This is a genomic window from Rhizobium sp. BR 250, assembly GCF_047445855.1.
Classification (GTDB): Bacteria; Pseudomonadota; Alphaproteobacteria; order Rhizobiales; family Rhizobiaceae; genus Agrobacterium; species Agrobacterium tumefaciens_I.
This window is the reverse complement of sequence record NZ_JARWKW010000006.1, coordinates 1-57671: the sequence shown is the minus strand read 5'-3', so window position 1 is coordinate 57671 and position 57671 is coordinate 1. Positions and strand designations below refer to the sequence as shown.

Annotated in this window: 49 protein-coding genes (1 of these 49 running past the window's edge); 35 read left to right on the top strand and 14 right to left on the bottom strand. The window is 60.4% G+C overall.

Annotated features, from left to right (window positions below):
- The 15 genes from QD336_RS11320 to QD336_RS11250 form a co-directional block, all read left to right on the top strand.
- Window positions 1-90, top strand: the final stretch of a protein-coding gene (locus tag QD336_RS11320) for an ABC transporter substrate-binding protein (RefSeq protein ID WP_499170712.1). The gene continues 1044 nt to the left of window position 1, outside the view; 90 of the gene's 1134 nt are visible here — the last part of the coding sequence; its start codon lies beyond the left edge, outside the window; the stop codon is at window positions 88-90.
- A 96-nt stretch (window positions 91-186) separates the two neighbouring features.
- Window positions 187-1326, top strand: coding sequence for an ABC transporter substrate-binding protein (locus QD336_RS11315; protein WP_499170711.1), 1140 nt, complete (start codon window positions 187-189; stop codon window positions 1324-1326).
- Window positions 1323-2390, top strand: coding sequence for a FecCD family ABC transporter permease (locus QD336_RS11310; protein WP_269342758.1), 1068 nt, complete (start codon window positions 1323-1325; stop codon window positions 2388-2390). The genes QD336_RS11315 and QD336_RS11310 overlap by 4 nt, the downstream gene beginning before the upstream one ends.
- A complete protein-coding gene (locus QD336_RS11305) occupies window positions 2384-3136 on the top strand; it encodes an ABC transporter ATP-binding protein (RefSeq protein WP_499170709.1) in 753 nt (250 codons plus the stop codon). The genes QD336_RS11310 and QD336_RS11305 overlap by 7 nt, the downstream gene beginning before the upstream one ends.
- Window positions 3137-3353: 217 nt before the next feature.
- Window positions 3354-3854: an RNA polymerase sigma factor gene (locus QD336_RS11300; RefSeq protein ID WP_499170708.1), complete on the top strand. Its 501-nt coding sequence runs from the start codon at window positions 3354-3356 to the stop codon at window positions 3852-3854.
- Between the two features lie 111 nt (window positions 3855-3965).
- Window positions 3966-4961 carry a FecR family protein gene (locus QD336_RS11295; protein ID WP_499170707.1) on the top strand — a complete coding sequence of 332 codons (996 nt, stop codon included), beginning with the start codon at window positions 3966-3968 and terminating at the stop codon, window positions 4959-4961.
- A 145-nt stretch (window positions 4962-5106) separates the two neighbouring features.
- Window positions 5107-7875 carry a TonB-dependent hemoglobin/transferrin/lactoferrin family receptor gene (locus QD336_RS11290; protein WP_499170706.1) on the top strand — a complete coding sequence of 923 codons (2769 nt, stop codon included), beginning with the start codon at window positions 5107-5109 and terminating at the stop codon, window positions 7873-7875.
- Between the two features lie 103 nt (window positions 7876-7978).
- On the top strand, window positions 7979-8734 hold the full coding sequence (locus QD336_RS11285) for a hypothetical protein (protein ID WP_269342767.1): 756 nt from the start codon (window positions 7979-7981) through the stop codon (window positions 8732-8734).
- A gap of 14 nt (window positions 8735-8748) precedes the next feature.
- Window positions 8749-10596 (top strand): type I secretion system permease/ATPase, encoded by a 1848-nt coding sequence (locus QD336_RS11280; protein ID WP_499170704.1) that lies wholly within the window; start codon window positions 8749-8751, stop codon window positions 10594-10596.
- Complete coding sequence (locus QD336_RS11275) at window positions 10583-11896, top strand: HlyD family type I secretion periplasmic adaptor subunit (RefSeq protein WP_499170703.1); 1314 nt, start codon at window positions 10583-10585, stop codon at window positions 11894-11896. The genes QD336_RS11280 and QD336_RS11275 overlap by 14 nt, the downstream gene beginning before the upstream one ends.
- 226 nt (window positions 11897-12122) lie before the next feature.
- On the top strand, window positions 12123-12902 hold the full coding sequence (locus QD336_RS11270; RefSeq protein ID WP_499170702.1) for an ABC transporter ATP-binding protein: 780 nt from the start codon (window positions 12123-12125) through the stop codon (window positions 12900-12902).
- Between the two features lie 29 nt (window positions 12903-12931).
- Complete coding sequence (locus tag QD336_RS11265; protein WP_499170701.1) at window positions 12932-13705, top strand: transporter substrate-binding domain-containing protein; 774 nt, start codon at window positions 12932-12934, stop codon at window positions 13703-13705.
- Window positions 13706-13723: 18 nt separating this feature from the next.
- The gene (locus QD336_RS11260; RefSeq protein WP_499170700.1) at window positions 13724-14446 is read left to right on the top strand and encodes an ABC transporter permease; all 723 of its coding nucleotides are present in this window, start codon (window positions 13724-13726) and stop codon (window positions 14444-14446) included.
- A gap of 10 nt (window positions 14447-14456) precedes the next feature.
- Complete coding sequence (locus QD336_RS11255) at window positions 14457-15146, top strand: ABC transporter permease (protein WP_269342773.1); 690 nt, start codon at window positions 14457-14459, stop codon at window positions 15144-15146.
- Window positions 15147-15164: 18 nt separating this feature from the next.
- On the top strand, window positions 15165-16073 hold the full coding sequence (locus QD336_RS11250) for a homocysteine S-methyltransferase family protein (RefSeq protein WP_499170699.1): 909 nt from the start codon (window positions 15165-15167) through the stop codon (window positions 16071-16073).
- Window positions 16074-16132: 59 nt separating this feature from the next.
- On the opposite strand, the gene QD336_RS11245 is transcribed toward QD336_RS11250, so the two are convergent.
- Both QD336_RS11245 and QD336_RS11240 read right to left on the bottom strand, forming a co-directional pair.
- Complete coding sequence (locus tag QD336_RS11245) at window positions 16133-17053, bottom strand: SMP-30/gluconolactonase/LRE family protein (RefSeq protein WP_499170698.1); 921 nt, start codon at window positions 17051-17053, stop codon at window positions 16133-16135.
- A 32-nt stretch (window positions 17054-17085) separates the two neighbouring features.
- On the bottom strand, window positions 17086-17799 hold the full coding sequence (locus tag QD336_RS11240) for a GntR family transcriptional regulator (RefSeq protein ID WP_499170697.1): 714 nt from the start codon (window positions 17797-17799) through the stop codon (window positions 17086-17088).
- Between the two features lie 103 nt (window positions 17800-17902).
- Between QD336_RS11240 and QD336_RS11235 the strand changes: the two genes are divergently transcribed.
- The 13 genes from QD336_RS11235 (at window position 17903) to QD336_RS11175 (ending at window position 33110) form a co-directional block, all read left to right on the top strand.
- Window positions 17903-18955: a Gfo/Idh/MocA family protein gene (locus QD336_RS11235; RefSeq protein WP_499170696.1), complete on the top strand. Its 1053-nt coding sequence runs from the start codon at window positions 17903-17905 to the stop codon at window positions 18953-18955.
- Window positions 18948-19964: a Gfo/Idh/MocA family protein gene (locus QD336_RS11230; protein WP_499170695.1), complete on the top strand. Its 1017-nt coding sequence runs from the start codon at window positions 18948-18950 to the stop codon at window positions 19962-19964. Before QD336_RS11235 ends, QD336_RS11230 begins: the two co-directional genes overlap by 8 nt.
- Window positions 19961-21034 (top strand): Gfo/Idh/MocA family protein, encoded by a 1074-nt coding sequence (locus tag QD336_RS11225; RefSeq protein ID WP_499170694.1) that lies wholly within the window; start codon window positions 19961-19963, stop codon window positions 21032-21034. The genes QD336_RS11230 and QD336_RS11225 overlap by 4 nt, the downstream gene beginning before the upstream one ends.
- Before the next feature lie 21 nt (window positions 21035-21055).
- Window positions 21056-22327: an ABC transporter substrate-binding protein gene (locus tag QD336_RS11220; protein ID WP_499170691.1), complete on the top strand. Its 1272-nt coding sequence runs from the start codon at window positions 21056-21058 to the stop codon at window positions 22325-22327.
- A 57-nt stretch (window positions 22328-22384) separates the two neighbouring features.
- Window positions 22385-23353, top strand: a complete 969-nt coding sequence (locus QD336_RS11215) for a carbohydrate ABC transporter permease (RefSeq protein WP_006313660.1) — start codon at window positions 22385-22387, stop codon at window positions 23351-23353.
- Window positions 23346-24389, top strand: a complete 1044-nt coding sequence (locus QD336_RS11210) for a carbohydrate ABC transporter permease (protein ID WP_499170690.1) — start codon at window positions 23346-23348, stop codon at window positions 24387-24389. The genes QD336_RS11215 and QD336_RS11210 overlap by 8 nt, the downstream gene beginning before the upstream one ends.
- A 22-nt stretch (window positions 24390-24411) precedes the next feature.
- A complete protein-coding gene (locus QD336_RS11205) occupies window positions 24412-25491 on the top strand; it encodes an ABC transporter ATP-binding protein (RefSeq protein WP_269342785.1) in 1080 nt (359 codons plus the stop codon).
- Between the two features lie 37 nt (window positions 25492-25528).
- Entirely contained in the window at window positions 25529-27253 is a 1725-nt protein-coding gene (gene araD / locus QD336_RS11200) for an L-arabinonate dehydratase (RefSeq protein WP_499170688.1), read from the top strand.
- 9 nt (window positions 27254-27262) lie between these two features.
- A complete protein-coding gene (locus QD336_RS11195) occupies window positions 27263-28060 on the top strand; it encodes an NAD-dependent epimerase/dehydratase family protein (protein WP_499170686.1) in 798 nt (265 codons plus the stop codon).
- Window positions 28061-28093: 33 nt separating this feature from the next.
- The gene (locus QD336_RS11190) at window positions 28094-28804 is read left to right on the top strand and encodes a ribonuclease activity regulator RraA (RefSeq protein ID WP_269342788.1); all 711 of its coding nucleotides are present in this window, start codon (window positions 28094-28096) and stop codon (window positions 28802-28804) included.
- Between the two features lie 532 nt (window positions 28805-29336).
- A complete protein-coding gene (locus tag QD336_RS11185; protein ID WP_269342790.1) occupies window positions 29337-30266 on the top strand; it encodes a sugar ABC transporter substrate-binding protein in 930 nt (309 codons plus the stop codon).
- A 241-nt stretch (window positions 30267-30507) separates the two neighbouring features.
- Window positions 30508-32049: a sugar ABC transporter ATP-binding protein gene (locus QD336_RS11180; protein WP_499170685.1), complete on the top strand. Its 1542-nt coding sequence runs from the start codon at window positions 30508-30510 to the stop codon at window positions 32047-32049.
- A 32-nt stretch (window positions 32050-32081) separates the two neighbouring features.
- Window positions 32082-33110, top strand: coding sequence for an ABC transporter permease (locus QD336_RS11175; RefSeq protein WP_269342792.1), 1029 nt, complete (start codon window positions 32082-32084; stop codon window positions 33108-33110).
- Between the two features lie 74 nt (window positions 33111-33184).
- Here the strand turns inward: QD336_RS11175 and QD336_RS11170 are convergent, their stop codons facing one another.
- Window positions 33185-33940 carry a gamma-glutamyl-gamma-aminobutyrate hydrolase family protein gene (locus QD336_RS11170; RefSeq protein ID WP_269342793.1) on the bottom strand — a complete coding sequence of 252 codons (756 nt, stop codon included), beginning with the start codon at window positions 33938-33940 and terminating at the stop codon, window positions 33185-33187.
- A 294-nt stretch (window positions 33941-34234) separates the two neighbouring features.
- Here QD336_RS11170 and QD336_RS11165 point away from each other — a divergent pair, with 294 nt between their 5' ends.
- The gene (locus QD336_RS11165; RefSeq protein ID WP_269342794.1) at window positions 34235-35329 is read left to right on the top strand and encodes a TRAP transporter substrate-binding protein; all 1095 of its coding nucleotides are present in this window, start codon (window positions 34235-34237) and stop codon (window positions 35327-35329) included.
- A gap of 386 nt (window positions 35330-35715) precedes the next feature.
- Here QD336_RS11165 and QD336_RS11160 read toward each other — a convergent pair whose 3' ends face one another.
- Together QD336_RS11160 and QD336_RS11155 are read right to left on the bottom strand one after the other, a co-directional pair.
- Window positions 35716-37185 (bottom strand): TRAP transporter large permease, encoded by a 1470-nt coding sequence (locus tag QD336_RS11160; RefSeq protein WP_499170684.1) that lies wholly within the window; start codon window positions 37183-37185, stop codon window positions 35716-35718.
- A gap of 32 nt (window positions 37186-37217) precedes the next feature.
- Window positions 37218-37757 carry a TRAP transporter small permease subunit gene (locus QD336_RS11155; protein ID WP_499170683.1) on the bottom strand — a complete coding sequence of 180 codons (540 nt, stop codon included), beginning with the start codon at window positions 37755-37757 and terminating at the stop codon, window positions 37218-37220.
- A 414-nt stretch (window positions 37758-38171) separates the two neighbouring features.
- Between QD336_RS11155 and QD336_RS11150 the strand changes: the two genes are divergently transcribed.
- Together QD336_RS11150 and QD336_RS11145 are read left to right on the top strand one after the other, a co-directional pair.
- Window positions 38172-38396, top strand: coding sequence for an aa3-type cytochrome c oxidase subunit IV (locus QD336_RS11150; protein ID WP_269342798.1), 225 nt, complete (start codon window positions 38172-38174; stop codon window positions 38394-38396).
- A 69-nt stretch (window positions 38397-38465) separates the two neighbouring features.
- Window positions 38466-38999, top strand: coding sequence for a hypothetical protein (locus QD336_RS11145; protein ID WP_499170682.1), 534 nt, complete (start codon window positions 38466-38468; stop codon window positions 38997-38999).
- A 44-nt stretch (window positions 39000-39043) separates the two neighbouring features.
- On the opposite strand, the gene QD336_RS11140 is transcribed toward QD336_RS11145, so the two are convergent.
- A complete protein-coding gene (locus QD336_RS11140) occupies window positions 39044-40297 on the bottom strand; it encodes an NAD(P)/FAD-dependent oxidoreductase (protein ID WP_499170681.1) in 1254 nt (417 codons plus the stop codon).
- Between the two features lie 283 nt (window positions 40298-40580).
- On the opposite strand from QD336_RS11140, the gene QD336_RS11135 reads away from it, so the two are divergent.
- Window positions 40581-42317 (top strand): methyl-accepting chemotaxis protein, encoded by a 1737-nt coding sequence (locus QD336_RS11135; protein WP_499170680.1) that lies wholly within the window; start codon window positions 40581-40583, stop codon window positions 42315-42317.
- Between the two features lie 343 nt (window positions 42318-42660).
- Window positions 42661-43359 carry a protein-L-isoaspartate O-methyltransferase family protein gene (locus QD336_RS11130; RefSeq protein WP_499170679.1) on the top strand — a complete coding sequence of 233 codons (699 nt, stop codon included), beginning with the start codon at window positions 42661-42663 and terminating at the stop codon, window positions 43357-43359.
- Between the two features lie 32 nt (window positions 43360-43391).
- On the opposite strand, the gene QD336_RS11125 is transcribed toward QD336_RS11130, so the two are convergent.
- From QD336_RS11125 to QD336_RS11090, 8 genes are all read right to left on the bottom strand, one after another.
- Window positions 43392-44702, bottom strand: coding sequence for an LLM class flavin-dependent oxidoreductase (locus tag QD336_RS11125; protein ID WP_499170678.1), 1311 nt, complete (start codon window positions 44700-44702; stop codon window positions 43392-43394).
- Between the two features lie 26 nt (window positions 44703-44728).
- The gene (locus tag QD336_RS11120; RefSeq protein WP_499170677.1) at window positions 44729-46075 is read right to left on the bottom strand and encodes an MmgE/PrpD family protein; all 1347 of its coding nucleotides are present in this window, start codon (window positions 46073-46075) and stop codon (window positions 44729-44731) included.
- A gap of 4 nt (window positions 46076-46079) precedes the next feature.
- Window positions 46080-46895 (bottom strand): amino acid ABC transporter ATP-binding protein, encoded by an 816-nt coding sequence (locus tag QD336_RS11115; RefSeq protein WP_499170676.1) that lies wholly within the window; start codon window positions 46893-46895, stop codon window positions 46080-46082.
- Window positions 46896-46907: 12 nt separating this feature from the next.
- Complete coding sequence (locus QD336_RS11110; protein WP_499170675.1) at window positions 46908-47690, bottom strand: amino acid ABC transporter permease; 783 nt, start codon at window positions 47688-47690, stop codon at window positions 46908-46910.
- Window positions 47687-48430 (bottom strand): amino acid ABC transporter permease, encoded by a 744-nt coding sequence (locus tag QD336_RS11105; protein WP_499170674.1) that lies wholly within the window; start codon window positions 48428-48430, stop codon window positions 47687-47689. Before QD336_RS11105 ends, QD336_RS11110 begins: the two co-directional genes overlap by 4 nt.
- Window positions 48431-48704: 274 nt before the next feature.
- Complete coding sequence (locus tag QD336_RS11100) at window positions 48705-49544, bottom strand: transporter substrate-binding domain-containing protein (protein ID WP_269342808.1); 840 nt, start codon at window positions 49542-49544, stop codon at window positions 48705-48707.
- 279 nt (window positions 49545-49823) lie between these two features.
- A complete protein-coding gene (locus QD336_RS11095; protein ID WP_269342809.1) occupies window positions 49824-52112 on the bottom strand; it encodes an NADP-dependent malic enzyme in 2289 nt (762 codons plus the stop codon).
- A 157-nt stretch (window positions 52113-52269) separates the two neighbouring features.
- Window positions 52270-53169 (bottom strand): LysR family transcriptional regulator, encoded by a 900-nt coding sequence (locus QD336_RS11090; RefSeq protein WP_499170673.1) that lies wholly within the window; start codon window positions 53167-53169, stop codon window positions 52270-52272.
- Window positions 53170-53566: 397 nt separating this feature from the next.
- Between QD336_RS11090 and QD336_RS11085 the strand changes: the two genes are divergently transcribed.
- Window positions 53567-55996 carry a glucose/quinate/shikimate family membrane-bound PQQ-dependent dehydrogenase gene (locus QD336_RS11085; protein ID WP_499170672.1) on the top strand — a complete coding sequence of 810 codons (2430 nt, stop codon included), beginning with the start codon at window positions 53567-53569 and terminating at the stop codon, window positions 55994-55996.
- Between the two features lie 282 nt (window positions 55997-56278).
- Window positions 56279-57671 (top strand): mannose-1-phosphate guanylyltransferase/mannose-6-phosphate isomerase (locus tag QD336_RS11080; protein WP_499170671.1); only part of this gene is annotated, 1393 nt, incomplete at its 3' end.

Genomic DNA, 57671 nt, shown 5'->3' with positions numbered 1-57671 from the left:
CCCGAGGCGACCTTCAAGGAGCTGCACGCCCGCTTCCTGCCGCTCGACTACAAGCCCGGCTACTTCGTTTCGCTGAAGGACGCCAAGTAATACAGGGACGGTGAAGGGGAGCGCCGTCCGACCGATGGATGAAGCCGCAGCCCTGCGGCTTCATCGTTTTGTTTAGGAACTCAGTGAGGATTTCTCATGCGGCTCAACGCTCTCAGGCATCTTGCGGTGCTGGCCTTCTCCCTTCTCGCCACCGCGGCGCATGCCGGGGAGATTACCGATGTCACCGGGCGCAAGGTGGAACTGGACCTGCCGGCCAAACGCGTCATCGTGGGTGAAGCCCGCCAGGTGCATGTCATCGCGGCGCTGAAGGGCGACAAGACCTTCGATACCATCGTCGGCTGGCGTGACGATCTCCTCAAGAAGGATCCGGACAGCTACGCCGCCTATGTCGAGCGTTTTCCTGAGATCGAAAAACTGCCGCGTTTCGGTTATGTGCCGCAGGGCGATTTCAGCCTGGAAACGGCCATCACCCTGTCGCCTGATGTGATCACCCTCAATCTTGAAGCGGAAAAGTCCGCGAAGGAAAGCGGTTTCGAAGACAAGGCCGCAGCCGCCGGCATCAAGGTCATCTATCTCGATTTTCGCATCGATCCCGAGAAGAACAGCGAAGCTTCCGTCGAAATCCTCGGCAAACTCTTCGGCGCGGAAGAGCGCGCCAAGGAATTCATCGCCTATCGCCGCGCTGAAATCGCCCGCGTGACCGACCGCCTTGCCGGGGTCAAGGATCTGAAGCGTCCGAATGTCTTCATCGAGCGCGCGCCCGGCATTTCCGGTGAGAATAATTGCTGCCGCACCTTCGGTCCGGTCAATTTCGGTGCGATGGTCGATCTCGCCGGCGGCCACAACATCGCTGACGGCATCATCAAGACGACCTTCGGTGATCTCAATCCCGAGCAGCTGGTGATTGCCGATCCCGACCACGTCATCGTCACCGGCTCCAACTGGGCGGCGGAATCCGATATCAACCAGTTCGTTCCCGTCGGGCGCGGCGCCGATATGGCGCTTTCGCGTGAGAGACTGGCCAATCTGATGAAGCGCACGCCGTTTCCGGAACTGAAGGCCGTCAAGCAGGGCAATGTCCATGCCGTCTGGCACCAGTTCTATGGCGCGCCTTACGAGTTCTTCCCGATCCAGCAATTTGCCAAGTGGTTCCATCCCGATCTCTTCGCCGATCTCGATCCGGAAAAGAATTTTGAGGAATTCCACCGGAAATTCCTCCCCGTCACCTACAAGCCGGGCTATTTCGCCTCGCTCGAAAAAGGTTTGAACCAATGACTTCGCTGAATGAAAGCGCCGATGGCGTCAGCGGGCGCGATCAATATCGCGCCCTTGCCGCGCGCAGGATCCTCATCCTCGTCGGGCTTTTCCTCGCCCTGTGTTTCAGCATGGCCGCAGACATGGCACTCGGCCCGGCGCGATATACGCTCTCCGAAGTCCTTGCGACCATTGCCGATCCGGCGGCCGTCGGAAACCAGCTTCGGGTGGTGATCTGGGATATCCGCATGCCGATCGCGCTGATGGCGGTCACTGTTGGCGCTTCGCTTTCGGTCGCGGGCGCGCAGATGCAGACCATCCTGTCCAACCCGCTTGCCAGCCCCTTCACGCTCGGCATTTCGGCCGCAGCAAGCTTCGGCGCGGCGCTGGCGCTTGTCGGCGGCGTGGCGATCTTTCCGGGCGCCGTGCATTACATGGTGCCGATCAATGCCTTCATCATGGCCATGGTTGCGGCCCTCTTCATCCATTTCGCCTCCACCATGCGCGGTGTGACGGTGGAAACCATCGTGCTGCTCGGCATCGCGCTGGTTTTCACCTTCAATGCGGCGCTGTCGCTGCTCGAATATCTGGCTTCCGAACAGGCGCTCGCCGCCGTCGTTTTCTGGACCATGGGCAGCCTGACCAAGGCGACCTGGGACAAAGTCTATATCACCGCCGCCATCCTCCTCGTCACCGTGCCGATGTTCATGCGCAACGCCTGGGCGTTGACGGCGCTCCGGCTTGGCGATGACAAGGCGGCCAGCATGGGCATCAATGTGCGCCGGCTGCGGTTGACGACCATGCTGACGGTCAGCCTTCTCGCCGCTATTCCGGTTTCTTTCGTCGGCACCATCGGCTTTGTCGGGCTGGTTGGGCCGCATATCGCCCGCATGGTGGTGGGTGAGGATCAGCGGTTCTTCCTGCCGGGCTCGGTCATCTGCGGCGCGCTGCTTCTGTCGGCAACCTCGGTCATCAGCAAGATCCTCATTCCCGGCGCGATCCTGCCGATTGGGGTCATCACAGCGCTTGTTGGCGTACCCTTCTTCTTCGCGCTTATTTTCGGCAACAGGAGACGCGCATGGTAATGCTCGCACTGAAGGATGTCGGCGCAGCCTATGGCCGCACCACGGTCCTTTCCAAGGTCGGCATCGATACGCTGGAAAGCGGCAGCGTCACGGCCGTGATCGGCCCCAACGCCGCCGGCAAGTCCACGCTGTTCAAGCGCATCGCCAGCCTCATTTCCGGCCCCGGCCTTGTCGAACTGTCCGACACGGCCCGCGGCAACCGCGCCATCTGCTACATGCCGCAGGATACCGGCGCCAATGCCGTGCTGACGGTTTACGAATCCGTGCTTCTTTCCGCCAAGCAGGGTGGTGGCTGGCGGGTTCATGACGATGAGCTGTTCGAGATCGACGCCATTCTCAAGGCGCTGAAAATCCACGATCTCGCCTTTCGCGGTCTCGGCGAATTGTCGGGCGGCCAGCGGCAGCTCGTGTCGCTGGCGCAGGCGCTCGCCCGCAAGCCGGAAGTGCTGCTGATGGACGAGCCGACCTCGGCGCTCGATCTTCACCGGCAGATCGAGGTTTTGGGGTTCGTCTCCGATCTCGCGCAGAAAACCGGCATGATCGTGCTGATCGCCTTGCACGACCTCAATCACGCGCTGCGTTACTGCGCGAACACGATGGTGATCGCGCGCGGCGAAATGGTGGTGAGCGGCAACACCGAGGCGGTGATTACGCCTGCCATGCTGCGGGATATCTATCGCATCGATGCACGCATCGAACCCTGCTCGCAGGGTCGGCCGATGGTCATCGTCGACGGGGCTATCTGACTGATTGAGACCCGGCGGCATCCGTTGCCGGGTTCGCTTGCCAAAGCCCTATATCCGTTACGCACGGGCGCTGTTCGCACGGATTCTTGATGATAATAGTCATGAAATATCTGTTCGGTCCCAGGTTTGGATGCTAGAGCTTTGAACGGTAAAACTGCGCGGTCATTCGGCGGTCCGGCAGGTTTCGTCGATCCTTAAAATTTCTCTCGGTTGAGACATGGGCATACGGGAAGATGACAAGCGTTATAACGCTTACGTCACGCATAGGGTCGACCTGATCAAATACGCCACGCTCATTTTAGGGTCGAGGGCGGATGCGGAGGACGTGGTTCAGGAAGCGTTTCTGAAATTTGTGCCCGAAGCCTCCGGCACTCCCACCAATCTCAAATCCTATCTCTTCCGTATCGTTCGCAACCTTGCACTCGATAATCGCCGGCGCAGCCGGCAGGACCTCAGGGAACGGCCGGACGATACCCCCTTCTGGGGCATGCCGCAGGACAATGGCACACCGGAGGAACATGCCCTCTTCTGCGATGAAGTCCGGCAGATGCAGACTATTTTGGCCGGCCTGCCGGTTCAGGCGCGGGTGGCATTGGAAATGCACAGATTCGGTGGTTACAATATGGAGGAAATCGCGCGTCATCTCGGCGTCTCGGTGGCCAGCGCCCACCGCCTCATCAAAGGCAGCATTGTCGCGATTACCAGAGAAATGAAGTAAAATTGCCTTATTGTCCTGCCTTGTGAAAAAAATCCCGTCGTCAAACGTCTTTATAGCAATTGAGCAAGACGACGCTTCCCGTCTGCCCCGCAAAGGAACTGGCCCGGTTCAATGACTGTTGATCCCGATAAGAAAATTGAATTGCCGACCGGGAAGGCGGAGGAGGCGGCCGACTGGCTGCTCAGGCTGCAGAAGGGCGCAACGGAGCCGCGTCTGAAGGCGGAATTCGAACGGTGGCTGGCGGCTTCGCTGGGAAACCGTCTCGCCTGGGAGCGGACGTGCAAGGTCTGGCGGAACCTCGGCCTGGTCGAGCCGGAATTCAAGAACCTCTGGGAAGACGCTCCGCATCTGCCGGGCGAGGCCGCGACAAAGCCATCGCGGCGGCGTTGGTCCGTGCGGCATTATGCCGGCGTGGCTGTGGCGGCGGCTTCCCTCTGTCTTGCGGTGCTGTTCGTTCCCGCATTTTTCGTGCGTTTTGAAGCGGATTATCAGACCAACACCGCCGAAGCCCGCACCATCACCCTCGAAGACGGAAGCAGGGTGGAGCTTGCCGCGGCAAGCGCACTTTCCACGAATTTCAAGGATGGCCGCCGCACCGTGAAGGTGCTGAAGGGCGAAGCCTTTTTCGACGTCGTGCCGGACAAGACGCGTCCCTTTGTCGTGGAGGCCAAGAACGTGACCGTTCAGGTGCTGGGCACGGCTTTCGATGTCGACCTGACGGATGGCGTGACGCAGGTTGCGCTGGCGCACGGTTCCGTGGAGGCTTCCTTCCGCAATGCGCCGCCAACGCGGCTTGTGCCGGGCGAAATGCTGATCGTCGACGCTTCGGGCGCAATTCGCAAAGAGAATGTATCCGTCGAGGATATTGGCGGCTGGCGCAAGGGCGAACTCTATGTGGTCGACGCGACGATAGGTTCGGTCGTTGAGCAGATCCAGCGTTACCATCCGGCATGGCTGACCATGGCCGACAAGCGGCTTGCCGAGCAGCGCGTGACGGGATTTTACAATCTGCGCGATCCGGACCGCGCGCTGGAAGCCCTGGTGGAACCCTACAGGGGCAAGGTGCACGCGATCGGCGGCACCGCCCGCATCATCACCCGTTTCTGAAGCTGAAGCAAAAAATTATATTTATTTTCAGTTATTTATAAAATTTCTTCCGAAAGCCTGAAAAAAATCTCCGAGGCAATCGTCTTTTTGTTGAGTAATCCGGTCAAGATATATCCGGAGCGAAAGACAGGAAGACAAGAACATTATGCGCCTCCAGATATGCAAGACCGGTTCAGGGGAAAAAGCGATAAGGCGGGTCCGCGGGGCGGCGCTGCTGGCAACGACGGCGATCGCCGTTTCTTGCGTGACGCCTGTTTTTGCCCAGACCGGTGCTGTTGCGGCAAATTCCGAGCGCCGGGGTGGTGAACAGGGGGCAGCGCGTCCGTTCAATATTCCGGCACAATTGCTGGCGTCCGTCGTGGGGGCTTTCGGACGGCAATCCGGTCTACAGGTCACGCTCGCAACGCCATCGGCAGGCAATGTGCGTACCAATGCCGTCACCGGCAGTTTTACGGTCCGGGACGCCCTGTCACGCCTCCTGGCCGGCACGAGTGTCAATTTCCGTATTGCCGGAAATGGCAGAAGCGTCATCATCGGTACGGGAGAATCCACCGTCGATCTTTCCGGGGCGGCGGGTACGACGGTTCTTGAAACCATTACCCTGACCGGTAAAACCGGGCGTAATTCCCTTACCGGTTCCGGTTATCAGGGGACACCCGACTGGGTGTATGAAACACCCGCAAGCGTCAGCGTGGTCGGCCGTGAGGCGATCCAGTCGGCCGGCGTGCGCAATACGCGTGATGTTTTCAACCGGGTCTCCGGCGTCTATGCCGGCGAGGGCAATGGCAGCTTTCCCACCGTTTCGCCCAATGTGCGCGGCTTGCAGGAAAGCGGGCGCGTGGTCGTCTCCATCGATGGCGCACGGCAGAATGCACAGCGCGGTGCGGCTTTCGGCGGCGCCACGAGCTACACCGCCAGCGCCGGTCAGGGTTATGTCGACGTCGCCTTCATCCGTGCCGTCGAGATCGAGAAAATAACCAGTGCGCGGTCGGGGAATGCGGGTTCTTTGGGCGGGAAGGTGGAATTCCGCACCGTCAGCGCCGACGATCTGATCGCTGACGGTGAAAACAAGGGTGGCGAGGTCAACGTTTCCCGCGGCACCAATGGGTATGATTTTCAGGGCTCGGTTCTGGGCGCCGTTCGTTCGCCGGAAGGCCCTCTCTCCTTCGTCGCCGGTTACAGCCGCACGATCATGGATGAATACAAGATCGGAACAAAAGGCGAGGCCAGAAGCACCGCGCTGACGATGAAGGATCTGCTCGGCCGGGATGGCTGGTCGACTTTTTTCAAGGGCGAAGGTGACTTCGGCGATGTGCAGGCCTCGCTGTCATGGATGCATCAGGAGAATGATTTCGTTCAGGGTGCTTCCACGGTGATCGACCGCGAAAGCGTGCGAAACGACAGCGTCGTCGCAAAGCTCGATTGGGATCCCGAAAGCGAACTCATCGACTTCAAGTCGTCGCTGTGGCTGAACGACAATATGACGCATGAGTTGCGTGCGGAACGTGCGAGATACGCGGCCGAAACCAATCTCGACATGGGTCTTCGCAGCTTTGGCGGCAGTCTGGAAAATACCAGCCGCTTCGACACTGCGGCGGGCGCGCTCAGCCTGAATTATGGAGCTGAAGCCTTCCGCGATATTGCCACTTCTGTCGCAAAAAGTGCCAAAATCGCGGAGAATCCCACATTTGCCAGCAGTTACACGGCTTTCAGCCCCGCTGGGCGGCGCGATGTCGCCAGCCTGTTTTTAAACGGTGAACTGGAGCCGGCCGACTGGATTACGCTGAGTGGCGGCGTACGCTACGACTGGTCGCGACTGAAGGGATCGACGACCTATTATAATATTCGAAGCTATCAGATCCAAACTTCGATCCCCTGCAATCCGGTCCGAGCCAATTATACGCCTCTCGACTATTACAACCAGATATTCCGCCCCGCCAATCCGCGCTGGTCGTACGCCCTTTTCCTCGCGCGCGCCTGGTCCAATATCTCGGCAGGCTGCATGCCTGGAACCGGCGTTGACAATCCGCCGATACCGGTCACTGAATATCCTTCTTACGATGTCGATATCGATCGCACCTACAGCGCCTGGCTGCCCTCCGCCACCATCGAACTGAAACCCGTCGACTGGTTCCGTCCTTATGTGAGCTATTCCCAGAGCCTGCGTCCGCCGACAATTCTCGAGGCGTTTTTCGCCGGTGCGCGGCCGGGGGATAGCCCCGGCTATGAATATGCTCCGAACCAGGCCCTGCGCGCCGAAAAGGCGACGACCTACGAGATCGGCGCGAATATGAGCTTCGACGGCGTGCTGCTGGATGACGATTCCATCCGCATCAAAATGGCTGCCTTTCGCCGCGAGGTGAAGGATTATATCGCGCTCGGTTACCTCGTCACGGATCAGGTTCTGGATCGCACCTATACCAGCTTCGTCAATCTGGACGGCACGACCTATATGCGCGGGCTCGAATTCGAGGGCAATTATGATGCGCGCAGTTTCTGGATCGGTGGATCGGCAACGGTGATGAAGACCGAATGGCCGGAAAAAACGCAGGTTTTTTCCAATGCAACGACGACGACAACGGGCGAAATCGTCGCCTGGCCGGGGGATGTCGCGCCCAAGGTGAAGCTGACGCTCGATGGCGGCATGCGCTTCTTCGATGAAAAATTCTCTCTCGGTGCACGGCTCAACCACGTCACGCCCACACAGTCGCGTGTGCTGGATACGGAAGGCAATCTGCGTGAGGTGACCGATCCCTATACGACGGTCGATCTCTATGGGTCCTACGCCTTCAACGACAAGGCGACGCTTCGCTTCGCCGTCAACAACCTGACGGACCGCAAATATATCCCGGCAGCCAGCGCCTACACCGCGCCGGGCCGCACCTTTATCGCGACGATGAACGTGAAGTTCTGAGAAGCGGAAGAATTCTCCAGGCTGGGTTGCAGCCCGTCCCGGAGATGAAACGCCTTCGCTACAGGACGAAGGTACCTCTATTGGCCAGCAAAGGAGTACACCTATGGCTACCACAATTCAACTGACGCAGTCTTCCTCCGACCTGATCGGTTACCTCAACGGTTGGACGAGCGGTTTCGGTTCGACCTATGGTGCGTTCTACGACGCTCAGACCAGCTCTCTCGCCACCACCACCATCGATCCGAACACGACCTATGAGGCATGGGGCGATGGCAGCTCCGGCGGCAAGGGCATCGTCATGAGCGGCGCCCTGCAGTACTCCCAGGGCAACCTGACGGGTTCGGTCGACAGCATCGTTCTCGGTACCGGCTACAGCCAGTCCACCAGCGGCATCGCGGTCAGCCAGCAGGAACTGCTGATCGATCCCGATGGCGCCTATTCGCTGGCCGGCGCGCGCGATCTTCTCGATCTCGCCGTTTACCAGCTCGCCCGCTTCGGCTCGCTGGCCGGTTTCTATGACTACTTCGCGGCCACCGGCACGGTCATCGAGGATACGGCTGCCTCCAATACCCTGACCGGCTTTGCCGGCGCGGATACGTTCGTATTCTCCGGCGGCAACGACATTGTGACGGCTGGTCCGACCGGAACATACGGTTATCAGGACGGTACGGATACGCTTGATGTCTCTGCCTGGGGCGCAACATCGGTGGACGATTTGTTGTGGTATAATGATAGCGGAAATGCCGTTATCCTTTCGGCCACAGACACGTCCGTCTCCATCACGCTGAATGGCGTCGATGCAAATGTGCTCGACGCATCGGACTTTATTTTCGCCAGCGCAACGGCGCTTGCCGCGTAAAGGAAAATCAGGCTGTGGGATTTCAAAACCACCAGCAGACGCCGCCGCAGTCCCTCACTGCGGCGGTTGTTTCGCCCCTCAAAAGCACATTTCTCGGCGTCGCGCTCGTCAGCGGCGTGGTCAATATACTGGCGCTGACGTCGCCGCTCTTCATGCTGCAGGTCTATGACCGGGTGCTGGCCAGCGGCAGCCTGCCGACGCTTATAGGGCTCGCCCTTCTGGCGCTTGGCCTTTACGGTTTTCAGTGCCTGCTCGATATAATTCGCGCCCGAGTGCTGATCCGCATCGGCGAAGATTTCGACATGCGTTATTCCGGCAGGGTGCATGATGCCGTGGTGCGCCTGCCGCTCGTCAATCGCATGCCGGGCGATGGTCTGCAGCCGTTGCGCGATCTCGACAATGTGCGCGGGTTTCTCTCCGGCACGGGGCCGACCGCCTTTTTTGATCTGCCGTGGATGCCGCTTTATCTCGGCATATGTTTTCTCTTCCATGTCTGGATCGGCGTGACTGCGCTCGCCGGCGCCGTATTGCTCGTCTCCCTCACGATCCTGACCAACATCTTTTCACAGAAGCCGATCCGCGACACCATTGTGGAAAACATGGCTCGCAATCGGCAGTTGGAAGCCTCGCGCCGCAATGCCGAGGTCGTGCAGGCCATGGGGCTTGGCGGCAGGCTCGGCAAACGCTGGCAGAATTCCAATGAGGCTTATCTTGCCGCCAACCGCAAGGCGGGTGACGTGGCCGGTGGTCTCGGCAATATCGCGAAATCCCTGCGGGTCGTACTGCAATCGGCCATCCTTGCGGTTGGCGCGTGGCTGGTCATCAACCAGGAAGCCTCGGGCGGCGTGATGATCGCCAGTTCCATCATGATGGGCCGGGCTCTGGCGCCCGTTGATCTTGCCATCTCCAACTGGAAGTCCTTCGTGGCTGCCCGGCAGAGCTGGGCGCGGCTGAAGGGGCTTTTCGCGCAGATGCCGGCCAATGCCGCCGCCATGGCGCTGCCGAGGCCTGAAAAGGAGTTGCGGGTCGAAAACGTCACCATCGTCCCGCCGGGAGAAAGAAAACCGACCGTCACCGGGCTTGGCTTCATCGTAACCGCCGGAAATGCGCTCGGCGTCATCGGCCCCTCCGGCTCGGGCAAATCCACGCTTTCGCGCATCCTCACCGGCGCCTGGATGCCGGCCACCGGCAAGGTGCGCCTGGACGGCGCGAGTTTCGATCAATGGGATCGCGCCGCACTCGGCCGCCATATCGGTTATCTGCCGCAGGGCGTCGAGCTTTTCGATGGCACGATCGGCGAAAACATCGCCCGTTTCGAGGACAATCCCGATCCCGAAGCCATCATCGCGGCCGCCAGGGCGGCCGGTGCGCATGAGCTGATCCTGCGTTTCGAAAAGGGTTATGACAGCGATATCGGTGAGGCGGGGTCCGCGCTTTCGGCCGGGCAGCGCCAGCGCATCGGTCTTGCCCGCGCGCTCTACGGCGATCCCTTCATCGTGGTGCTGGATGAACCGAACGCCAATCTCGATGCGGAAGGTGAGGCCGCCGTGGTCCGGGCGATCGCTTCGGTCAAGGCGCGGGGCGGCATTGCCGTTGTCGTCGCCCACCGGCCGAGCGCCATCGGCGCGGTCGATTTCATCTTGATGATGGAAGAGGGGCGGATGAAGGCCTTCGGCCCGCGCGACGAGGTGCTGTCGAAGGTGCTGCGCGTTCCGCAGGTGCAGGCGATCAAGGGTTTCAGCGCATCTGCCCAGACGGTTTCACCGCTGCGCGTCGTCGCCAATGCTCAGTCTCAGGTGGCGGTGCTGGAAGAAGCTCCGGAAGAGAACGGTCAGGAAGGAGACGCGGATGTCAAACATTGACCAGCGAACCCATGTGTCCCGCTCCATCCGCAAACATCTTCTGGCCGGCCTTGCCGCAGGTGTTGTGTTGTTGGCCGGCGTCGGCGGCTGGGCCGCGACGACCAATCTTGCTGGCGCGGTGGTCGCTTCCGGCCATCTGGTGGTGGATTCCTATATAAAGAAGGTGCAGCACCCGAAGGGTGGGGTCGTCGGCGAAATTCTGGTGAATGAAGGCGACAGGGTGAAGAGCGGCGATGTCGTCATGCGTCTCGATGCGACCCAGACCCGTGCCAATCTCGCCATCGTGACCAAGCGTCTGGATGAGCTGGGTGCGCGCATGGCAAGGCTGGAGGCTGAGCGCGACGATCTGCCGGAACTCCTCTTCCCGCAGGCCCTGACGGCCCGCCGGGATGATCCCGATGTCGCTTCCGCCATGCGCAGCGAAACGAAGCTGTTCGAATTCCGCAAATCCTACCGCGAGGGGCGCAAGGCGCAGCTTGCCGAACGCATCACCCAGTTCGAGCATGAAATCGAAGGGTTGCGGGCGCAGGAAGTCGCCTATGATAACGGCCTTGCCGTGCTGGAGGCGGAAATCACCTCGCAGAAATCCCTGCGCGAACAGGGTGTCGTCTCCGTGCAGCGGCTGAACAGCCTGCAGACGCAGGCCGCGACTTTCGGCGGCGAACGCGGTGAAAAAATCGCCTATCAGGCGCAGACGGCGGGACGTATCACCGAAACGAAACTGCAGATCCTGCAGATCGATCAGGAATTGCGCACCGAGGTCGGGCGGGAACTGCGCGAAATACAGGCCCAGATGGGTGAATTCGTCGAACGCAAGGTCGCCGCCGAAGACGAATTGAAGCGCATCGATATCATCGCGCCGCAATCCGGCATGGTGCATGAAATGGCCGTGCACACCGTCGGTGGCGTCGTGACGCCGGCCGATCCGATCATGCTCATTGTGCCTGACGGGGACGAGCTGGCGCTTGAGGTGCAGATCGTGCCGAAGGATATCGACCAGTTGCAGGTGGGGCAGAGAGCCATGCTGCGCATGAGCGCCTTCAACCAGCGCGTCACGCCGGAACTCGAAGGCCATGTCAGCCGCATCGCGGCGGACATCACCACCGATCAGCGCACCGGCCTCTCCTATTATCTGGCGCGGATTTCCGTGCCGGCCACCGAGCGGGAGAAGCTGAACAATGCCCCGCTGGTGCCGGGCATGCCGGCCGAGGCATTCATCCAGACCAGCGAGAGGACGGCGCTGTCCTACATCGCGAAACCCCTGACGGACCAGATCAGCCGCGCTTTCCGCGAGGAATAGCGCCGCCACTGGTGGCAAACCGGTGGCGGTGACGGCACCGGCGGTCCGGAGGTCTCGGCTGCGCGGCTTGTGGCTCGATAGCCGTCATGGCGCGCAATTTTGTTTCTTTTCGCGCCGGCAGAATGTTTTTTCCTTTTGATCGTGCAATAGAGCGGTTATTTCCGCGTCAGAAAATGTACGCTTTGGTACACATTCGCAGCCTATTGACCGAGTCAGGACCGTTTAAATGACCGCTGAAGCCCCCTGCGCCCTTGCCGTGGATGATATCCACAAGGGTTTCGGCACACATGAAGTCCTCAAAGGCATCTCGCTCACCGCCCACAAGGGCGATGTCATTTCCATCATCGGTTCTTCCGGTTCCGGCAAGAGCACGTTTTTGCGTTGCATCAACTTCCTTGAAATTCCGGACCGGGGCAGGGTGATCGTGAATGGCGAGGAAGTGGCCATGAAACGGGACCGGCATGGCAAGGCCGTGCCGCAGAGCTGGCGGCAGGTGGAGCGTCTGCGCACCGGCCTCGGTATGGTTTTCCAGAATTTCAATTTGTGGGCGCACCGCACCGTGCTCGAAAACCTCATCGAGGCCCCGGTGCATGTCATGGGCGTAAAGCGGGCGGAGGCTGTCGAAAAGGCTGAAGCGCTGCTGCACAAGGTCGGCCTTTACGCGAAAAAGGATGCCTATCCGGCCTTTCTTTCCGGTGGGCAGCAGCAGCGGGCCGCGATTGCCCGCGCGCTCTGTGTTGAGCCCGCCGTGATGCTGTTCGACGAGCCCACCTCGGCGCTGGACCCGGAACTGGTGGGAGAGGTGCTGAAAGTCATCCGCGATCTCGCAGATGAGGGCCGCACCATGCTTCTGGTCACCCATGAGATGCGCTTTGCACGCGATGTATCGAGCCACGTCATGTTTCTGCATCAGGGCCGCGTCGAGGAAGAAGGCCCGCCGGAACAGATATTCGGCAATCCCCTCAGCGCCAGGTGCCGGGAATTCACCGGCACACTCATCAATTGATCTTACGTCTTTCGTCACAGGAGAATGAAATGAAATTCGTCGCCTCGTTGCTGGCCGGAACGGCTTTTGCACTATCCGCTTTTTCCGCCAGCGCCGAAGTCCGCTTCGGTGTCATGAATGAGAGCTATCCACCCTTTTTCGCGCAGGACGCCAGCGGCAAGTGGCATGGCTGGGAAATCGACCTGATGGATGCCGTCTGCGCCGAAATGAAGGAGAAATGCTCCATCGTCGCGCTTTCCTGGGATGGGCTTATCCCGGCGCTGGAAACCAAGAAGTTCGATGTGATCTGGTCTTCCATGTCCAACACGCAGGAACGCCAGGCGGTCATCGACTTCACCGACAAATATTACAACACGCCGAGCAAGCTGATCGGCGCCAAGGACGGAAAGCCGGGCGCGACGGCCGAGGACGTGAAGGGCAAGACCATCGGCATTCAGGTCGCCACCATCCAGTCCGCCTACTACGCGAAATATTTCAAGGATGTGGCCGACGAGAAGACCTACCAGACGCTGGACGAGGCTTTCCAGGATCTGGCGGCCGGTCGTATCGACTATGTGTTCGGTGACTCGCTCGTTCTCGATGCCTTCCTGAAGAGCGATGCCGGCAAGGATTGCTGTGCAGATGCGGGCAATGTCGCCGACGATCCGGAAATCCTCGGCCTCGGCGTTTCCGGTGGCATTCGCAAGGACGACGCGGAACTGAAGCAGAAGCTGAATGCCGCCCTCGCTGCCGTCCGCGCCAGCGGCAAATATGACGAGATCACGAAGAAATACTTCAGCTTCGATATCTACGGCGCGAAGTAAGCTCGACAGATCCCGCAAATGGCAAGTTTCGAAAACATGGTGCAGCTTTTGTCTCCCTATCCTCCGGGATGGGGCGGCACGCTGCTGACTGGAGCGCTCTCGACGCTTGCCATTTCCGCCGGGGCCTATGTCATCGGTATCGTCATCGGCATGGCGGGCGCCCTGGGCAAGCTCTCGAACAACCGGCCGCTCGGTTTCATCCTCAATCTTTACACGACGCTGATCCGGTCCATCCCGGAATTGATCCTGATTGTCGGGCTCTATTATGCCGGAACCGACGGCCTCAACCGTTTGCTTGTGATGGCGGGCCTGCCGCCGCTGGAAGTCAACGGTTTCGTCGCCGCCGTCGCGGTGCTCGGCTTCGTGCAGGGCGCATACATGACGGAAGTGCTGCGCGGCGCGATACTGGCGATACCGAACGGCCAGGTCGAAGCGGCGCGGGCCTTCGGCATGTCGCCGTTGTTGAGGTTTCGTCGTGTCGTTCTGCCCGCACTTTTGCCGAACGCCCTGCCGGGTCTTTCCAACCTCTGGCTTGCGGTGACCAAGGATAGCGCGCTGGTCGCCGTTGTCGGATATCAGGAACTGGCGCTCGCAACCCGCCTCGCCGGCGCCAGCACAAAGCAGTATTTTCTGTTCTTCATGGCGGCCGCCCTGCTGTATCTGGCGATCACGCTCGTGTCCAATGGCGTCTTCAGGCTGCTCGAGCGGCGTGTCCGCCGCGGCCAGCCGGTTCTGGCGTGAGGGCGGGGCGATGAATTTTTCCTGGATCGAAAAATACTGGCCGCTTCTGCTGACGGGCGCGTGGCAGACCGTGGCCCTGCTGGTGATCTCCGTCAGCCTCGGTTTCATTCTGGCGATCGGCCTTGCTTTCGCGCAGGTCAGCGGCGGCCGGATGACCCGGGCGCTGGCGCGGGCTTATTGCACCTTCTTCCGGGGCACGCCGCTGCTCATCCAGCTCTGGCTGCTTTATTATGGCGTCGGCTCGCTGTTGCCGATGGTGCCCGGCTTGCGGCAGAGCTTCCTGTGGCCGGTGCTGCGCGAAGGTTTTTTCTTTGCCGCCGTCAGCTTCACGCTGAATTATGCCGCCTATGAAGCCGAGGTGCTGCGCGGCGCGCTGCTCGGTGTGCCGAAAGGCGAACTGGAAGCGGGAAAAGCCTTCGGCATGGGCCGCTTCACCCTTGCCCGGCGCATATGGCTACCGCGTGCGATCCGTACGGCGCTGCCGACGATTGCCGGCGAAGTGGTGATGCAGCTGAAAGCCACGCCGCTTGCCTTCACCGTTACCGTCATGGATCTTTATGCCGTCGCCTATAAGGTGCGGCAGGATACGCTGCTGGTCTATGAACCGCTGTTCGTCGTCACCGTTTTTTACCTCATCCTCACCGCCATCATTGCCCGCTGCTTCGGTTTCATCGAAGCGCAGGTGCCGGTGCGCAGATAGCTTACCAAGGAGTTTCCCATGAGCGATATTCGTATTCTGGATGGCGGCATGAGCCGTGAATTGCAGCGGCTCGGTGCGGAGCTGAAGCAGCCGGAATGGTCGGCGCTGGCGCTCATCAACGCCCCGGAAATAGTCCGGCAGGTGCATGCGGAATTCATCGAAGCCGGCGCCGATGTCGTCACGACCAATTCCTACGCGCTCGTACCGTTTCACATCGGCGAAGAACGCTTCCGGAAGGAAGGCGCATCGCTGATCACGCTCTCCGGCCGGCTTGCGCGCGAGGCTGCCGATGCAGCGGGCCGCAGGGTCACCGTGGCCGGCTCATTGCCGCCGATTTTTGGCTCCTACGAGCCGCAGAATTTTGATCCGTCCCGCGTTCAGGACTATCTGAAGGTTCTGGTCGACAATCTCGGTTCTTATGTCGATGTCTGGCTGGGTGAGACGCTGAGCCTCATCGCCGAAGGGGAGGCCGTGCGCCAGGCTGTCGCGGAAACGGGCAAACCGTTCTGGGTTTCCTTCACGCTGGATGATGAACCGGAGCAGGTGAAAGGCGGTGAACCGAAACTCAGGTCCGGCGAAACCGTGCGTGCCGCTGCCGAATGGGCCGCGGGCTCGGGAGCGGCAGCGCTTCTTTTCAACTGCAGCAAGCCGGAGGTGATGAAGGCCGCAGTGGAGACGGCGTCCACCGTCTTCAGGAAAAAGGGCGTATCCATCGAGATCGGCGTTTATGCCAATGCCTTTGAGGGAGAACAGGGCGATTCCGCCGCCAATGAGGGACTGCATGGCACGCGTGCGGATCTGACGGACGATGTCTATTCGCGTTTTGCCTGCGCCTGGGCGGATGCCGGCGCAACCATGATCGGCGGCTGCTGCGGCATCGGCGCGGCGCATATTCACAAGGTGGCCGGCGCACTTCGGGCGCGCTGAGGACCCCAGTAACCATTGGAGTTCGCGGCGGGCATGTGTCCGCCGCTGCTTTTTTGGCGTTACGCCGCCTCGCCGAAGCGGAAGGCGGCGAAGCCCTGTGTGTCCGTGGGGATTGCCCACACGCCGCCCGAAAATGGAACCTGTTTGAGCCGGTCTTCGGACATATTGTGACGGTGTGACGTCAGGAAAAGGGTCGTGAAATCGGGCCCTCCGAAGCAGGGCATGGTTGGGTGCGGAACAGGCGCCGCGATCGCGTCCGTCTGCTTGCCGTCTGGCGTGAAAACGTTCAACAGACCGACGGAAACGCCCGCACTGTAATAGGTGCCGTTGCTGTCGAGACAGCCGCCATCGGGCCTTCCTGTCTCTTCCGTCATCTCCGCCACCAGCACGCCCTCATCGAAACTGCCGTTCCTGCTGTCGAATTTGCGCCGGCGTATCCATTTCTGGACGGAATCGCTCTGCCACATGATGGACCCGTCGAGGGAGAAGGCCAGCCCGTTCGGACAAGTCAGCCCGGTCTGCACACGCTCGGCACTCTTTTCCGTTACCCGCCAGAGTTCGCCATAAGGCTGCATGTCCGAGAGCGGCACATTATGCATCGTCCCCACCCAGAAAGCGCCGTCGGGGCCTACGCGCCCGTCATTCAACCGGCACGGAATACCCTCCGGGGCCGGTATGGGATGGAGAACACGCGTCTTGCCGCTCTCCGGATCGAGGATGACGATATCCATGCCGCAGGCGACGACGAGATCGCCGTTTTTACAAAGCCCGAGGCTCGACACGGTGTGGGGAAATGACCATTCGCGATATTGGCCGGGCGCGAGCGCAGCGGAGCGCACCGTCTTGCCGAGGATATCGCACCAGAAAAGCACCTGTCGGCGCTCGTCCCAAACAGGGGATTCCGCCAGCGTGCTCATGGTGTCGCACAGAAGTTTTGCTTGCGACATGGCAAGCGCTTGTCCGGGATTTGCCGTATTCATGATGCTCGAACCGTTGAAAATGATGCCGCAGCCTATTCGAAATAATCCTGATGGTTCTCGAAGACCTGCGACAGAATGCCGAGGACGCGCCTCAGATGTTTGCGCAATTCTTCGGCCGCAAGGGTTTCGTCCCCGGCCTTGATCGCCTCGTAAACCGCCTCATGTTCGGAAAGCAGCCGTGCCATATGTGCCTCGTCGGTGATGGCGAGCGCACGCAGGCGGTCCAGTCCGGCCTTTTCGCGGATCAGCAGGGTCTCCAGTCTTTCCAGCCCCGTCGCAGCCGCAAGCGCGCTGTGGAACTGGTCGTCATGCACACGGAAGGCCTTTCGGTCTCCCCTGCGCATGGCCGCGCGCTGGCCGCTCAGGGCATGTTCGATTTCCTGTTCGGCTTCCGGCGTAATGCCGATCTGGCACAGCCTGCAGACGGCAGCCACCTCCAGCGCCTCGCGGATGAACTGCGCGCTGCGGATGTGCTTTTCCGATAATCTGGAAACATAGGTGCCACGGCTTGGCAGGGTTACGATCAGGCCGTCATCTCTGAGCCGGCTCAGCGCTTCGCGCACCGGGGTGCGGCTGGAGCTGAAGGATTGCCCGATCTCGTTTTCCGAAACCGCCTGGCCGGGGAAAAGCTCCCGCGAGAGGATGGCGGATTTCAGCGCGGAATAGATCTGATCCACGACCGGACGGTTGAGGTCCAGTCGTTCCATCGTCGGCACGGTGCCGCCTGTCACGGGAATTTTCGGCATATACCCTCCAGTGTTTTCATAACCGGTATACCGGAACACAAGTCTGTTGACAACCGGCATACCGGTATGCAAATGATTGCGCATTGGGAAGGAGGCTCCCGAAATGCAAAATATCAAGACCTGCGTCATCGTTGGCGCCGGAATGGTGGCGAAGACGCATGTGCTCGCCTGTGCGGCAAGTCCGGAAAAAATTCGTCTGAAGGGCATCGTCGATGGCGGTTCCGGCCGCGCAAGAGCACTGGCCGCCGAAGCGTCAAAACACACCGGATATGAAGTTGCGGTTTATTCCTCGGTCGAGGACGCCGCGCGCGATGCGGATGTCGATTTCGCCATCATCGCGACGCCGCCGAATGCCCGCATCGATATCGTCGGACAGCTTGCGAAAGCCGGCAAACACATTCTGATGGAAAAGCCCGTCGCCCGTAACACTGAGGAAGCCGATGGTCTCGTCGCCCTCTGTCGCGAGGCGGGCGTCACGCTCGGCATCATCTTCCAGCACCGTATGCGCGCTGCATCGCAAAAGGCCCGTGAATTGGTCGATAGCGGCACGCTCGGAGCGCTTGGTCTTTGCGAAATTTCCGTGCCGTGGTGGCGCGCCCAATCCTATTATGATGAACCCGGCCGCGGCACCCTGGCGCGTGATGGCGGCGGTGTTCTGATCTCCCAGGCAATCCATACGATCGATCTGGCATTGAGCCTCACGGGACCGGTCTCGCGGGTCCAGGCCATGGCGGCGACAACGCGTTTCCATCGCATGGAAACCGAAGATTATGTCGCGGCCGGCCTGCGCTTCAAAAATGGGGCCGTCGGTTCGCTGGTGGCGAGCACGGCAAGTTTTCCCGGTGCGGCGGAATCGATCCTGCTCCACTTCGACAATGGCAGCCTGCGGCTCGCCTCGGGCCTGTTGCATGTCGACTGGCGCGATGGCCGGCACGAGACCTTCGGCGGCGCGGCCTCCGGCACGGGCGGTGGCGCTGACCCCATGGCTTTCACGCATGAATGGCATCAGGGCGTCTTCGAGGATTTCGCAGACGCCATCTCTTCAGGACGCCCACCGGTCGTCACCGGTGAAGCGGCTCTTTTGTCTCACAGATTGATCGACGCGATCATCAACTCGGCCGACACCGGCAAGGAAGTGGAACTGCAGGATGACTAAAGCAATCAAGTTCGTCGCTCTTGGCATAGAGCACCGGCACATTTTTGGCATGGCCCAGAACCTGCTGGACGCCGGCGCGGAATTCGCTGGCTGGTGGACCGAAGGCGAACCGGATGTGGTGGAAGGCTTCGTCAAGCGCTTTCCGAATGTGCCGCGTGCGGCATCGAAGGAGGCTCTGCTGGCCGATGGCAGCATCGATCTCGTGGTGATCGCCGATATTCCGTCCAAGCGTGCCGATCTCGCGATTGCCGCCATGGAAGCCGGCAAGGACGTCATGTCGGACAAGCCTGGCTGCACCACCTTCGAACAGCTTGATCGCCTTCGCCAGACCGTGGCGAAGACCAAGCGTATCTGGACCGTCGATTTCTCCGAACGGTTTGAAGTTCCGAGCGTGACCAAGGCGGCTGAACTCGTCGCGCAGGGCGCCATCGGCCGCGTCATCCAGACCGTTGGCCTCGGCCCGCATCGTCTGAACCGCCAGATCCGTCCGAAGTGGTTCTTCGAGCGCGAAGCTTACGGCGGTATCATCACCGATATCGCCAGCCACCAGATCGACCAGTTCATGTTCTTCACCGGCTCGACCGAAGTGGAGATCGTGGCTGCCACCGTTGCAAATTACGCCAACCCCGGCGATCCGGGCCTGCAGGATTTCGGCGAAGTCGTGCTGCGCGGCGACAAGGGTCACGGTTATATTCGCGTCGACTGGTACACGCCGGATGCGCTGCCGACCTGGGGTGACGGCCGCCTGACCATCCTCGGCACCGAGGGTTACATCGAACTGCGTAAATATGTCGATGTCGGCAACACCGAAGGCACAGACCGCCTCGTTCTCGTGAACGGCGATCGCTGCGAGTACATCGACGCTTCCGATGCGGGCCTGCCCTATTTCGCCCGTATCTGCGACGATATCCGCAACCGTACGGAAACGGCGATGACGCAGGAACACGTCTTCAAGGTCTGCGATCTGTCGCTGCAGGCACAGGCCAAGGCCGAGGGAGCTTCGAAATGATCGGTGTTGCCATCATTGGCGCCGGCATCGGCGCCCAGCATCTGAGCGGTTATCGCGCCCTGCCGAAGCGCTTCGTCGTCAAGGCGATCTGCGATCTCGATCTGGAACGTGCCCGCTCCGTGGCAGGCGACGACACGTCGATCCGCCTGACCACCGATCTTGACGAGGTTCTGGCAGATGAGAGCATCCAGCTCATCGACGTCTGCCTGCCGCCGCACCTGCATTTCCCGGTGACGCTGAAGGCGCATGCGGCGGGCAAGGACGTGGTCTGCGAAAAGCCGCTCGTTCGCTCGCTGGAAGAGGCAAATGCACTGATCGAATCCGTCAAGAAGACCGGCCGTGGCGTGTTTCCGGTCTTCCAGTACCGTTTCGGACACGCAATGCGGCAGCTGCGTGCGCTCATCGATGCCGGTCTTGCGGGCAAGGCCTTTGTCGCAAGCTCGGAAGTCCATTGGAACCGTGGCGCCAGCTATTACGACATTCCGTGGCGCGGCACGTGGAAGGGTGAGTGCGGCGGCGCGATCCTCGGCCACGCCATCCACGCCCATGATCTTCTCTGCCACATTCTCGGCCCGGTCGATGAAGTTTTCGCCATGGCTGACACGCGCGTCAACACGATCGAAACCGAGGACTGCGCAGCCCTTAGCTTCCGCATGAAAAGCGGTGCGCTGGCAACGAGTTCGGTCACGCTCGGCGCGGCCGAAGATACGTCGCGCCTGCGCTTCTGCTTTGAAGGGTTCACCGCCGAAAGCGGCACGCTGCCCTATCGCCCGGCGGAAGACACATGGCGTTTCATCGCCCGTGCACCGACGACGCAGGACCAGATCGACGCCGTTCTGGCAACGGTGGCCGATGGCGAAAACGGCTTTGCCGGTTTTGTCGAAGCCATTGCCGACGCGATGGAAGGACGCGGCGGCAAGGAAGTGACGGTCAAGGACGGCTTGCAGTCCATCGAACTCGTCACCGCCATCTATCGCTCGGTGCGGGAAGGAAAGCCGGTTCGCCTGTCCGACGCCGCCGAAGGCGAGTGGATCAAGGGCTGGGCTCCGCGCGCATCCGCTAACGCATAATCATCTAAGGGAGGAAAAGAGATGATCGGTAAATATAGCATGGCATTGGCGCTCGCCATTGGCGCGGCGTCCTTTGCAGGCGCTGCTCAGGCGGCCCAGGAAGTGCGCTTCACCTGCGCTTATGACGGTAATGGCTGCGAGATTCTCAAGGACATTCTCGCGCGTTACGAAAAACAGCATCCGGACGTGAAGATCGTCACCGACGTCGTGCCCTACAAGGCGCTGCTGGAAGGCCTGCCCGTCCAGCTCGCCGGCGGCAGCGGCCCGGATTTCGCAACCGTGACCGACCTTGGCGGCCTCAATCGCTATTATCTCGATCTCACGCCCTATGTGGACGCGAAATATTGGGAAGACAATTTCTCCAACGTGCTGAAATGGTACCGCAGCGGCCCTGACGACAAGGGCATCTACGGCATGCATACCCAGCTCACCATCACCGGTGCCTTCATCAACCGCACCCTGTTCGATCAGGCCAATGTGGCCGTTCCCGGCAAGGATGCGACGCTGGACGATTGGGCAAAGGCCGCAAATGCCGTCGCCAAGGCAACCGGCACGCCCTATCCGATGGCAATCGACCGTTCCGGCCACCGCATTGCCGGTCCGGCCATCTCCTATGGCGCGAAGATTTTCGACGCGGATGGAAAGCCGATCCTCGTCGATGAAGGTTTCACCACCTTCGTGAAGAAGTTCGTGGAGTGGAACAAGGACGGCACCATGGCGCGTGACGTCTGGGCCGGGCAGGGCGGCAATACCTATCGTGACGCCGCGCAGGAATTCATCAATGGCCAGCTGGTCTATTATTATTCCGGCAGCTGGCAGACTGCACGCTTCGACAGCCAGGTGGGTGATGCCTTCGACTGGGAAGTCGTGCCGCAGCCCTGCGGTGGCGCTGCCTGCACCGGCATGCCGGGCGGTACCGGCGTCGTTGGCTTCAAGCAGACCAAGAACCCGAAGATCGTTGCCGATATCCTGAACTTCCTCGCTCAGGATGAGAATTATCTCGACTTCTCGGTTCGCACCCGCAACGTTCCGGCTCACAAGGCCGTGGCTGAAAAGGGCGTGACCTATACGGGTGCAACCCCTGCGACGCAGAAGGCCATGAACGCCTGGCTGGATCAGATCCCCGGCCTCAGCCCGATTGCCTATACCTATCAGGGCTACAAGAACAACCGCGCCATGTTCAACATCTCCGTCCAGCGCATCACCCAGGCCATCGTTGGTGAAAGCACCGTTGATGAAGCCATGGCCCGTGCGAAGACGGACCTCGAGGAAGCGTTGAAACAGGCGAAGTGATCCATCGCCTTCCGGCGTGGCGCATGCCGCGCCGCGCCGGATCGAAGGAGGACCCTCATGTATAAATTTCTTGCGCCCGTCATGGGCATCGTCGAATTGCCCTTTGCCTTCCTGCAGAAGGTTCTCGGCCACCGGCGGATCGCCTGGGTGTTCCTGACGCCCAATCTGATCCTGTTCGCGGTCTTCGCCTTTCTGCCGATCGCGCTGAACATGGCCTATTCCGTCACCGGCAGCGAACACATATTGCTTTCGGAACGCCCTTCCGTGGGCGGCGAAAACTTTTCGGTCCTTCTCTCCTGTCAGAATTACCTTGATCCCAATTCCTGTCAGCGCGACCTGTTCTGGCGCTCCGTCTGGAACACGCTGTTCTTCGTCGTGCTGCAGGTGGGTTTCATGGTCGGCTTCTCGCTGATCACGGCTGTCGTGCTCAACCGCGATATCCGGGCCCGGGGTTTCTTCCGCGCGGTGTTCTTCTTCCCGGTTCTGCTGTCGCCCGTCGTTGTTGCGCTGATCTGGAAGTGGATCCTCCAGCGTTTCGGCGTTCTCAATGCGGCGATGGAGGGGCTCGGCCTCGGTTCGGTGGACTGGCTGCTCGAAGCCAATCTTGCCTTCGGCTGGTCGGTCTTCCTGTCGGTCTGGGCGCATATGGGCTTCTACACGCTCATTCTTCTGGCAGGCCTGCAGGCGATCCCGCGTGATGTGTACGAGGCGGCGCAGCTCGACAAGGCAAGCCCGTGGCGCATCTTCCGGCGCATCACCCTGCCGTTGCTCGCACCCACCATGCTCGTCGTTCTCGTCCTGTCGCTCATCAAGGGCGTGCAGACCTTCGATGAAGTCTTTGCCTTCACGGGTGGCGGCCCGGGTTCGGCGACCACCTTCATCATTCAGTTCATCTATCAGACCGGCTTTGCCGGGACGCCCCGCAATTTCGGCCTTGCGGCTGCCGCTTCGCTGCTGCTCGCCGTGGTGCTCGTGGTGCTGACCGCCCTGCAATTCCGGGCAAACAGGAGCAAGGTCGATGGCTAGGATTGGCGCATTTCTGACCCGTACCCGCGGCCGCAACGGCAAGCTGCACTGGACCGACTGGTTGTCCTACGCCTATCTCGGCGTGGCCGTGCTGATGATGTTCGGTCCCGTCGTCTGGCTCGTGCTCTCTTCGTTCAAGACGGAAGCAGATCTCCAGCGCTTTCCGCCGCGCCTTCTGCCCTATACGCAGGAAACCGTGGTGGTGGATGGGCAGGCAGCGCCGCTGCCGGCTTATGTCGACAAGGATGGCCGCAAGCTCGGCATGGTTCGCCGCATCGGCCTCGTGGCCCAGGTGGTCGACCCTGCCAAGCCGGCGGAAGTGCTGAAGATGCCGTTCAACGAGCTGAAGCCGGCCGAAAAGGTGGCGCTCGCGACGGAAAACTACACCGAGCTTTTCCAGCGTTTCAATTTCCCGCTCTATTTCTGGAACTCGACCTTCATCACGGTGACCTCCACCCTCATCATGCTGATCGTCAATTCCATGGCGGCCTTCGCGCTCTCGAAATACCAGTTCAAGGGCAGGGGCGTGGTACTGGCGCTGGTCGTCGGCACATTGATGATCCCGCAGACCGTCGTGCTCGTGCCGCTGTTCCTCATCACCAGCCAGCTCGGCATGATCAACAGTCTCTGGGGCGTCATCATACCGGGTGCCGCGACGCCCACCGGCGTCTTCCTGCTCAGGCAATATATGCTGACGATCCCGGATGAAATCCTCGATGCGGCGCGTATGGACAAGGCCAGCGAGTGGAAGATCTACTGGCGCATTATCCTGCCGCTCTCGGCCCCGGCGCTTGCGGTTCTGGCGATCCTCGCGATCATGTGGCGCTGGAACGACTTCCTCTGGCCGCTGATCGTGCTGACCCGCAACGACAACTTCACCCTGCAGCTGGCGCTCAACTCCTTCCAGGGGGAGATGACGACGGAATGGAGCAACCTTCTGGCCATGACGGTGCTGACACTCGCCCCGATCGCGCTGGTTTTCATGTTCCTGCAAAAATACATCGCCACCGGCATTGCATCGACGGGCGGCAAATAATCCTCAGGGAGGAAACACGACAATGGCAAGTATTCAGCTTCGTCAGGTCAAAAAGACATATGGTGCCCTCGACGTGATCAAGGGTGTCGATCTCGATATCAAGCACGGCGAATTCTGCGTTTTCGTCGGCCCTTCCGGCTGCGGCAAGTCAACCTTGCTGCGCATGATCTCGGGTCTCGAGGAACTGAGCGGCGGCGATATCGTCATCGGCGGCGACGTGGTCAACACGGTACCGGCCGCGGACCGTGGCCTTGCCATGGTGTTCCAGTCCTATGCGCTTTATCCGCATATGACCGTGCGCGAAAACCTCTCTTTCGGGCTTGAAAACATCGGCACCCCCAAGAAGGATATAGCCGAGAAGATCAACCAGGTCGCCAAGATGCTGCAGATCGACCAGCTTCTGGAGCGTCGCCCGAAGGATCTGTCGGGTGGCCAGCGTCAGCGCGTCGCCATCGGCCGTGCCGTGGTGCGCGAGCCGCGCGTATTCCTTTTCGACGAGCCGCTTTCCAACCTCGATGCGGAGCTGCGCGTCGATATGCGCGGCGAGATTTCCAGCCTGCACCGGCGGCTCGGCAATACCATGATCTATGTGACGCACGATCAGGTGGAGGCCATGACCATGGCCGACAAGATCGCCGTTCTGCGCGCCGGCAAGCTCGAACAGTTCGGTGTGCCGCTCGATCTTTATAATCGCCCGGCCAATCTCTTCGTGGCGGGCTTTATCGGTTCGCCGAAGATGAACTTCTTTGCTGGCGAAGTAACTTCGGATGCAACGCCGTCGCTCAAGATCGCAACGGGCGAACTGATTCCCCTGCCGCAGACCGGCTTTGCCTACAAGCCCGGTCAGAAGGTGACGCTCGGCATCCGCCCGAACCATGTGCAGGCGGGTGGCGAAGGTGCATTGACCATGTCTGTGCGCACCGCCGAACAGCTGGGTGGCGAATCCTATCTTTACGGCACTCTCGGTGATGGCACCCGGGTGACGCTGCATCTTTCCGGCCAGACCTCGACATCGGCGGACGAAGTCATCCGCCTGTCGGCACCGCTGGAACACATTCATCTTTTCGATACGACGAGCGGGCTGACGCTCCGGCAGGACTGACAGCCTTAGGTGCAACCCGCAACGCAGGACCATTGACATGACCGATAAAAAACTCCGCTCCGACCGCTGGTTCGCCCCCGACGACCTGCGCAGCTTCGGCCACCGCTCGCGCATGATGCAGCTCGGTTATGCGGAGGAGGATTTTGTCGGCAAACCCGTCATCGGTATCCTCAACACCTGGTCGGAGCTGAACACCTGTCACTCGCATTTCCCCGAACGGGTGAAGGATGTGAAACGTGGCGTGCTACAGGCCGGCGGTTTCCCTGTCGAAATGCCGTCGCTCTCGGTGGACGAGAGCTTCACCAAGCCGACATCGATGCTTTACCGCAACATGCTGGCGATGGAGACGGAGGAGATGATCCGCTCGCATCCGCTCGACGGCGTGGTGCTGATGGGCGGTTGCGACAAGACGACACCCGGTCTCGTCATGGGTGCGATCTCAGCCGGTGTGCCGATGATCTATCTGCCCGCCGGCCCGATGCTGAGCGGAAATTATGCCGGCAAGGTTCTGGGCTCGGGTTCGGACGCCTGGAAATATTGGGATGAGCGCCGCGCAGGCAATGTCACCGACGAGGAATGGCGTGGCGTGCAGGGCGGCATCGCCCGCTCTGCCGGTGTCTGCATGACAATGGGCACAGCCTCGACCATGACGGCCATTGCCGACGCACTTGGCATCACGCTGCCCGGCGCCTCTTCAATTCCGGCGGTCGATTCCGAACATCAGCGCATGTCCGCAGCCTGTGGCCGCCGCATTGTCGAGATGGTTTCGGAAGACCTGACACCGGACCATATCCTGACGGCGGCAGCTTTCCGCAACGCCGCCATCGTCGCGATGGCGACGGGTTGTTCCACCAATGCCGTGGTGCACCTGATCGCCATGGCGCGTCGCGCAGGTGTGCCGATGACGCTGGACGAGCTGGACGAGCTTGGCCGTGTTACGCCGCTCATCGCCAATGTCCGCCCCTCCGGCAAGGACTATCTGATGCAGGACTTCTTTTACGCCGGCGGCCTGAGGGCGCTGATGAAGCAGCTGGAAAGTCGTCTCGACTGTTCCGTACTGACCGTGACCGGCCGCAGCATGGGCGAGAACCTCGAAGGCGCGAAGGTCTATAACGACGACGTTATCCGCTCGCTCGATAATCCTGTCTATGCGGAAGGCTCGCTTGCGGTGCTGCGCGGCAATCTCTGCCCTGACGGCGCCGTCATCAAGCCCGCCGCCTGCGATCCGAAATATCATGTTCACGAAGGCCCGGCGCTGGTCTTCGACAGCTATCCGGAGATGAAGAAAGCCATCGACGACGAGAACCTCGATGTCACGCCGGATCATGTTCTGGTGCTGCGCAATGCCGGCCCGCTCGGTGGCCCCGGTTTTCCCGAGTGGGGCATGCTGCCGATCCCCAAGGCACTGATCAAGAAGGGCCACCGTGATATGGTGCGCATTTCCGATGCCCGCATGTCCGGCACGTCCTACGGTGCCTGCGTGCTGCATGTCGCGCCGGAAAGCTTTGTCGGCGGCCCGCTTGCGCTCTTGAAAACCGGCGATATCGTGCGCCTCGACCTGCCGCAGCGTCGTCTCGACATGCTGGTCAGTGAAGAGGAAATCGCCCGCCGCCGGGCGGCGTGGCAGGCGCCGGCACCGCGGTATGAACGTGGTTATGGTTATCTCTTCTCCAAGCATGTTACCCAGGCCGATCAGGGCTGTGACTTCGACTTCCTGCAGACGGATTTCGGCCGCACCGCCGGCGAGCCGGATATTTTCTAAGGACGCGACATGTTGAAGCGATTGCTCATCACCGGTGCCGGCGGCAAGCTGGGCAGCATGCTGCGCGGACGGCTTGGCCATGTCGCCGAGACCATCCGCCTTTCCGATGTCGTTGATCTCGGTACGCCAGCCCCTCACGAGGAACTCGTTCGCTGCGCACTGGAAGACGAGCAGGCGGTGCATGATCTCGTCAAGGATTGCGATGGCATCGTCCATCTCGGCGGCGTTTCCGTCGAGAGGGCGTTCGATCCGATCGAGGCTGCCAATCTGCGTGGGGTTTATAATCTCTACGAGGCCGCACGGCTGAACGGCATGCCGCGTATTCTTTTCGCCTCCAGCAACCACACGATCGGTTATCATCCGCAGGGCAAGCAGCTTGCGCCCGAGACACCCTTTCTGCCGGATGGCCTTTATGGCGTCTCGAAGATTTTCGGCGAGGCGATGGCGAGCCTTTACCATTCCAAGTTCGGCCAGGAGACGGCGATTGTCCGCATCGGTTCCTGCGAAGAAAAACCCACCAACTGGCGGATGTTGTCGACCTGGCTCAGCTATGGCGACTTCGTCTCGCTGATCGAGGCGACCTTCTGTGTGCCGAAACTCGGCTGCCCGGTCATCTGGGGAGTTTCGGCCAATGAGGACAGCTGGTGGGATAATTCCCATGTCGATTTTCTCGGCTGGCAGCGTCGCGATAACGCCGCACACTACCGGGCGGAAATCGAACGCGATGTGCCGCGCCCAGATCCAGAGGCCGCGATCGCGAAATATCAGGGTGGCGTTTTTATCGACGAGCCCATTCACAGAACCTGAAACGCATTTATCCGCCATTGCGAGGAGACAGACATGAACAATGAAACGCGCGAAAAACTGTTGACGATTTCCGTCGCCACGCTGGCGACGGCGCTTTACAAGCGTGGCCTGCGCAACCAGGTCATCCAGGGCGTGCGCCCGCTGGGTTACAAGGGCAAGAATATGGTGGGCCCGGCCTTTACCCTGCGCTACATGCCGGCCCGCGAAGACCGCAACCAGCTTGTCGAATTCCGCAATCCCGCCCATCCGCAGCGCGTCGCCATCGAAACCTGCCCGCCGGGCCATGTGCTCGTCATGGACAGCCGCAAGGACGCCACTGCCGCCTCGGCCGGCGATATTCTGGTCACGCGCCTGATGGTTCGCGGCGGTGCTGGCATCGTTTCCGACGGTGGTTTCCGTGATGCGGCCACCATAGCCGAGCTGGATATTCCGGCCTACCACACCCGGCCCTCCAGCCCGACCAACCTCACCAAACACGAGGCGATCGAAATCAACGGCCCGATTGGCTGCGGTGATGCGCCGGTTTTCCCCGGCGACATCATCGTCGGCGACGCGGATTGCGTCATCGTCATCCCCGCCGGCATTGCCGATGAAGTGGCGACGGAAGCGGTGGAAATGACGGCTTACGAAGATTTCGTGGTGGAACAGGTCAAGGCGGGCCAGACCATCATCGGGCTTTATCCCTGCACGAAGGAAGAGCACCAGACGGCCTTTGCCGAATGGCGCAAGAAGAACAACCGCTGAGCCCAAAGCCAGCCAAGGCTTTCGCCGCGCGGATCACCCCCGCGCGGCGTTCGCAATAGAACTTTCGGAACAGGTTTCCGAAATGGAATCTCACCGCCCATTCCGGGATGTTTGAACGTCAGGGTGCTCTCCCTGTTCGACGTGTCTGCGTCTCCCGTAGAACAGCCTGCAACCTACGATAGGGTTTACGAGGCGGCATCGCAGCCTGCGGAACGTTGAGTTCCCCAGCGGCTCCTCCGGCGGCTTCCGACAAAATTTCATAAGGATTTGAACGGCATCCCGCATTCTCAAGGCGGAATGCGGTGCATCTGTCTTTGCGGAAACACCTTTCATCACCGCGTTGTGTGCCGCTTTGCGGCGCTGCCGTGAAGAAAGCATTGACGTTCGGACCAAAAATGGAATAAATATATCGAACAAACAGAAAATCGGTTTCATTATTCCGTTTTCTGGATGTGAGGAGGTAGCGGCGGGCTCTCGGGTTCGCTTCCGGCTGGGAGAGGTGGCGCCGGACGCCATGGAGGAGAAAAAACAAATGAAGAAGCTTATCATCGGCGCAGCCATGTCTGTGCTTCTCGGCACGGCGGCACATGCGGAGACCGTTGGAGTCTCGATGGCGCTGTTCGACGACAACTTCCTGACCGTGCTGCGTAACGGCATGCAGGATTATTCCAAGGAGCTGAAGGGCGTCACCCTGCAGGTCGAGGACGCGCAGAACGACGTTGCCAAGCAGCAGAGCCAGATTCAGAATTTCATCGCTTCCAAGGTCGACGCGATCATCGTCAACCCGGTCGATACGGATGCGACCGCGGCCATGTCGAAGCTCGCCGCCGATGCGAAAATCCCGCTGGTTTACGTCAACCGCCAGCCGGTGAACGTCGACAGCCTGCCGGATGGCCAGGCATTTGTGGCTTCTGAAGAAACAGTTGCCGGCACGCTGGAAACCAAGGAAGTCTGCCGCCTTCTCGGTGGCAAGGGCAAGGCCGTCGTCATGATGGGCGAATTGTCCAACCAGGGCGCTCGCATGCGCACGCAGGCGGTTCACGATGTTCTGAAAACCGACGAATGCAAGGGTATTTCGATCGTGGAAGAACAGACCGCAAACTGGCAGCGCACCCAGGGTTCCGACCTCGTCACCAACTGGCTTTCCAGCGGCGTCGAGTTCAATGCCGTCATCGCCAACAATGACGAAATGGCCATCGGCGCCCTTCAGGCGCTGAAATCCGCGGGCAAGGACATGAAGGATTATGTCGTCGCCGGTGTGGATGCGACGCAGGACGCGCTTGCCGCCATGCAGGCCGGCGATCTTGACGTTACGGTCTTCCAGGATGCCGCAGGACAGGGCAAGGGCGCGCTCGATGCCGCGCTGAAGCTCGTCAAGGGCGACAAGATCGAGAAGAAGGTCTACATTCCCTTCCAGCTCGTCACGCCTGAAAACGTCAAGGACTACGTGGCCAAGAACTAAAGGCCGCTTTCCGGCATCTGCGCCCGTTTCAGGTGATATCGGAGGCGGATGCCGGTTTTCGACGGTGCCGGAGAACAAGCTTCGGCGCGTGCGTGGATTGCGATTGAATTCCAGTGAATTCAAAATGTTACAGCGCCCATTTTGTCGTGACCGACACGGCGCTGTAAGCCTCCCCGGAGGCGAGGCGTGCTGTTTGGCAAAGTCCTGTCTCCGGTCATTTTTGTCTATTGTGGAGGATGAGATGGTCGTCAGTCCATCGACAATGGCCGCCGTGCGCGCCAGCGGAGCCGTGCCGAATGCGGAGTTTCTTCTCGCGGCGGAAGGCATACGCAAGGAATTTCCAGGCGTCGTGGCGCTGGACGATGTTTCGTTCCACCTCAAGCGCGGCACCGTGCATGCGCTGATGGGCGAAAACGGTGCCGGCAAGTCGACGCTGATGAAGATTCTGGCCGGCATCTACCAGCCGGATGGCGGCGAAATCCGCCTGAAAGGCGCCGGTATAAGGCTCGATTCCCCGCTTGATGCATTGGAAAACGGCATAGCCATGATCCATCAGGAACTGAACCTGATGGCTTATATGACGGTCGCCGAAAATATCTGGATCCGCCGCGAGCCGAAAAACCGGCTTGGCTTCATCGACCATGGCGAAATGTATCGCCGCACCGAGGCGTTGCTGCAAAGGCTCGGCATCGATCTCGACCCGGAAACCCGCGTCGGCGAGCTTTCGGTGGCCAGCCGACAGATGGTGGAGATCGCCAAGGCGGTTTCCTACGATTCCGACGTTCTCATCATGGATGAGCCGACATCGGCGCTGACGGAGCGCGAGGTCGAGCATCTCTTCCGCATCATCCGCGACCTCCGTGAACGCGGTATCGGCATCGTCTACATCACCCACAAGATGAACGAGCTGTTCGAGATCGCCGATGAGTTTTCCGTCTTCCGCGACGGCAAATATATCGGCACCCACGCTTCCACCGACGTGACGCGCGACGACATCATCCGCATGATGGTGGGCCGTGAAATCACCCAGATGTTCCCGAAGGAAGAGGTTCCGATCGGTGACGTCGTGCTGTCGGTCAAGAACCTCACACTCGACGGCGTATTCCACGACGTCTCTTTCGAGGTTCGGGCCGGCGAGATTCTCGGTGTCGCGGGTCTTGTCGGCTCTGGCCGTTCCAATGTGGCGGAAACGGTGTTTGGCGTGACGCCCGCTTCCTCGGGTACGATCTCGATCGACGGCAAACCCGTTTCGATCGGCAGCCCGACGGAAGCCATCCGCCGCCGCATGGCGTTTCTGACGGAAGACCGCAAGGATACGGGATGCCTGCTGATCCTCAATATTCTGGAAAACATGCAGATCGCCGTTCTGCAGGACAAATATGTCGCCAACGGTTTCGTGCAGGAAAACGCGCTGTCGGATGCCTGCGAGGAGATGTGCCGCAAGCTCCGGGTCAAGACGCCGCATCTTTACGAGCGCATCGAGAACCTCTCGGGCGGCAACCAGCAGAAGGTGCTGATCGGCCGCTGGATGCTGACCAAGCCGCGTATTCTCATTCTGGATGAGCCGACGCGCGGCATCGATGTCGGCGCCAAGGCGGAAATTCACAAGCTGGTTTGCGAGATGGCGCGCCAGGGCGTCGCCGTCATCATGATTTCCTCCGAAATGCCGGAGGTTCTGGGAATGAGCGACCGCGTCATGGTCATGCATGAAGGTCGGGTGACGGGCTTCCTTGATAGAAGTGAAGCCACGCAGGTTAAAGTGATGGATCTCGCATCGCGGTGAGGCGCGCCGGGATTTCTCGAGGAGGAACGATTATGACTACGAACGCCGCCAACGTGGAGTTGGATGCAAAATCCGGACGCAAACCGCACCGGCGCATCCCGCCCGAGGCCAATATATTCTTCGTGCTGATCGGCATTGCGCTGGTCTATGAAATTCTCGGCTGGATTTTCATCGGCCAGAGCTTCCTGATGAACCAGCAGCGCCTGACGATCATGATCCTGCAGGTGTCGGTGATCGGCATCATCGCCGTTGGCGTGACCCAGGTCATCATCACCGGCGGTATCGACCTTTCCTCCGGCTCCGTCGTCGGCCTGACGGCGATGTTGTCCGCGAGCGTGGGGCAATCATCCACATGGCCGCGGGCGCTTTATCCGGGGCTGACCGATCTGCCCTTCTTCATTCCGCTGGCTGTCGGCGTATTGGCCGGCGCCCTTGCTGGCTTCATCAATGGGCAGCTTATCGCGCGCACCAAGATTCCGCCCTTCATTGCAACACTCGGCATGATGGTGACGGCGCGTGGTCTTTCCAAGTGGTATACGAAAGGTCAGCCGATCTCCGGCCTGACCGACGGTTTCAACTTCATCGGCACGGGCATCTGGCCGGTCGTGGTGTTCCTCGTCGTCGCCGTCATCTTCCATGTGGCGTTGCGTTATACGCGTTACGGCAAGTTCACCTACGCCATCGGTGCCAACCAGCAGGCGGCCCGGGTTTCCGGTATCAATATCGAGGCGCATCTGATCAAGGTCTATGCCATTGCGGGTCTCTTGGCCGGTCTTGCCGGTGTCGTCACCGCTGCCCGTGCACAGACGGCGCAGGCCGGCATGGGCGTGATGTATGAACTCGATGCCATCGCCGCAGCGGTTATCGGCGGCACGTCGCTTTCCGGTGGCGCCGGCCGCATTACCGGAACGGTCATCGGCACCATCATTCTCGGTGTCATGACATCCGGCTTCACCTTCCTCCGGGTGGACGCCTATTACCAGGAAATCGTCAAGGGCCTGATCATCGTGGCCGCCGTTGTCGCCGACGTCTACCGGCAGAAGAAACGCGCAAAGCGCTAAGTCCTCCTCCCAGACCTTGGGGCAAGCTTCCGGGCTTGCCCCTTTTTTATGGGTGAATGAAACGGGGCAAAGGTTCAGGCCTTGCTGTTCCGATAAGCGTGAACAGCCTTGCCAAATGCCTCGAAGAGGGCCCGCGAGGGCGCATCCGTCTCGGCCCAATATTCCGGATGCCACTGGACGCCAACGGCAAAGCCTTTGGCGTCCATGACGGAAACGGCCTCGATGGTGCCGTCTTCGGCCGTCGCTTCCACCTGCAAGCGCGGTGCGGTCTCGGCAATCGCCTGCCGGTGCAGCGAATTGATCTGGATTTCACCCGACATGCCGAGATGCTCGGCAATGCAGGTGCCTTCCCGCACATATACGGGCTGGCGAATGGCGAAGGCGACATCGCGGTCGTCATGCTCCGGCTTGCGATGGTCCCATATGCCGGGCTGTTCCTGAATTTCGGAAGCCAGCGTGCCACCCAGCGCGACATTCAGCTCCTGAATGCCGCGGCAGATGGCGAGCATGGGGATGCCGCGCTCGATGGCGCGGCGGATGAGCGGCAGGCTGGTGGCGTCGCGGCCCGGATCGAAGGGACCGTCGCTTTCCTGCGCCTCTTTTCCATAGAGGGCAGGGTGGACATTGGTGGCGGATCCGGACACGAGCAGACCGTCCACCCGGTCGAGAATGGCATCGACCTCGTTACCGTCCTCGAAGGCCGGGACGATGAAGGACATCACACCCGCCACTTTCAATGCGGCGGAAACATACTGGTTTTGCGCGGCGTGCCAGTCGGCTCCGGCGAAATGCCGAATGTCGGCAGGAACGGCGATAATGGGTTTTGGCATGGTGGCTCCGGGGCGAATCTTCGAAATTTGTGCGACTGCCGGCTGGCCGAGTCAAGCATGTGTTTTGCGGCCTGCAGGCCATATATGCGTCTAAAGTATGAGGTGGTGCCGAGATATTTCAGTTGCAAATAAAATGCGAAGCTGAGTTCCCGAAAAGGCCGGTTTTTCCGTGATTAATTCTTGGTGCGGGTGCTTGTCAGCTGGCCGGTAACCGTGCTTACTTTGCTGCGATGCCTGAACAGCAACGAGGGGAATTCAAAGCTGCGGGCAGCGTTCATATCTGGGAGGATATAGATGGATCGCCGTTCCTTTATGAAAAAAGGTGCGCTTGCGGGAGCTGCCACAGCTCTGGCCGCACCTGCCATTGCACAGCAGAATACCAAGATCAACTGGCGCCTGACGTCGTCATTTCCGAAATCGCTCGACACGATCTATGGCGGCGCGGAAGATATTGCCAAGCACGTCGCGGCTGCGACCGACGGTAATTTCACCATCCAGCCCTTTGCCGCCGGTGAAATCGTCCCCGGCCTGCAGGCGGCCGATGCCGTGTCATCAGGCACCGTGGAAATGTGCCACACCTGCTCTTATTATTACGTCGGCAAGGACCCGACCTTCGCCATCGGTACGGCGATACCTTTCGGCCTCAATGCCCGCCTGACCAATTCCTGGTTCTATGAAGGCAACGGCAACAAGCTGCTCAACGAGTTTTACGCCAAGCATAATCTCTACGGCATGATTTCAGGCAATACCGGGGCCCAGATGGGCGGCTGGTTCCGCAAGGAAATCAATACTGTCGACGATTTCAAGGGCGTGAAGATGCGCATTGCCGGTCTCGCCGGCAAGGTGGTGGAAAAGCTTGGTGTCGTGCCGCAGCAGATCGCCGGCGGCGACATCTATCCGGCGCTGGAAAAAGGTACCATCGACGCCGCGGAATGGGTCGGTCCTTATGACGACCACAAGCTCGGCTTCCAGAAGGTGGCGAAATATTATTATTATCCCGCTTTCTGGGAAGGCGGCCCGGTTATCCATTCCTTCGTCAATCTGGACAAGTGGAACAGCCTGCCGAAGAACTACCAGATGGCGCTTCAGGATGCCTGCGCCTTCGCCAACACCAGCATGATGGCGAAATACGACGCGAAAAATCCGATCGCCATCAAGCAGCTGGTTTCGGAAGGTGCAGTGCTCCGGCCCTTCAGCCAGGAAATCCTCGAAGCCTGCTATAAGGCAGCACTTGAAGTTTACGCCAACATTTCGGCGTCCAACCCTGACTTCAAGAAGATCTATGAGGACCAGGTCGCCTTCAAGCGCGAGGGTTATCTGTGGATGCAGCTTGCGGAATATACTTTCGATACGTTCATGATGATCCAGCAGCGTAACGGCAAGCTCTGATTATTCGGTAACGGCGGCGGACCGGGCAAAAGCCTCGGAGATTTCGGTCTCCGGGGTTTTTGTTGTGTGCACATGCCTTCACGCGTCCGACAACAAAGGATGATTTACGATCGGGTCTGTTGTGAGCAAAAGCAGCAGGTTCCGTGACCAGCCGGAGCGTCGGCGGGGATTGGCCACGCCGACCTCGGCAAAGGCCCTGCTCTCAACTGTGGAGGTGATGCGATGTGGAAAACGCTGAGCATTGCATTCGTCATTAGAAAAAACGGACAGGCTGGTCAGTGACTGTCCGGTTCAATTTCTAAAGAGAATAAACGGAAGGCAGGGGTGCAACCCTGTCTTCCACTCCGCGACTATAAGCGTTTCGCCCAGCCCTTACAAGACGCCGGTCAAGGCCCGATCTTCGGCGGCTCGCCGAGATTCGGCATGCCCGGCAACCCGCCCGGCTGGCCGAAATTGGGCATGGTGTTGCCGCCCTGATTACCGAAGGCGGGCACCTCGATCTTGATGGAGTTCAGATCCACGTCGGGCGCCTTGTCGATCCAGTAGGTGACGGATTCCGGCCAGAAGATCACGATGGCGACGAGGATGAGCTGCATGCCGAGCCATGGGATGGCGCCCATGTAGATATCCGATGTCTTGACCGTGCGCGGCGCGATGGAGCGCAGGTAAAACAGGGCAAATCCGAAGGGCGGATGCATGAAGCTCGTCTGCATGTTGATGCAGATCAGCACGCCGAACCAGATGAGATCGATGCCGAGCGACTGGGCGATCGGCGCCAGCATCGGAATGACGATGAAGGCGATCTCGAAGAAGTCGAGGAAGAAGGCAAGGAAGAAGATGAAGATGTTGACGAAGATCAGGAAGCCGATGGGGCCGCCCGGAATGCCCGACAACATGTGTTCGATCCACAACGAGCCGTCCATGCCCTGAAAGACCAGCGAAAAGCAGGTGGCGCCGACCAGAATGAACACCACCATCGAGGTGATATGCATGGTGGAATGCATGCCCTGCTTGATGAGGTCCCAGGTGAGGCGGCGGTGTGCTGCCGCAAGCGCCATCGCGCCCACGACACCGAGCGCCCCCGCTTCGGTCGGCGTTGCAAGGCCAAGGAAGATGGTGCCGAGCACGAGGAAGATCAGCACGATAGACGGAATCATGCCAGCCAGCACGCGAAATACCAGCGCGCGGTTGAGTTCTCCACGCGCTTCCGGCGGCAGGGCCGGCAAGTCCTTGGGCCGCACGACCGACATGAAGAGGATGAACAGCATGAAGATCACGACCTGCAGGATCGAAGGACCGATCGCGCCGAGATACATGTCGCCCACGGATTTGCCGAGCTGGTCGGCAAGGACGATCAGCACGAGCGAGGGCGGAATGACCTGGGTTATCGTTCCCGACGCCGCGATGACACCGGTGGCAAGCCGCGGATTATACCCGTATTTCAGCATGATCGGCAGCGAGATGACGCCCATGGTGATGACGGATGCGGCGACCGTGCCGGTGATGGCACCGAGGATCGCGCCGACAATGATGACGGCATAGGCGAGGCCGCCGGGAATGGCACCGAACAGCTTGCCGGTTCCCTCAAGCAGATCCTCGGCGAGGCCACATCGCTCAAGGATCGCTCCCATGAAGGTGAAGAAGGGAATGGCCAGCAGCAGGTCGTTCGAGACGATGCCGAAGATGCGCAGCGGCAGCGCCTGAAGAAAGGCCGGCGAAAAATGCTCGGTAAAGATGCCGATGACGCCGAAAACGAGGCCGACGGTGGCAAGCGAGAAAGCAACCGGAAATCCGTAAAGCATGAAGATGATCATGCCGAGGAACATCAGTGGTGGAAGAATGCCATATTCAAACATGGGAAATATCCTGAAGGTTCAGATCGGCGCGATCATTGCAGGGGCTTTTCGTACTTCGTATCCAGCGCATAAAGCCCGTTGAGGGCGCCTATGCGCTTGATGAGTTCGGAAAATCCCTGAAGAACCAGGAGGGCGAAGCCAGCGAAGATGACGAATTTCACCGGCCAGCGGATAAGGCCTCCGGCATTGGAGGACATTTCGCTCTGATGCCAGGACAGCGTGAACATGGGCCAGGAAAGCCAGGCAAGATAAAAGCAGCCCGGCAGCAGGAAGAGCACGATGCCGATAATATCCACCCAGATGCGGCTGCGCGGCGAAATAGCACCATAGATGATGTCCACCCGCACATGTTCGTTCATCCGCAGCGTATAGGATGCACCGATCAGCACGATGAAGGCGAACATGTACCACTGGATTTCCAGCCAGCCGTTTGAACTGTAGTTGAAAGTGTAACGGACCATGGCATTGCCGGCGCTGACGAGGCAGCAGATGAGCACGAGATAGCCGGCGACCTTGCCCAGAGCTTCACTTGCAAGGTCTATCAGCGCACTTAGTTTTAAAAGCGATTTCATGACTTTCCCCTCTTCCCTTTTCGGGCCCTTTGCGGGTTTATGGCGGAGAGCAAAGCCCCATGCCCTTGCGGCGGCCACGCCTCCACGCGCATCCGCTGCCACAAGTTCCGGAGTTCCTCCCCACAGAATCCGTGTATGGTCAGGCGGTCGGAAAAGCAACCGAAACCGCCATGAAACAGCGCGAGCGACCGCCATTTTCAACCGTTTACGAAAGAATGTTGCCGGACGGCATGTTTTGCCCGCAGCAGCGGTCATGGTGCATGCCATCGCCGCACTTTCGCGCGGAACGCATTGCGCTTTTCGGCGACTTCATGTTAGGTCTGGCTACGGAGAATCCGGCATTGCCCCACGATCGTCCGCGGGCAAAATGTCCCCGCGCGACGGGCATGACGGATGGAGCAAAGGGGAAGCGGAATGAGCGAACACCACACGGGTCCTGTCGAAGTCGGCGCCGAGATGAACTACGCCGAGCACGAAAAGACCTATAACGGTTTTCTGGCCTTGACGAAGTACGGCACAATGATGTTGTGCGTGCTGATGCTGGCCATGGTCGCGGGTTTCTTCACCTCCGCCGGCTTCCTTGGTGGTCTGGTCGTCTTCGTCGTACTGTCGGCAGCGGGTTTCTTTCTGCTGCGCTGAACAATCCCGTTCATGAGCGGTTCCCGTTCCGGGGACCGGGCGATGCCGGATAACCGGAAAGGCCAAGCCATGAAGCGTCTGCTATATTGTCTGTTTCTGCTGGTGGCGATTGCGCATCCTGCTTTGTCACGCGATCTCTCGTCTGCTGAGCAAGATAGTCTTCGCACACAGATTGAGCGATTTCAGACGGCTTTGAGCGCACAGGATTTCGAGGTCGTCAGCAAGACGGTGCCGCCAAAAATCTTTGAATTCATCGCAAGCGATGCGGGCGTTACCGTGGAGCAGCTGCGCAGCGCCCTGACCACGCAGATGCAGATGGCGCTCGCGGCGGTCAAGATAACCGAATTCACCATGGATACGGAGGCGATCAGCCTTGTGCAAACGCCGGATGGAACGCCCTATGCGCTCGTTCCGACGAAGACGGTGATGGAAACCGGCGGCCAGACGATCGAGGCGAAATCACACACGCTGGCGCTGATGGATGGCACGGCGTGGTATCTGCTGCGGGTCAGCGACCAGCAGCAAGTCGCCATCTTGCGCAAGGTCTATCCGTCCTTCGCCGACGTGACGTTTCCCGACGGTTCCATGCAGCCGGTGAAATAGCCCGCCTTCTCAAAGGTGCAGCCTTGCCGGCGAACGGCCTTCACTCAGGAAAAGCGCCCCGGACGGAAGGGGTCGACCGAAATTGCCGTCTCCTCGCCACTGGCTAACTGCGTGACGAGACGGGCTGTCGCTGCCGATTGTGTCAGCCCCAGATGGCCGTGGCCGAAGGCATAGATGACGGAGGGCGTGGCGCGGGCCGTGCCGATGACGGGAAGACAGTCCGGCATGGACGGACGGAAGCCCATCCATTGCCGTCCGCCTTCCAGCTTGATACCGGGCAGGAAACGTCCCGCCTTCTTCAACATGGCCTCTGCTCGGCGGAAATTCGGTTTCAGTTCGAGCCCGCCGAGTTCGACGGCGCCGCCAACACGAATGCCCGTCGATAGCGGGGTGACGACGAAGCCATGGTCGTTGAAATAAAGCTGGCGCGTCAGGTTGAAGGCGTTGGCGGGCAGGGTGGTGTTGTAGCCGCGTTCGGTCTCCAGCGGCACGATGTTGCCAAGCGTCGCGGCAAGCTTTTTCGACCACGCGCCGCCGGCGATCACCACTTTGTCGGCGTCGATCTTGTCGCCGTTTTCCAGCGTCACGATCGTGCTTTCGCCGACGGCGTCGATGCGTTCGGCCTCACCCTTGCGCAGGCTGGCGCCACGGGCGAGCACCAGATCGAAGATGGCACGGGTGAAATCGTAGGGATCGGAGACCTGCAGGCCGTTCGGCGAAAACACGGCGTGGCGGAACTGCGGCGCGAGACCCGGTTGCAGCTCCTCGATTTCGTTGCGGCCGATGCGTTCGAAGGAATAGCCGGCGCTTTCCTTTTCGTCCCAATCCTTGCGGGCGGCATTGAGGCTTGCCTCGCTGTCGTAAAGATCGAGCGTGCCGGTTTTCAAAACGAAGGATGAAAGTTCCGGCATGGCGGCGACATGGGCCATTTCCGCGGCCGCCAGCCGGTTGATGTCAGTAAGGGATTTCAGCCCGTGACGAAAGCTGCGTTCGGCGCTGGCGCGCCAGAAACGCCACAGCCAGGGCGCGATCTTCGCCGCATAGGCAGGCGGCACGCTGAGCGGGCCGAGCGGATCGAACAGCCAGCGCGGCGCTTTTTTCATGATGCCGGGCGATGGAATGGGAATGATTTCCGGAAAGGCCAATATGCCTGCATTGCCGGAGCTGGCGCCGCGGGCAACCTCGCCACGTTCCAGAAGCACCACCTCGCGTCCGGCATTCTGCAGATAAAGCGCCGCCATGGAACCGATAATGCCGGTGCCGATCACCAGCACATCGCATTTCAGGGTTTTGGTCATCGGCGCTCCTGCAACACAAATCTTTCAACCCCGCCATAACAACGAATGCGGTGCTGATGAAAGGCCGCAACGTGCCGCTGCCGCAGAAATATAAGCACTGTGGCAAATAAGCGGGTTCCGGCCGGACTGAACGGCATGCCCAGGTTAATAGTTATGACTCATCATTAATCGCAATTTAACGGTGTGCCACTAGTTTCGCGGGCGGGCAGGCCGACCGTTTCCATCCTGATATTTAAGGGGTGGAGAAGGTCCGCATATTGGTTACCGCTGGGGGTTCAAACATATGTCTCACTTTTCCAAATTTGGTCTGGACGCTTCTTCGGTGCTTGATGCGCTCAGCCGTTCGCAGGCTATCATCGAGTTCGACCTGACCGGCAAGATTTTGAAAGCGAACGATAATTTCTGCAAGGCCGTCGGTTATCAGCAGTCTGAAATCGTTGGGCGCTCCCACAGCATGTTCCTGTCTGCCGAAGATGCCTCCTCGCCTGAATACAAGACCTTCTGGGCGAAGCTGTCGCGCGGCGAATATGATCAGGGTCAGTACCGGCGCCTGGCCAAAAATGGAGATGAAATCTGGATCGAAGCCTCCTACAACCCGGTGTTCCGTTTCGGCAAGCCCTACAAGGTGGTCAAGATTGCCACCGATATCACCGCGATGAAGCGCAAGAGTGCCGAGGATGATGGCAAGCTGGCCGCACTTTCCCGGGCGCAGGCCATGATTGAATTTACGCCAGACGGAAAAATCCTCGGCGCCAACGAAAATTTCCTCGCGACGCTGGGTTACACGGCGGAAGAAATCATCGGCAAACATCATTCGATATTCTGCGAGCCTGCCTATACCCAGTCGCAGGATTACCGGAATTTTTGGGAAGAGCTTCGCATGGGCCGCTTTTCCACCGGACAGTTCATGCGGCTTGGCAAGGAAGGCCGCCGCGTTTTCATTCAGGCCTCCTACAATCCGATCATCGATGACCGGGGCCGCGTCTTCAAGGTGGTGAAATTCGCTTTCGACGTGACGGACCGGGTGCATGCGGTCGAGGAACTTGGTGCGGCGCTCGAGCGGCTTTCGCAATGCAATATCCGCGTTACGCTGGACAAGCCGTTCGTCGGCGAGTTCGAAAGGCTGCGGCGCGATTTCAACAAGTCCATCGCCGAATTCCAGAAGACGTTGGAGAATGTTCTCGGCCAGACCGGTGATCTGACCCGCAGCAGCCAAGAAGTCAGCGAAGCTTCCGTCAATCTCGCCGAACGTTCTCGCGAGCAGGCGGTAGCGCTTGAGGAAACCTCGGCAGCACTTGAAGAAATCACCTCGACCGTTCGTTCGTCGACTGAAAACATGAAAGAGACGCGCAAACTCGTCCAGAGCGCGCGGACGTCCACCGTGGCTTCCACCGAAGTCGTTGAGCGCACGGTCGATGCCATGCAGCGTATCGAGACGGCATCGCGGGAAATCAGTCAGATCATTGGCGTGATCGATGAAATCGCCTTCCAGACCAACCTGCTGGCGCTGAATGCCGGCGTGGAAGCCGCTCGTGCGGGCGAAGCCGGCAAGGGCTTTGCCGTGGTGGCGCAGGAAGTGCGCGAGCTGGCACAGCGTTCCGCCAATGCCGCCAAGGAAATCAAGGCGCTGATCAACAATTCCGGCACCGAGGTTCTGGAAGGCGTCAGGCTGGTGGGCGAGACCGGCGAGGCGTTGAAGCAGATCGATGCGCTGGTCAGGCATATTGACGGCAATGTCGACATGATCGCCAAGGCGGCGGATGAACAGGCGGTCGGCATCAGCGAGATCAACAAGGCGGTCAACCGGCTGGACCGGATGACGCAGGAGAACGCGGCAATGAGCGCCCGCACCACGGTTATCAGCACCACGCTGGCGCAGGGCGCCGATGCATTGGCGCAGCTTGTCAGCCTGTTCAAGCTGAACCGCCGCACGGTGCAGCGCGAAGACGGATCATCCACCGCAAGGACGGTTTCGGAGCGGAACGGCGCAGATACTATTCCCCAGCGCTCTGCGGCGTAGGAGAAAGCGGGCGCGCCGGAGATCGTGCGCGCCCTGCAATCCCATGGTCGATAGGGTTTGAAATCTGGTTATATAGGCGGTGGGGGGGCTTAAAGGTGTTGACGCCCCCACTTCAAAACGTTGCCACAGTCACCGCGCAAAATATCGTTTCAATCGAAAATGCCGCGACTGAGGATGAAGGGAGATTGCGATTCCCCCGTTTCGTTCCAATCTGGATGATGTTCGTGCCTTTCACGCCAGAATGATGGCGGCGGCCAGCAACTCCACGGATGAGAGGCTTGAACGGATCTTCGAACTGGTCCCGCGTGAGATATTTCTTGGACCGGGACCATGGAAGATCAGGGTGAACCGCCGTTATATCGAAACCCCGAGCGCCAACCCTGTCCATATCTATCAGAACGTGCTTGTAGCCCTTGATGCCAGTAAGGATATCAACAACGGGGAGCCCCTGCTGCATGCGAGCTGGATCGGTGCCGCCTGCCCGAAAGCTGGTGATACCATATCCCATATCGGTGCGGGGACGGGTTATTATACGGCAATCCTGTCGCTGTTGGCATTGCCGGGCGGCAGCGTTCACGCTTTTGAGATTGAGGAAAGCCTTGCCAGACGGGCACAGGAAAACCTCAAGCCTTTCGAAGGTGTTTTTCTGACGCAGGGTGATGCAACCCTGCTGCCTCTTCCGGCATCCGATCTGATTTACGTCAATGCCGGCGTCGTTGTGCCGCCCGTGGCGTGGCTACAGGCGCTCAAACCGGGTGGCCGGATGATTTTTCCATGGCAGCCTGCCGAGGGCATCGGCGTCGCTATGCTGGTGACGCGCGAGCAATCCGCTTTCATTGCGCGGCCTTTGATGCCGGTGCGGTTTATTCCCTGTATCGGCGCATCGGATGCGCGCCTCTGCGCGAGAGCGCCCAGCATGTCCGAAACGCGAGCCATCCGCTCGCTTCGCCTGACAGCGGATCAAGCGCCCGATGATACGGCTGTCGCTATATTCCCCGACATCTGGTTTTCCACGGCCGGCGCGCATGGACCCAACCCATAGGCTGTAAACGCGCAGGCCGGGGAAGCTCTTGCCTATCCCCGCAGGGCCGGTCTTGCGATACCGAGATGCTCGCGCAGCGTAGACCCTTCGTATTCCCTGCGGAACAGGCCGCGCTCCTGCAGAAGCGGCACGACTTCGCGGTTGAATTCCTCCAGCCCGCCGGGGAAGAAGGGCGGCATGACGTTGAAGCCGTCGGCCGCGCCGTTTTCGAACCAATCCTGCATCCGGTCCGCCACCTCCTTGGCCGTGCCCATGACGATATGGTGGCCGCGGCCCGCGGCAACGCGCAGCGCCAGTTCGCGGATCGTCAGTTTTTCGCGGCGTGCGAGTTCGGTCAGGAGTTCGGCGCGGCTGCGCAGCTGGTCGGAGATCGGCAGGTCGGGCAGCGGGCCGTCGAGATCATAGTCGGCCAGGCTGTGGCCGATGCGTTCTTCAAGCAGCGGCATGGCGCTCTTGATGTCCGTCCAGCGGTTCAGTTCCTTCAGCTTTTCACCGGCCTCCTCGAAGCTACGGCCGATGATCGGCATGAAGCCGGGCATGACGGCAACGCTGGCCGGATCGCGGCCGAATTTCGCCACCCGCGCCTTGAGGCTGGTATAGAAGGCCTGCGCTTCGGAAATCGCCTGCTGGGCGGTGAAGACGATATCGGCGGTGCGGGCGGCAAGGTCCTGTCCCGGCCCGGAGGAACCGGCCTGAATGAGAACCGGGTGGCCCTGCGGCGAACGCGGAATGTTGAGCGGTCCCTTGACCGTGAAATATTTGCCCTCGTGGTTGAGAATATGGACCTTTTCCGGATCGACGTAACGGCCCGCCTGCTTGTCCTTGACGAAGGCGTCGTCATCCCAGCTGTCCCACAGGCCGCGAACGACATTCACATATTCTTCCGCCACGGCATAACGCTCGTCATGCTCGGGATGGTCCTTGGAGAAATTGGCCGCCGTGCGGGCATAGGAGGTGGTGACGATGTTCCAGGCGGCGCGGCCGTGGCTCAGATGATCGATGGACGCGAAGGCGCGGGCGGTATGGTAGGGCTCGCCATAGGTGGTGGAGGCGGTGGCGGCCAGGCCGATCTTGTCGGTCACCATGGCAAGTGCGGCAAGCAGGGTCAACGGTTCGAAGCGGGCGATCATTGAGGGATGGGCGTCGACGCCGCTGGTCAGGCCGTCGGCCAGAAACACCATGTCGAACTTCGCGGCTTCCGCCATTTTCGTAACACGGGTCAAGAGGTCGAAATTCTCGCTGCCGGCTTCCGCATCGGGGTGACGCCAGCCGGAAACGTGGTGTCCGGCGCCTTGGAGGAAAAGGCCGAGATGCATCTGTCTTTTGCGGGTCGTAGTGGTCATGGGGTCATGCCTTCATGTCGGTCGAGTTATATTTGCGATACCAGAAGCGTTTCGAGCTTCCTGAGGTCGGCTGCGGTCTTCATGCTCCGCACCAGTGCCGGAATTCCGGCGAATTTTTCATTGCTGCCGGTGGCGTCGGCGAATTTTTCCGTCGGGTCATCGATGCCCGGCAGGCCATCGATACGGCGCGAGAGCACCGTGCCATCCTTCTTCGTCACATCGATGACCACGAAACGGGTGGTCGGATCGGGTGAGAGGCGGCGCGCCGTCTCGTCATGGCGACGCGAGACTTTTGCGGAAAGGGCAAGCAGGTCGGCGCGTGTCGGGCGCTCGTCGAAATGGCCGATACCGAGCGCTCCGTCCGTCAAGGCGGCGGCAAAGACATATTCAGGGCTGAAACGTGCATCGATGCCGGTCGCGGGCGTGGCTGGCCCGACAAGGGCGGCATCGCCGCCCGGTGGGAAGGTGATGACGACCGTTTCGATTTCGTCGGGCGTCAGCTCATGTCCGCTGCGCAGCGCCAGCGCGCCGACGGCGACGGGATGGGCGGCGGTGCAGCAGGGAAAAGCCTTAAGGGTGAGACCGGGCGAAACGATCTGCCAGGGTGCGCCCCAGCCGGAGAGAACCCGTTTCGGCTGCTCGGCGCCGAAGGCGAAGGCGGAATAAAAGCCGATGGGGTTCTCCAGAAAATCCGGGGCACCCTGAAAACCGGCGCGCGCCAGCCGCGCGGCGGTGAGGCCGGCGCGTGTGGCGAGCCCGGCATGCAGCGGCTTGGCATCGTAGCCGAATTGCAGGCGAAGTCCGGCCGATTGTGTGGCGGCAAGGCCAAGCGCCACGGCCGTGGTCTGCGGATCGAACTTCAGAAGATGGGCGATGGCCGCCGCAGCGCCGATCGGGCCGAGCGTGGCGGTGGCGTGGAAGCCGTTTTCGTAGTGCTTGGTGCCGAGCGACAGGCCGAGACGCGCCATGGTCTCCAGCCCGACGATGTAGGCGGCAATGAAGGCATCCGCCGTCGAACCTGCCTCGACCGCAACAGTCAGCAGCGCGGGAATGATGGCGACGGTGGGGTGGCCACGCACGCTGCCATGGACATCATCATAATCCAGCACATGGCCGGCATGGCCGTTGATGAGGGCGGCGGTAAAGGCATCGGTGTGCAGATCGTGGCCGATGATGCCCGCCGTGCCGGATGTGCCGGGAGTAAAGCTGTCGATCAGGATTTTCGTGCTTCTGTCGGCAGCGCCGCCCAATACACAGGCAAAAAAATCGATCAGCGCCGTGCGGGCGATTGTGACCGCCTCTTCGTCACGCAGCGGATCGGAGGCGGCGATGGCTTCGGCCAGATGCAGGGTGAGTTTCTCATCGGCGGTCATGGCATCAAATCCCTTCGCCGTCGGTCACCCGCGCCACCTGTCCGCCGAGACCCTTGACGAAGGCATTGATGCGCGGATTGGTCGATTTGTAGAAGATGTGGTCGGGCGTGCCCTGATCGACGATCAGGCCGTTTTCGGTAAAGACGATCTTGTCGCTGATTTCCTCGGCGAAGCGCATTTCGTGGGTGACGAGAATGCTGGTCATGCCGTCATTGACGAGATCGCGGATGACGGCGAGCACTTCGCCGACCGTTTCCGGGTCGAGCGCCGAGGTCACTTCATCGAACAGCACCAGCTCCGGCCGCATGGCGAGTGCGCGGGCAATGGCGACACGCTGCTGTTGACCGCCGGAAAGCTGGCCGGGATAGGCATCCACCTTCTGGGAAAGACGCACTTTTTCCAGCAATTCGCGGGCATGGCGTTCCGCTTCCGCCTTGGGCGTGCCGAGAATCTTGATCGGCGCAATGGTGATGTTTTCCATCACCGTCAGATGCGGGAAGAGGTTGAACTGCTGGAAGACGATGCCGATGCGTTTGCGCAGCGCGATGCGCTCAGCCTCGGTCTTCAATTGGTCGACCCGGGTACCGCCGACGGTGATCTTGCCCGATTGCGGAATGAGCAGGCCGTTGATGCAGCGCAGGATCGTGGACTTGCCCGAGCCGGAAGGGCCGATGATGGAAACGGCGTCACCCTTGGTGACGGTCAGATCGATGCCCTTGAGAACCTGATTGTCGCCGAAGGACAGGTGTATGCCCTCCAGTTCGACCAATGCTGCGGTGGCAGGGGCGTTGGCGGCGGTTTGTGGTGCGGATGCGGACATGGCTTGTTCCAATCAGCGGGAGGCGAAGCGCCGCTCGAGGCGCTGCGTGAAACGGGAGACGGGATAGCAGAACAGGAAGAACGCCATCAGCACGGTGAGATAGACCACGACGGTGAAATCGTTGCGCTGCACGGCGGTGCTGGCGTCCGTGGCGGCATGCAGAAGCTCATGCACGCCGACCAGCGAGGCAAGCGCCGTGCCCATGGTGATCGACGCATAGAGGTTCATCCATGGCGGCAGCGAGCGTTTCACGCATTGCGGCAGGATGATCCAGCGCAGTGTCTGGTTGCGCGAAAAGCCCAAGCCCTGCGCCGCTTCCCATTGCGCGGTCGGAATGGACTGGATGGCGCCACGGGTGATTTCGGCGATATGGGCGCTCGCCGGAATGGCGAGACCGACGACGGCCTTGATCCAGTCCGGGAAGGGAATGTAATTGCCGAAGGCGACGATCTCGAAGGGGAAGATGTAGGTCGCGGCAAAAATCAACACCAGATGCGGGGCATTGCGGAAAACCTGCACATAGGTCAGCGCCGGCGCACGCACCAGGCGATAGGGCGCTAGCTCCATGATGCCGAGAAGGACGCCGATGAAGGTACCGATGGCGATCGCCAGAACGCTGATCAGCACATTCATGGCAAAACCCTTGCCGAGATAGGGCAGCCATTGCAGCAGCACCTGCCCGAGCGAGGGATCGAGGATCAGCCACAGGACGACGGCAATCAGCACACCGAGCAGCAGAATGGTGCCGAACGGCGGCTTCTTCGCCACCTGTGTTGGAGAAACCACCGCGCTCATTGACCGAACCCCGGAACTGCGAGACGCCGTTCAAGCCAGAGACCGACCCTTGCGACGATGAAATTGATGACGCTGAAGAAGATGAGGATGACGATCATCAGCTCGACCACATTGTCGCGCTGCGTCCAGATCAGGATCGAGGCATAGGTGATTTCACCCACCGCAATGGCCGAGCCGACCGTGGTGAGCTTCACCAGATTGACGAGATTGTTGATGATGGATGGCAGCGCCGTGCGGATCGCCAGCGGAAACTCCACATAACGCAGGATTTCGAACGAACTGAAACCGATCGCGCGCGCCGCCTCGATGGTGGTGGCCGGTACCGCCTCGATGCCGCCGCGCAACGCTTCCGCGTGGAAGGCGGCAACATGCAGGCCGGTGATGGCGACGACCCAGAAGAACGGGGCCAGCGGATTGTTTTGCGCACCGCCCAGCGCATTGGAAATCAGCATGTTGAGTACGAGGAAACCGCACATCAGCTGCACCAGCGTCGGCGTGTTGCGCGTCAGTTCCACATAGGCGCGCACCGGGCCGGCGAGCCAGGTCTTGCCGGAGGTGAGCATGGCCGCGAAAATGAAGCCGAAGACGAGGCTGAGCGGCAAGGTGACGGCAACGAGAATGAGCGTCATCTTCATGCCATCGAGCCAGATCTGAACCTCGTAGCCGCTGTTCAGAAAGTCATAGTTGAGGCCGATATGCGCGGCCAGTTCTATGAAGCGCGCTATAAATGCATCCTGCATTGGAAATCCATGCTGTTGTCGCGGTGCCGCCCGGCGGACGGCGCCAGAAATGGCCTGTCTTGCTATAAAGCAGAAAAGAACGGCGGGCGAAACCAGCCGTTCTCTGGGGTTGGGGTAAAACACCTCGATGGCAGACGTCCCTGCGTCATGCCGGACTTGGATCCCGGCATCCAGCCATGACGCCTCCGCGCCGTGAACGACCTTTTTCGATCAGGCGCTTGATCGCGCTGGACCCCGGATCAAGCCCGGAGTGACCGGAACTGCCCGGTCCCTTTTATTGCGCGGCCGAAAGCTTCTTCTGCTGCTCTTCCATGTAGCCGATGCTCGGCAGGCGGTTGGCCTTGGCGAATTCGATCATCTTGCCGGAAGCGTGCAGCTCCTTGACGATCTTGTCGAGGGCGGCCTGCGTGTCGTTTTCGCCCTTGCGCAGCCAGATGACGGAATCCGACGGAATGAGGTCGGTGGGGATGAGGATGCCGTAATCCTTCCACTCGTCGGCGCGGTCCTGAAGCATCAGGCTCAACGTGCCGTTGACGTGAACGGAGACGTCACAATTGCCGCCCTTCAGCGCCAGCAGCGATTCCGGCTGGCTCGGCAGGGCCTTCACCTGGGCGCCATATTGCTCGATCAGCGGCTGGGTGTAGTTTGAGCCTTGCGAAACGCAGGCGATCTTGCCCTTCAGATCCGGCCAGTCCTTGATGCCCGAATCCTTGCGGCCGATGGCAGCGCCACCCTGGCGGTCATAGGGGGTCGGCACGTAGCCGAGCGTTTTGGCGCGCTCTTCGGTGTATTGCATGTTGGCGATGAGGATATCGACCTTGCCCTGCTGCAGGAACTGCACGCGGTTGGGCGGGGTCACCGTCTCGGTGACGAGTTCAACACCGAGGCCGGCGGCGAGCGCCTTGGCGACGTCGATGTTGAGGCCCTTCTGCTCCTGCGTCTTAGGATCGATGAAGCCGAAAGGCGCGCCGGAAAGGATGACGCCGACGGTCAGCTTGCCGCGACCCTTGATCCGGTCGAGCGTTGCATCCGCGTGCGCGGCGGTGGCCATCGAAGCGATGACGACGGTTCCGGCGATGAGTTTTGCGGCTAGTCTGGAGAAAGAGAGGGCCATGGGTATTTCCTTTTGAGTGTAGGTGGAAACTACATGAGGCACCCGCCAAGAGCGAGAATTGGCATTGCGCAAAAAATAATATGAATAAAATCGCGTTCCAATAAAGCTTCAGAGGCGAAAAAATATCCTAATAATAGGAAATCGTAGAATCCTGTTCTTTGTCGCCGCTGTTTACCCCTGGCCACAGAAGCACCAGATGGTCAGTGGGGAGCGATCGAATGCCGCTTGTTTCTTCTCCCCCGGCGGGGAGAAGAAAAGCGCCGTAACGTTCAGCCCGCCTCAGCGACCGGCATTATAGGCCGCGATCGCCGCCATATTAACGATATCGCTGTCCTTCGCGCCCATCGAGGTGATCTGCACGGATTTGTCCAGGCCGACGAGGAGCGGGCCGATGACGGTGGCACCACCCAGTTCCTGCAGCATCTTGGTGGAGATCGAGGCGGAATGGATGGCGGGCATGACCAGCACATTGGCCGGGCCGGAAAGCCGGGCAAAGGGGTACTGGCTCTGCATGCGGTGGTGGTTCAGCGCCACATCAGCCGACATTTCGCCTTCGACCTCGAAATTGACATTGCGCCTGTCGAGGATTTTCACCGCCTCGCGCACCTTGTCGGAGCGTTCGCCGACCGGCTGGCCGAAGGTGGAATAGGCGAGCATGGCCACACGCGGCTCGTAGCCGAAACGACGGGCGAGGCCGGCTGCTTCTTCGGCGATATCGGCAAGGTCTTCCGCATTCGGCATGTCATGCACGGCGGTATCGGCCACAAAGACGGTGCGGTTGCGCGAGACGACCAGCGAAACGCCAATGACGCGATGGCCGGGCTTGGTGTTGATGCAGCGGCGGATATCTTCCAGCGCGGTCGAATAGTTGCGGGTCACACCCGTGACCACGGCGTCCGCATCGCCCATCGCGACCATGCAGGCGGCGAAATGGTTGCGGTCGTTGTGGACCAGGCGCTGCACGTCGCGCAGCAGGAAACCGCCGCGCTGCAGGCGCGCATAAAGATAATCGACATAGGCATCGACGCGGCTGGAAAGGCGCGCATTGGTGATCTCGATATTGGCGCGGTCGAGATCGATGCCGGCGCGCTCCGCATTGGCCTTGATGATGTCATCGCGGCCGAGCAGGATGGCGGTGCCGAGGCCTTGCGCGGTGAACGAAATCGCCGCGCGCATGACCTGTTCCTCTTCCGCCTCGGCAAAGACCACGCGCTTCGGCGAGCGGCGCACGCGTTCGTAAAGGCGCTGCGTCGTCGAAGCCATCGGATCGCGGCGGGCGGAAAGTTCACGGGCATAGGCGTCGAGATCCGGCAATTCGCGCTGGGCGACACCGGTTTCGATGGCGGCTTTGGCGACTGCCACCGGAATGGCCGAGATCAGGCGCGGATCGAAGGGAACCGGAATGATATATTGCGGCCCGAAACGCGGACGGTTGCCCTGATAGGCGGCAGCCACATCGTCAGGCACATCCTCGCGAGCCAGATCGGCCAGCGCCTGTGCGGCGGCGATCTTCATTGCGTCGTTGATCTGGCGGGCGCGGACATCGAGCGCGCCGCGGAAGATATAGGGAAAGCCGAGGACGTTGTTGACCTGGTTCGGATAGTCCGAACGGCCCGTCGCCATGATGGCGTCGTCGCGGACGCGCGACACTTCTTCCGGCGTGATTTCCGGGTCCGGATTGGCCATGGCGAAGATGATCGGCTTCTTTGCCATGGAGCGGATCATCTCTTCGGTGAAGGCTCCCTTCTGGGAGAGGCCGAACACCACGTCCGCACCCTTCATGGCTTCGGCCAGCGTGCGGTTGTCGGTTTTTACCGCATGGGCGGATTTCCACTGGTTCATGCCTTCGGTACGGCCCTGATAGATCACGCCCTTGGTATCGCAGAGTGTAATGTTGTCCGGGTTGAAACCCATGGCCTTGATGAGGTCCATGCAGGCGATGGCCGCAGCGCCCGCGCCGTTGCAGACGAGCTTCGTGGTCTTGAAGTCGCGGCCGGTCAGTTCGATGGCGTTGATGAGGCCGGCTGCGGCGATGATGGCGGTGCCGTGCTGATCGTCATGGAAAACGGGAATGTCCATCAGCTCGCGCAGGCGGCTTTCGATGATGAAACATTCCGGCGCCTTGATGTCTTCCAGATTGATGCCGCCGAAGGAGGGGCCGAGATAGCGCACGCAATTGATGAACTCATCCGCGTCTTCGGTATCGACCTCAAGATCGATGGAATCGACATCGGCAAAGCGCTTGAAGAGGACTGACTTGCCTTCCATGACGGGCTTGGAGGCGAGCGCGCCGAGATTGCCGAGGCCAAGAATCGCGGTGCCGTTGGAGATGACCGCAACCATGTTGCCGCGCGTCGTATAATCGTAAGCACTTGCCGGATTTTCGGCGATGGCTTTCACCGGCACGGCCACGCCCGGCGAATAGGCGAGCGACAGATCCCGCTGCGTCGCCATCGGCTTGGTCGGGGTTATTTCCAGTTTGCCGGGTCTGCCGTCCGCGTGGAAATCCAGGGCTTCCTGATCCGTAACCGATGTTCTGGTGCTGGCGGGCTTGGTCGTGTCGGACATGGGCTGTGTGTGCTTTCCTGTCGATAATCGTGTAAAAATATCCGTCGTTGTTATTGTATTTTTCGCGCGCCTGCCAAGCCTTGAATGTTGTTCAGTGCAGCAAAATGAGCCGTGATGAAATTAGTGGCCGATTCAATCGATTAGTTCTCGGTTCACGTTAGAGGCGGGGTCGATAGGCCTGCCGCGCCATATTCACGAAGGCGTCCACATGGAGGGCGAGCGCGCCGCGCCGGACGACCAGCATGCAATCGGACCAGGCGTCCGCGTTCTCCAGCGGTACGGCGGTGATGCCCCGCGTGGCGCGCACCGTGCTTTCTGGCAGGATGGAAATTCCGGCACCCGCTTCCACAAGCGCAAGGATCGTATTGACGTTGGCAATGCGCATGCCAATCTGCGGCTCGCAGCCGGCATCCTCGAACAGCGAAAGCGCATTGCTGCTGAGGCCGAGGCCGATCTCGTCAACCGGCAGCAGCAGTTTTTCCCGCACGATATCGCTGACCGGGACCCGGGAGCGGGCGGCAAGCGCATGCTGCTCGGGCACGGCGACGCATAATTTCGAGCGGTCGAAGGGCATGGCCCTCAAGGTCTGTGGCAGCAGCGGCAGCGGTGCGCGAATGAAGGCCACATCGGTCTTGCGTGTCGCCACCTGCTCGATCAGCTGTTCCATCGTCATGCCGGGCAGAAGCTCCAGCGTCACATCCCGGTTTTCATCGCTGTAGCGGGTGATCAGCGCTGGCAGTTTGCGTTCCGCCATCACGCTGGTGCCATATCCTATACGCAGCGTGCCGAGCTGGCCGCGCCTTATCTGCTGCGCCTTTTCCAGCGCGCCCTTGGTGCGGGCGAGGATTTCCTCCGCCTCGATGAGCATGGATTGCCCCGCCTGGGTAAGTTCCACACCGCGATTGATGCGCTGAAAAAGCTTGAAGCCGAGATTTTCCTCCAGTTGCCGGATGCGCTGGGTAACGGCGGGCTGGGCAATGCCGAGCTGAAGGGCGGCGGCACGGAAGTTTTTCGCCCTTGCGGCTTCCACGAAGATTGTAAGTTGACGAATATCCATCGGCGGACTGGTCTTTGTGTTGTCGGTCGGATGTGGTATAAGCTCAGCTTATCAAAATTGCCCGTCTTGCGCATTGTCATCTCGTCGCAGGCGACGTTATACCGCAGCCAGGGTTTTGGTACGCTCCGTGCCCACAGACGGGCGTTGCGACCGGGCCGGGGAGGATTTGTTCAAGCATCTTGGCTGCCGTCCAACGGGCCGGTGGTATCTGCAGTGAATGGGTCAAATGACAGTCACAACGGAAGTCTTCCCCACTATTGTTCCCCGTTCAGCCGCGCCGCCCTCATCGCGTTCGCGCCTGGCCGCTGCTGCGGCTGGCTGTCCCGGCTTTGCCGGACACTGAACGATCATCGGGCATCAGCCTTTGCGGCGGCCCTCCTAACCGGATATTCATTCCATGAGTCACTCTGCAACTTCACTGTCGCTTCCAGCCAGACTATGGCTGCTGGTGCTTGGCGCGGTCATCATCGCTGCGGGCCTGTTCTTCGCCATTGGCGGCGGGAAGCTCGTTGCGCTGGGCGGCAGCCCCTATTTCGTCACGACCGGTATCGCGCTGATCGTTTCCGGCCTGCTGATCCTGCTGCGCAAGCCGGCCGGCGCGCTTCTCTTTGGTCTCATCTTCATCCTTTCCGGGGTCTGGGCGGTCTGGGAAGCCGGATTGCACTTCTGGCCGCTGATTTCCCGCCTGCTTGCTATAGGTGTGGGCGCCACGGTCGTGGCGCTGTCTTATCCGCTGCTGCGTCGTGCAGCCGGTAAAACACCTGCCTACGGCACGTCCTTCGCCATTGCCGCCGTTCTGGCCATCGCTTCCGGCGCCGGTTTTGCCGGCATGTTCGTGCCGCATCCGACCGTCGCCTTTAGTGGCGAACCGGCGGCGCTGACGCCGGTGAAGCCGGAAACCGAGCAGAAGAACTGGGAACATTACGGCAATACGTCCGGCGGCAGCCGCTTTGTCGCGCTGGACGAAATCACCCGCGATAACGTCAAGAACCTTGAAGTCGCATGGACCTATCGAACTGGCGACACCCCGATCAGCCCCGGCGCGAACGGCGCGGAAGATCAGGAAACGCCGCTGCAGGTGGGCGACACCGTGTTCCTGTGCACGCCGCACAACAATGTCATCGCTCTCGATGCCGATACCGGTGCTGAAAAATGGAAGACGGAAATCAACGCGAAATCCTCCGTCTGGATGCGTTGCCGCGGCCTTGCCTATTTTGATGCCAAGGCGCCGCTGAAGCAGCCGACCGCGCCGGGCTCCACGCCTGTCACACCAGCGGTGGTGGCCGACGGAGCGCTTTGCCAGCGCCGCATTCTGATGAATACAATCAATGCCGAACTGATCGCACTCGATGCCGACACCGGCACGTTTTGCCCGGATTTCGGCACCAATGGCCGTGTCGATCTGAAGATCGGCCTCGGTAATGCACCAGACCCGCAATATGTGCTGACTTCGGCCCCCACGCTCGCAGGCACCACCGTTGTGGTCGGCGGCCGCATCGCCGACAATGTGCAGGTGGATATGCCGGGCGGCGTGATGCGCGGTTTCGATGTGGTGACGGGCGCGCTTCGCTGGGCCTTCGATCCCGGCAATCCGCAGATCACCGGACTGCCGCCCGAAGGGCAGACATACACGCGTTCCACCCCGAATGTGTGGGCGTCCATGTCCTACGATCCGGCGCTGAACACCGTCTTCATGCCGGTCGGCAGCCCCTCGGTCGATCTCTATGGCGCGACGCGCACGCCGCTCGACCATAAATACGGCGCTTCGATGCTGGCGCTGGACGCGACGACGGGCCGGGAAAAATGGGTCTACCAGACGGTTCATAATGACCTCTGGGACTTCGACGTGCCGATGCAGCCGAGCTTCATCGATTTCCCGAAGGCGGATGGAACGACCGTTCCGGCGCTGGTCTTCGGTACCAAGGCGGCTCAGATCTATGTCCTCGACCGCGCCACGGGCCAGCCGCTGACCAAGGTGGAAGAGGTTCCGGTCAAGCCGGCCAATATTCCGAACGAGCCCTATTCGCCGACCCAGCCACGTTCTGTCGGCATGCCGGAGATCGGCGCGCAGACGTTGACCGAGGCGGATATGTGGGGCGCCACCCCGTTCGATCAGCTTCTTTGCCGCATTGCCTTCAAGGGCATGCGCTATGAAGGGCTCTATACCGCACCCGGCACGGATGTTTCGCTCAGCTTCCCCGGCTCGCTCGGCGGCATGAACTGGGGTGGCCTTTCGACAGACCCGACGACGAACACCATCTTCGTCAATGACATGCGTCTCGGCCTCTGGATCCAGATGAAGGAAGCCGCACCTACCAAGGCAACGGCAAGCGGTGGCGAAAGCGTCAATACCGGCATGGGCCTCGTGCCGATGAAGGGCACGCCCTATGCCGTCGACAAGAACCGCTTCCTGTCGGCTCTCGGCATTCCCTGCCAGGCTCCGCCCTATGGCACGATGACCGCGATCGACATGAAGACCCAGAAGATCAAGTGGCAGGTGCCGGTCGGTACTGTCGAGGATACGGGTCCGCTCGGCATCAAGATGGGCCTGCCGATCCCGATCGGCATGCCGACGCTTGGCGGCACGCTCACCACCCAGGGCGGTCTCGTCTTCATCGCCGGCACGCAGGACTATTATCTGCGCGCCTTCGACACGGCGACGGGCAGGGAAGTCTGGAAGGCGCGTCTTCCGGTCGGCAGCCAGGGCGGCCCGATGAGCTACAAGTCTCCGAAGACCGGCAAGCAATATGTCGTCATTTCGGCCGGCGGCGCACGCCAGTCTCCCGACCGTGGCGACTATGTGATCGCCTATGCGCTGCCGGATTGATCTTGGCGGCCAGTCACGTTGAAAAAACGAAACCCCGGGGCGTTGCCCCGGGGTTTTTCTTTGCCGCCCAAAAACAAGATGGATCCTTCCGCAGGGAACCTCGCTCTCCGCCTTGCGTTAGCAAAAGGGTCCGCCGGCAACCGCCCTGCCGTTCACCAAGCTTTCACAAGGCGAATTTATGAGCTTGCGCTTGTCCGCCCGTGAACCGATGATGGCGGTATTTGGAAATATGTATATTGTCCGGCGCGCCGGGAAATTTTTTAGAGTTGGAAAGGTTTTGTTGTGAAGGAACACTCTCGAAAGATCACGCCGGTTCTTCTTGCTGGCGGCGCCGGCTCGCGGCTCTGGCCGGTATCGCGTGATCAACTGCCAAAGCAGTTCCAGCCGCTGGTCGGCAATCTTTCGACCTATCAGCAGACGTTGAAGCGGGTGGGCGACAAGGGGCTTTATTCCGAACCGCTGGTGATCACCAACGAGGATTTCCGTTTCTTTGCCCGCCGCCAGGCGGAAGAGATCGATCTGCCGGCGACGGTGGTGCTGGAACCCGCCCGCCGCGACAGCGCCGCCGCCATGGCCGCCGCCGCCGTRCTGGCTGAGCGCCGCGAGCCGGGRTGTCTGGTTCTGGCGCTTGCCGCCGACCATGTGGTGCTCGATGCTGACAAATTCTCCGACGCCGTCAGGCTTGGCGCCAAAGCTGCCGRTCAGGGCAATATCGTCGTCTTCGGCCTGGTRCCRACCGAGCCGCGCACCTCCTATGGTTATATCAAGCCRGGMGAGGCGATCGATGRCGAGCAGGATTTGAGCACCGTCGAGGCCTTTGTGGAAAAGCCGGATGTGAAGACGGCGATTTCCTATCTCGAAAAGGGTTATCTCTGGAAYTCCGGCAATTTCCTGTTCCGCTCCGACGTGATGATCGCCGAATTGAAGGCCTTTGCCCCGGAAATCCTTGCRGCGGTGACGCAGGCGGTCGAGCAATATGAGAGCGACCTCGGTTTCGTGCGCCTGCATCAGGCAAGCTTCGAGGCTTCCCCCAAGAACTCCATCGACTATGCGGTGATCGAAAAGACGAAGCGCATGGCGGTGGTGCACGGCCATTTCCGCTGGTCGGATATCGGCAGCTGGGATGCTATCTGGGAGATTGCCGACAAGCGCGGCAATGACAATGCGCTGGAAGGCAACGGCGTCTTCATCGATTCCGAAGGCTGTCTGATCCATTCCACGCAATTGCTGACGACGGTGGTGGGCGCGAAGGATCTCGTGGTGGTGACCACCAAGGATGCGGTTCTGGTGGTGCCGAAAAACCGGGTGCAGGATGTGAAGGGTCTGGTGGAGACGCTGAAGAGCGGCGAACATGCGCCGCATACGCAGACCCACAAGCGGGTATATCAACCCTGGGGTTTCATCGAGCACATGTATGTGGACGAGCGTTACCGGGTCGGCCACATCACGGTTGATCCCGGCCACCGCATCTCGTTCCAGAAACATTATCACCGCTCGGAACACTGGATCGTCGTCAAGGGAACTGCAACCGTGACGATGGGGGACGAGACCCGGCTGCTGACGGAAAACGAGTCGGTCTATATTCCGATCGGCCGGCCGCACCGGCTTGCCAATGAGGGGCAAATTCCGCTCGAACTCGTCGAAATCCAGACCGGCGCCTATATCGGCGAGAGGA

Coding starts and splice junctions, on each gene's coding strand:
- QD336_RS11315 (WP_499170711.1), top strand. CDS start 187: ATGCGGCTCAACGCTCTCAGGCATCTTGCGGTGCTGGCCTTCTCCCTT.
- QD336_RS11310 (WP_269342758.1), top strand. CDS start 1,323: ATGACTTCGCTGAATGAAAGCGCCGATGGCGTCAGCGGGCGCGATCAA.
- QD336_RS11305 (WP_499170709.1), top strand. CDS start 2,384: ATGGTAATGCTCGCACTGAAGGATGTCGGCGCAGCCTATGGCCGCACC.
- QD336_RS11300 (WP_499170708.1), top strand. CDS start 3,354: ATGGGCATACGGGAAGATGACAAGCGTTATAACGCTTACGTCACGCAT.
- QD336_RS11295 (WP_499170707.1), top strand. CDS start 3,966: ATGACTGTTGATCCCGATAAGAAAATTGAATTGCCGACCGGGAAGGCG.
- QD336_RS11290 (WP_499170706.1), top strand. CDS start 5,107: ATGCGCCTCCAGATATGCAAGACCGGTTCAGGGGAAAAAGCGATAAGG.
- QD336_RS11285 (WP_269342767.1), top strand. CDS start 7,979: ATGGCTACCACAATTCAACTGACGCAGTCTTCCTCCGACCTGATCGGT.
- QD336_RS11275 (WP_499170703.1), top strand. CDS start 10,583: ATGTCAAACATTGACCAGCGAACCCATGTGTCCCGCTCCATCCGCAAA.
- QD336_RS11270 (WP_499170702.1), top strand. CDS start 12,123: ATGACCGCTGAAGCCCCCTGCGCCCTTGCCGTGGATGATATCCACAAG.
- QD336_RS11265 (WP_499170701.1), top strand. CDS start 12,932: ATGAAATTCGTCGCCTCGTTGCTGGCCGGAACGGCTTTTGCACTATCC.
- QD336_RS11260 (WP_499170700.1), top strand. CDS start 13,724: ATGGCAAGTTTCGAAAACATGGTGCAGCTTTTGTCTCCCTATCCTCCG.
- QD336_RS11255 (WP_269342773.1), top strand. CDS start 14,457: ATGAATTTTTCCTGGATCGAAAAATACTGGCCGCTTCTGCTGACGGGC.
- QD336_RS11250 (WP_499170699.1), top strand. CDS start 15,165: ATGAGCGATATTCGTATTCTGGATGGCGGCATGAGCCGTGAATTGCAG.
- QD336_RS11245 (WP_499170698.1), bottom strand. CDS start 17,053: ATGAATACGGCAAATCCCGGACAAGCGCTTGCCATGTCGCAAGCAAAA.
- QD336_RS11240 (WP_499170697.1), bottom strand. CDS start 17,799: ATGCCGAAAATTCCCGTGACAGGCGGCACCGTGCCGACGATGGAACGA.
- QD336_RS11235 (WP_499170696.1), top strand. CDS start 17,903: ATGCAAAATATCAAGACCTGCGTCATCGTTGGCGCCGGAATGGTGGCG.
- QD336_RS11230 (WP_499170695.1), top strand. CDS start 18,948: ATGACTAAAGCAATCAAGTTCGTCGCTCTTGGCATAGAGCACCGGCAC.
- QD336_RS11225 (WP_499170694.1), top strand. CDS start 19,961: ATGATCGGTGTTGCCATCATTGGCGCCGGCATCGGCGCCCAGCATCTG.
- QD336_RS11220 (WP_499170691.1), top strand. CDS start 21,056: ATGATCGGTAAATATAGCATGGCATTGGCGCTCGCCATTGGCGCGGCG.
- QD336_RS11215 (WP_006313660.1), top strand. CDS start 22,385: ATGTATAAATTTCTTGCGCCCGTCATGGGCATCGTCGAATTGCCCTTT.
- QD336_RS11210 (WP_499170690.1), top strand. CDS start 23,346: ATGGCTAGGATTGGCGCATTTCTGACCCGTACCCGCGGCCGCAACGGC.
- QD336_RS11205 (WP_269342785.1), top strand. CDS start 24,412: ATGGCAAGTATTCAGCTTCGTCAGGTCAAAAAGACATATGGTGCCCTC.
- araD (WP_499170688.1), top strand. CDS start 25,529: ATGACCGATAAAAAACTCCGCTCCGACCGCTGGTTCGCCCCCGACGAC.
- QD336_RS11195 (WP_499170686.1), top strand. CDS start 27,263: ATGTTGAAGCGATTGCTCATCACCGGTGCCGGCGGCAAGCTGGGCAGC.
- QD336_RS11190 (WP_269342788.1), top strand. CDS start 28,094: ATGAACAATGAAACGCGCGAAAAACTGTTGACGATTTCCGTCGCCACG.
- QD336_RS11185 (WP_269342790.1), top strand. CDS start 29,337: ATGAAGAAGCTTATCATCGGCGCAGCCATGTCTGTGCTTCTCGGCACG.
- QD336_RS11180 (WP_499170685.1), top strand. CDS start 30,508: ATGGTCGTCAGTCCATCGACAATGGCCGCCGTGCGCGCCAGCGGAGCC.
- QD336_RS11175 (WP_269342792.1), top strand. CDS start 32,082: ATGACTACGAACGCCGCCAACGTGGAGTTGGATGCAAAATCCGGACGC.
- QD336_RS11170 (WP_269342793.1), bottom strand. CDS start 33,940: ATGCCAAAACCCATTATCGCCGTTCCTGCCGACATTCGGCATTTCGCC.
- QD336_RS11165 (WP_269342794.1), top strand. CDS start 34,235: ATGGATCGCCGTTCCTTTATGAAAAAAGGTGCGCTTGCGGGAGCTGCC.
- QD336_RS11160 (WP_499170684.1), bottom strand. CDS start 37,185: ATGTTTGAATATGGCATTCTTCCACCACTGATGTTCCTCGGCATGATC.
- QD336_RS11155 (WP_499170683.1), bottom strand. CDS start 37,757: ATGAAATCGCTTTTAAAACTAAGTGCGCTGATAGACCTTGCAAGTGAA.
- QD336_RS11150 (WP_269342798.1), top strand. CDS start 38,172: ATGAGCGAACACCACACGGGTCCTGTCGAAGTCGGCGCCGAGATGAAC.
- QD336_RS11145 (WP_499170682.1), top strand. CDS start 38,466: ATGAAGCGTCTGCTATATTGTCTGTTTCTGCTGGTGGCGATTGCGCAT.
- QD336_RS11140 (WP_499170681.1), bottom strand. CDS start 40,297: ATGACCAAAACCCTGAAATGCGATGTGCTGGTGATCGGCACCGGCATT.
- QD336_RS11135 (WP_499170680.1), top strand. CDS start 40,581: ATGTCTCACTTTTCCAAATTTGGTCTGGACGCTTCTTCGGTGCTTGAT.
- QD336_RS11125 (WP_499170678.1), bottom strand. CDS start 44,702: ATGACCACTACGACCCGCAAAAGACAGATGCATCTCGGCCTTTTCCTC.
- QD336_RS11120 (WP_499170677.1), bottom strand. CDS start 46,075: ATGACCGCCGATGAGAAACTCACCCTGCATCTGGCCGAAGCCATCGCC.
- QD336_RS11115 (WP_499170676.1), bottom strand. CDS start 46,895: ATGTCCGCATCCGCACCACAAACCGCCGCCAACGCCCCTGCCACCGCA.
- QD336_RS11110 (WP_499170675.1), bottom strand. CDS start 47,690: ATGAGCGCGGTGGTTTCTCCAACACAGGTGGCGAAGAAGCCGCCGTTC.
- QD336_RS11105 (WP_499170674.1), bottom strand. CDS start 48,430: ATGCAGGATGCATTTATAGCGCGCTTCATAGAACTGGCCGCGCATATC.
- QD336_RS11100 (WP_269342808.1), bottom strand. CDS start 49,544: ATGGCCCTCTCTTTCTCCAGACTAGCCGCAAAACTCATCGCCGGAACC.
- QD336_RS11095 (WP_269342809.1), bottom strand. CDS start 52,112: ATGTCCGACACGACCAAGCCCGCCAGCACCAGAACATCGGTTACGGAT.
- QD336_RS11090 (WP_499170673.1), bottom strand. CDS start 53,169: ATGGATATTCGTCAACTTACAATCTTCGTGGAAGCCGCAAGGGCGAAA.
- QD336_RS11085 (WP_499170672.1), top strand. CDS start 53,567: ATGAGTCACTCTGCAACTTCACTGTCGCTTCCAGCCAGACTATGGCTG.